The 57,671-nt window shown below is 34.8% G+C and carries 30 protein-coding genes (2 of these 30 cut by a window edge); 25 read left to right on the top strand and 5 right to left on the bottom strand.

Features of this window, described 5'->3' with window-relative positions; translation table 11 throughout:
- Window positions 1–593, bottom strand: the start of a protein-coding gene (locus tag DT250_RS15430; RefSeq protein ID WP_088063379.1) for an alpha-keto acid decarboxylase family protein. Its footprint begins 1,093 nt before the window's first position; the window shows 593 of its 1,686 coding nt (coding positions 1–593); the start codon lies at window positions 591–593; its stop codon lies beyond the left edge, outside the window.
- A 107-nt stretch (window positions 594–700) separates the two neighbouring features.
- Here DT250_RS15430 and DT250_RS15425 point away from each other — a divergent pair, with 107 nt between their 5' ends.
- From DT250_RS15425 to spoIISB, 5 genes are all read left to right on the top strand, one after another.
- Window positions 701–1,183 carry a MarR family winged helix-turn-helix transcriptional regulator gene (locus tag DT250_RS15425; protein ID WP_088063380.1) on the top strand — a complete coding sequence of 161 codons (483 nt, stop codon included), beginning with the start codon at window positions 701–703 and terminating at the stop codon, window positions 1,181–1,183.
- A 167-nt stretch (window positions 1,184–1,350) separates the two neighbouring features.
- Window positions 1,351–2,088: a 2,3-diphosphoglycerate-dependent phosphoglycerate mutase gene (gene gpmA, locus DT250_RS15420; RefSeq protein WP_149213305.1), complete on the top strand. Its 738-nt coding sequence runs from the start codon at window positions 1,351–1,353 to the stop codon at window positions 2,086–2,088.
- A 188-nt stretch (window positions 2,089–2,276) separates the two neighbouring features.
- Entirely contained in the window at window positions 2,277–3,014 is a 738-nt protein-coding gene (locus DT250_RS15415; protein ID WP_074650800.1) for a type II toxin-antitoxin system SpoIISA family toxin, read from the top strand.
- A 112-nt stretch (window positions 3,015–3,126) separates the two neighbouring features.
- Complete coding sequence (locus tag DT250_RS15410; protein ID WP_000588712.1) at window positions 3,127–3,252, top strand: hypothetical protein; 126 nt, start codon at window positions 3,127–3,129, stop codon at window positions 3,250–3,252.
- A gap of 75 nt (window positions 3,253–3,327) precedes the next feature.
- Window positions 3,328–3,504 (top strand): stage II sporulation protein SB, encoded by a 177-nt coding sequence (spoIISB, locus tag DT250_RS31680; protein ID WP_046959435.1) that lies wholly within the window; start codon window positions 3,328–3,330, stop codon window positions 3,502–3,504.
- Window positions 3,505–3,522: 18 nt separating this feature from the next.
- On the opposite strand, the gene DT250_RS15405 is transcribed toward spoIISB, so the two are convergent.
- Window positions 3,523–3,912 carry a YxeA family protein gene (locus DT250_RS15405; RefSeq protein ID WP_060488821.1) on the bottom strand — a complete coding sequence of 130 codons (390 nt, stop codon included), beginning with the start codon at window positions 3,910–3,912 and terminating at the stop codon, window positions 3,523–3,525.
- Between the two features lie 215 nt (window positions 3,913–4,127).
- Here DT250_RS15405 and pepD point away from each other — a divergent pair, with 215 nt between their 5' ends.
- Window positions 4,128–5,597 carry a beta-Ala-His dipeptidase gene (pepD, locus tag DT250_RS15400; protein WP_149213304.1) on the top strand — a complete coding sequence of 490 codons (1,470 nt, stop codon included), beginning with the start codon at window positions 4,128–4,130 and terminating at the stop codon, window positions 5,595–5,597.
- A 589-nt stretch (window positions 5,598–6,186) separates the two neighbouring features.
- On the opposite strand, the gene DT250_RS15395 is transcribed toward pepD, so the two are convergent.
- Window positions 6,187–6,657: a DUF5065 family protein gene (locus tag DT250_RS15395; protein ID WP_149213303.1), complete on the bottom strand. Its 471-nt coding sequence runs from the start codon at window positions 6,655–6,657 to the stop codon at window positions 6,187–6,189.
- A 436-nt stretch (window positions 6,658–7,093) separates the two neighbouring features.
- Here DT250_RS15395 and DT250_RS15390 point away from each other — a divergent pair, with 436 nt between their 5' ends.
- From DT250_RS15390 to DT250_RS15320, 13 genes are all read left to right on the top strand, one after another.
- Entirely contained in the window at window positions 7,094–7,753 is a 660-nt protein-coding gene (locus DT250_RS15390; protein ID WP_149213302.1) for a CatB-related O-acetyltransferase, read from the top strand.
- A 327-nt stretch (window positions 7,754–8,080) separates the two neighbouring features.
- The gene (locus DT250_RS15385; protein WP_098134232.1) at window positions 8,081–9,394 is read left to right on the top strand and encodes a D-alanyl-D-alanine carboxypeptidase family protein; all 1,314 of its coding nucleotides are present in this window, start codon (window positions 8,081–8,083) and stop codon (window positions 9,392–9,394) included.
- Window positions 9,395–9,946: 552 nt separating this feature from the next.
- The gene (locus DT250_RS15380; protein ID WP_088063387.1) at window positions 9,947–11,095 is read left to right on the top strand and encodes an acyltransferase family protein; all 1,149 of its coding nucleotides are present in this window, start codon (window positions 9,947–9,949) and stop codon (window positions 11,093–11,095) included.
- A 320-nt stretch (window positions 11,096–11,415) separates the two neighbouring features.
- The gene (locus tag DT250_RS15375) at window positions 11,416–12,006 is read left to right on the top strand and encodes an SGNH/GDSL hydrolase family protein (RefSeq protein WP_088063388.1); all 591 of its coding nucleotides are present in this window, start codon (window positions 11,416–11,418) and stop codon (window positions 12,004–12,006) included.
- A gap of 1,085 nt (window positions 12,007–13,091) precedes the next feature.
- Entirely contained in the window at window positions 13,092–14,345 is a 1,254-nt protein-coding gene (locus DT250_RS15370; protein WP_149213301.1) for an MFS transporter, read from the top strand.
- A 13-nt stretch (window positions 14,346–14,358) separates the two neighbouring features.
- Entirely contained in the window at window positions 14,359–18,915 is a 4,557-nt protein-coding gene (locus DT250_RS15365) for a non-ribosomal peptide synthetase (protein WP_149213300.1), read from the top strand.
- A 2-nt stretch (window positions 18,916–18,917) separates the two neighbouring features.
- Window positions 18,918–25,388 (top strand): non-ribosomal peptide synthetase, encoded by a 6,471-nt coding sequence (locus tag DT250_RS15360; RefSeq protein WP_149213299.1) that lies wholly within the window; start codon window positions 18,918–18,920, stop codon window positions 25,386–25,388.
- A complete protein-coding gene (locus tag DT250_RS15355) occupies window positions 25,385–40,267 on the top strand; it encodes a non-ribosomal peptide synthetase (RefSeq protein WP_149213298.1) in 14,883 nt (4,960 codons plus the stop codon). Before DT250_RS15360 ends, DT250_RS15355 begins: the two co-directional genes overlap by 4 nt.
- Window positions 40,268–40,629: 362 nt before the next feature.
- Window positions 40,630–41,334 (top strand): 4'-phosphopantetheinyl transferase family protein, encoded by a 705-nt coding sequence (locus DT250_RS15350; protein WP_149213297.1) that lies wholly within the window; start codon window positions 40,630–40,632, stop codon window positions 41,332–41,334.
- Entirely contained in the window at window positions 41,321–42,043 is a 723-nt protein-coding gene (locus tag DT250_RS15345; RefSeq protein ID WP_098200189.1) for a thioesterase II family protein, read from the top strand. Before DT250_RS15350 ends, DT250_RS15345 begins: the two co-directional genes overlap by 14 nt.
- A 654-nt stretch (window positions 42,044–42,697) precedes the next feature.
- Window positions 42,698–44,668, top strand: coding sequence for a penicillin-binding transpeptidase domain-containing protein (locus tag DT250_RS15335; RefSeq protein ID WP_149213296.1), 1,971 nt, complete (start codon window positions 42,698–42,700; stop codon window positions 44,666–44,668).
- 599 nt (window positions 44,669–45,267) lie between these two features.
- Entirely contained in the window at window positions 45,268–45,801 is a 534-nt protein-coding gene (locus DT250_RS15325; RefSeq protein WP_060488847.1) for an RNA polymerase sigma factor, read from the top strand.
- Window positions 45,791–46,618, top strand: a complete 828-nt coding sequence (locus tag DT250_RS15320; protein ID WP_088063395.1) for an anti-sigma factor — start codon at window positions 45,791–45,793, stop codon at window positions 46,616–46,618. The genes DT250_RS15325 and DT250_RS15320 overlap by 11 nt, the downstream gene beginning before the upstream one ends.
- 46 nt (window positions 46,619–46,664) lie before the next feature.
- On the opposite strand, the gene DT250_RS15315 is transcribed toward DT250_RS15320, so the two are convergent.
- The gene (locus DT250_RS15315; protein ID WP_088063396.1) at window positions 46,665–48,386 is read right to left on the bottom strand and encodes a peptidoglycan D,D-transpeptidase FtsI family protein; all 1,722 of its coding nucleotides are present in this window, start codon (window positions 48,384–48,386) and stop codon (window positions 46,665–46,667) included.
- A 349-nt stretch (window positions 48,387–48,735) separates the two neighbouring features.
- On the opposite strand from DT250_RS15315, the gene DT250_RS15310 reads away from it, so the two are divergent.
- Window positions 48,736–50,871, top strand: a complete 2,136-nt coding sequence (locus DT250_RS15310) for a peptidoglycan D,D-transpeptidase FtsI family protein (protein ID WP_088063397.1) — start codon at window positions 48,736–48,738, stop codon at window positions 50,869–50,871.
- Window positions 50,872–51,078: 207 nt separating this feature from the next.
- A complete protein-coding gene (bla, locus tag DT250_RS15305; RefSeq protein ID WP_370513124.1) occupies window positions 51,079–52,026 on the top strand; it encodes a class A beta-lactamase Bla1 in 948 nt (315 codons plus the stop codon).
- A gap of 174 nt (window positions 52,027–52,200) precedes the next feature.
- Here the strand turns inward: bla and DT250_RS15300 are convergent, their stop codons facing one another.
- Window positions 52,201–53,190, bottom strand: coding sequence for a LacI family DNA-binding transcriptional regulator (locus DT250_RS15300; RefSeq protein ID WP_088063399.1), 990 nt, complete (start codon window positions 53,188–53,190; stop codon window positions 52,201–52,203).
- A 98-nt stretch (window positions 53,191–53,288) separates the two neighbouring features.
- Here DT250_RS15300 and DT250_RS15295 point away from each other — a divergent pair, with 98 nt between their 5' ends.
- The 4 genes from DT250_RS15295 to DT250_RS15280 form a co-directional block, all read left to right on the top strand.
- Entirely contained in the window at window positions 53,289–54,614 is a 1,326-nt protein-coding gene (locus tag DT250_RS15295; protein ID WP_088063400.1) for a DegT/DnrJ/EryC1/StrS aminotransferase family protein, read from the top strand.
- Window positions 54,601–55,461: an HAD-IIB family hydrolase gene (locus tag DT250_RS15290; RefSeq protein ID WP_088063401.1), complete on the top strand. Its 861-nt coding sequence runs from the start codon at window positions 54,601–54,603 to the stop codon at window positions 55,459–55,461. The genes DT250_RS15295 and DT250_RS15290 overlap by 14 nt, the downstream gene beginning before the upstream one ends.
- Before the next feature lie 17 nt (window positions 55,462–55,478).
- A complete protein-coding gene (locus DT250_RS15285) occupies window positions 55,479–56,528 on the top strand; it encodes a Gfo/Idh/MocA family protein (protein WP_088063402.1) in 1,050 nt (349 codons plus the stop codon).
- Window positions 56,529–56,602: 74 nt separating this feature from the next.
- Window positions 56,603–57,671 carry the 5' portion of an MFS transporter gene (locus DT250_RS15280; RefSeq protein WP_149213295.1) on the top strand. Its footprint extends 134 nt past the window's final position, so only the first 1,069 of its 1,203 coding nucleotides appear in the window; its start codon is at window positions 56,603–56,605; its stop codon lies beyond the right edge, outside the window.

Here is a 57,671-nt window from a genome sequence, read left to right as displayed (position 1 = left end):
AACGCATCTTTATTACTTAGAACTGGTCTATGTAAAATTGGTTCTGTAGGTTTATTAATTGGTTTATTATACACATCAATCGGTAATTGAATATGAACAGGGCGTTTCTCACTCCAACATGCACGTAACACACGATCGATTTCTTCAGCGGCATGCTCAGGTGTTAATTTTGATTGTGCCACCGTGATTTCTCTATACATATTGGAAAAATGATCGAACTTTCCATCACCTAACGTATGATGAACGAGTGCTCCATTTTCCATTACTGTTGTTGGTGGTGTCCCCGTGATTTTTATAACAGGTACGTTTTCTGCGTATGACCCAGCAACACCGTTAAGGGCGCTTAATTCTCCAACGCCAAAGGTCGTAATAAGAGCTGCAATTCCTTTTATACGAGCATATCCATCAGCGGTATATGCCGCATTTAATTCATTACAATTACCAATCCACTTTAGCTTTTCATGTGCTAGTACGTCATCTAAAAAAGCCAAATTATAATCACCAGGAACACCAAATATATGCTCAATTCCTAATTCGCTTAGTCGATCTAATAAATATGTACTTACAGTATATTGCGATTTCAAATGAATCATCTCCTAATTGTGCAATGTATATTTCAATAAATTAAAGAAGTTCTAATACGTTGATTAAAATATTGATTACTGGATTGTGGTATAATTTACATACAGGGGGAACGCAGATGACACAACATAAAGAAGAACAGATGAATGAAGCATTAGCATTATTTTACTTTGCATATAAAACATTTACTGAAAAGCCAGATGAAATTATAAAAGAGTATGGCATACAACGAGTACATCACCGAATTTTATTTTTTATCGCACGATTTCCAGGGATAAGTGTAAATGAGTTATTATCACTGTTAGAAATAAGTAAACAAGCTCTTCACGGACCACTACGACAACTTGTGGAAAAAGGCTTAATTGAGAGTAATGAAGCTACACATGATCGCCGTGTGAAACAGTTATCTTTAACAGAAATAGGTGTAGATTTAGAGAAAAAATTGAGCGATGTTCAAAGACAACAGATGAGTGCTATTTTTTCAAAATTTGGTGAATCATGTGAAGAAAATTGGCATCAAGTTATGAATGAAATGGCAAATAGTCGATCAGGTTTTGATGCTTGGATATCAAAACGAGCAGTTGTAATCGATCAGAAATAATAAGAAATATATCTGTTTTTATAGTTTGAAAAAGAACAAATTTTATCCATACATTTGGCAACTATGGATTGGTCATAGAGTGAATGGATAAAAAGATACATTACTAGATACTTTATACGTGTACGCAATGGAACAATAAAATTCACATTTCCGAGAGGGGAATTATTATGATAAAACTTGTACTTATTCGTCACGGACAAAGTTTATGGAATCTTGAAAATCGCTTTACAGGATGGACAGATGTAGATTTATCAGAGAATGGATTAAGTGAAGCGAGAGAAGCAGGAGGGATTTTAAAGAAAAATGGATATACTTTTGATGTCGCGTATACATCTGTATTAAAACGAGCAATCCGGACGTTATGGATTGTACTTCATGAGATGGATCTTGCTTGGGTACCAGTACATAAATCTTGGAAGCTAAATGAAAGACATTACGGTGCATTGCAAGGGTTGAATAAAGATGAAACTGCGAAAAAGTATGGTGAGGAGCAAGTTCATATTTGGAGAAGAAGTATTGATGTAAGACCACCTGCTCTTACTGAGGATGAACCTAGATATGAAATGAATGATCCAAAATATAAAACACTTAAAAAAGGTGAGTTTCCATTGACTGAATGTTTAGTGGATACGGAGAAAAGAGTACTTGATTATTGGCATTCAGAAATCGCGCCATCATTAAAAAGTGGTGAAAAGGTAATTATTTCATCACACGGTAATACGATTCGTTCGCTAGTGAAATACTTAGATAACCTTTCAAGCGATGGTGTTGTTTCATTAAATATTCCAACGAGCATTCCACTCGTTTATGAATTAGACGATGATTTACGTCCGATTCGTCATTATTACTTAAGTATGGACGGAGAAGTACCAAAAGGGAAAATTCCGAAACATATTTCTTTTTAACATGAAAATTTGAAACGCATGCTTGTCTACATATACAATGTAGATTCATGATAAAAGACGTGGTACCTTCTAATGTATATGCGATATTGCTAAATTTAGAAGCTTGTCCACGTCTTTTGTCATAAAGAGGGCTGCTTGTGCATGTAATGATATCGTGAGTAGTTTTTGAATGGAGGGTGATGTCATTGGTGATCTCTAACATTCGAATCGGCTTATTTATTTTAGCAATCGTTTTTCTCGTTCTTGTGTTCTTTTACTGGAGAAACGAAGAGTTGTACGAGGAGAAAAAGCAACGTATTAGAAAGACTTGGTATGGGTTGTTTATAATATCAGTCACCGTGTATTTCATGATAAAAGGAATTGATTTAACCCTCTGGAAAAACCTATTAATGTTCACTGCAATGGTTATTTTCGTTGATATCGCATTTATTTTAACACCTAATATTTCCGAAATATGGGGAGCGAAATTTAGCGATATCGGCAAGACTGTTCAATCGATAAAACGGTCTTTAATTGCTTCTAAAGCAAGAGGGGAAATATATACAACAATTATTCAAAATGTCAATCCAGCAATGTTCGGTACAATGGAATGGCATACGGAAGAAGAGTATACAAAAAGCTTAAACGCATTTTTAGATTCGTATGGGGAAAAGATTGGTGCGAAAATTGTCGTATTTGAAGCGGCAAAGGAATTAAATACTAACTTTCGCGGTATCCGTTCTCAATTTAGTATTATCGTTCCGTTTGAACACATTGAGCAGTTGAATGAGCAGAAAGCGGTACAAGTAGAAAATGTCGGCATTATACCAGCAAAAACTGTGAGTGATGTTTTCATTGTTATTGATGGGAAGAAAAATAATCTGCAAGATCGAGATTTTGAAAATGTATATAATTTAACAATACATCATAGTTATTTTAGTAAATAAGGACAGGATTTTCTTCTGTCCTTTTCACTTATACATAAAGGTAAAGCGAATTTAGACAAACTTGTATAAAATCGGACAATCATTCCTACACTAGCACGTAGAGGTGATTGTAGTGATAAAAGATTATGACAATGATTTTTTTAAAGAAGATAATGAAGATACAACAGATTTCTCGTTAATAAAAGGAGATACATTACAGCAAGTAGAAGAGTTAGAAGAAGAATTAAAAAGAAAATGATACTTGTACATGCTGCGTACATTTGCGATATAATATAAATAGAAGATTGTATCTTTTTGAAAAGGGGGAGAAGAGATGGCTGAAATAAATGTACAAAAGTCTTCATTTTTTAAAGAAAAAAAAGAAGAACCAAATACAGATTTCTCTCTTGTGAAAGGTGCATTAACAGAAAATATAAATCGTTTAGAGAAACTGATGAATAATAGCGGTTCAAAATATATACGAGTGAAAAAAACAAAAGAAAATGCATAGTGCATTTTCTTTTGTTTTTTATTTAGCATTTAACTTTTCTTTTACTTTTGCAGGTAAGTCAGCTTCCTGAACCTCTTCATATGACTTCACTTCAATTGATGATATTTCATTTTTACTCTTATCATCTTGATCTACATAAAGACATAAAAATGCATTTTCATTTAATTTATGTTCGTTTGATGCTTTCTTACTTCTAAATGTAATTTGTTTTTTTACTCCGTCTTCGTCATAAGCAGGCAATGTGTAGTTTCTTAAGTTTTTACCTTCAACTTTTTCGATAGTTCCTTCGCCTTGTATCTGTACGTAATATACATCTTTACCAATTCGATTTAATGATGCTCTTTCACATCCAATAGTAAAACTAGAAAATAATAAACATAGTGTAATAATCGCTAAAAACCTTTTCATTTTCTTTATCTCCTTCAATTTGTTTCTTTACACAGTATACGGCTATTATGAAATGAGAAAAATCGATTTAGATTACAACCCCCTTACAATGTTGTAAGAGTGTTGTCCATAAAATGAACAATATATTAAAAGTTAAAAGAAAGGTAAAATAATGAATCATGGTATAATGATAAAAGACTTACATATTATTTTGTCATTTTGAGAGGAGCTTAAAAATGTATTCTACTTTAGAACAATTAACAAAGCACCCTGTATTTTATCATTTTGCAGAAATTTCAAAGATTCCTAGAGGATCGGGTAATGAAAAAGAAATTAGTGATTATTTAGTGGGCTTTGCAAAAGAGCGTAATTTAGAAGTGATTCAAGATGAAGCAATGAATGTCATTATTAAAAAAGAAGCAACTGCTGGCTATGAAAATGTACCAGCTATTATCATTCAAGGTCATATGGATATGGTGTGTGAAAAAAATCAAGCAACCGTACATGATTTTGAAAAAGATCCAATTGAATTACGAATCATTGGGGACATGTTATATGCAAATCAAACGACTTTAGGTGCTGATAATGGTATTGCAGTTGCGTATGCAATGGCTTTATTAGATTCAAAAGATATTCCGCATCCAGCACTTGAAGTAGTTATTACTACTGAAGAAGAAACAACAATGGGTGGAGCTTTCGCTGTTGATGCAAATCACTTTGATGGTAAGATTTTTATAAATATTGATTCTGAAGAAGATCATAAATTACTTGTAAGTAGCGCAGGTGGTGCGAAAGCTGTTGAAACAATTCCAGTAATATGGGATGAAGCGCCAGCTAATACGGATGCATACCGTCTATATGTTGGTGGTCTAAAAGGCGGACATTCTGGTATGGAAATTGATAAACAGCGTGGTAATGCAAACAAAGTATTAGGACGAGTATTACGTGATTTATCAGCAAATATTCAATTTGGTATAAGTGAAGTTCACGGCGGATTAAAAACAAATGCAATTCCGCGTGAAAGTGTAGCTACAATTGTATTACGTACAGAAGATGTAGAGAAAGTAGAAGAAAAACTAGAATCTTGGACTACAGTATTACAAGAAGAAATGCGTGCTGTTGATCCAGATGTTCATGTTACAATTACAAAATTGGATGAAAAAGTAGAAAAAGTATTTGCTAAAGAGACACAAAAGCAACTTATTTCATCATTATTCTTAATTCCAAACGGCATTCAAAGTATGAGCATGGATATTAAAGGTCTTGTAGAAAGTTCAACAAATTTAGGCGTTATTGAAACGTTGCAAAATGAAATTAAATTACGTAACGAAGTGAGAAGTTCTGTAAGTAGTTTAAAACAACATGTTGCAGATGAGATTAAATGTATTGCCGAATTAGTTGGTGCAACATTTGAAATAGAGTCAGAGTATCCAGAATGGCCATACAATCCGAATTCACAAATTCGTAATTTGTTTGAAAAAGTGCATCAAGAAAAATACAACAAGGATGCTGAAATCTTCGCTGTACATGCAGGTATTGAATGTAGTGCATTCGTTCAAAAGATGCCTGACTTAGATGCGATTTCATTTGGTCCAGACATTTTTAACGTTCATACACCAGATGAACATATTAGTATTTCTTCTGTTGTGAATAACTGGGGATTCTTCGTTGATGTAATGAAGGGTACGAAAGAATTAGCTAAATAATATGGATGAAATGAAAAGTAGCCAATAAAACTTTATAGGCTACTTTTTTGTATAGAATTTTATTAGAAATTCTTTTTTACGTTAGTATTTAATTTTCACTTTTATTTCTAGAGGATATTGTACCAAAGATTGCTCCGGACACTGCTCCGATTAAAGTCATAAAAATTGCACTCCATGCTGCAAATGACATTATTACACCTCCAAATAATAAATTATTGTTTCTTAGCCTTTTGAATAGAAATGATAATTGCGACAACTATTAAGAAAATAAGAGGAGACCAAGAAAAGAAAGACATGTAATATTCTCCTTCCAATATTAATTTTAGACCTTTATAGAAATAAATTATCGCATGTTTAAAGAATGAACATATAGAATATGCAATATTGCATATCGAATTGTAGGGCATAAAGAAGTGAAAACGGTTCGTGAATAAAAATGCTAATTTATAAAGAAAGTAAGGATTTTTTCTAACCTTAAAAAGGGCAGACAATCAAAAAGCTCTCTACCTTATATAAGGCAGAGAGCTTTTAAAATAGTTTTTGTCTAATAACAATGGTATCCAATATTTATTGGTGAGATAAACGTAAATTATTTTGAGATTTTAAAACTGCCTCCATAATAATAATTTTCTCCAAGTTTCATAACAGCTACATATGTTCCAGGATTATAAGCCTTAGTAATAGGTGTTACAAATCTACCATAATTATGTTTCAAACCCGAGTCATAAATGGTTTTATATCTATGCAAGTTTATTTCATCATTTTCATTTCCACTCAATTGATATATTTTTACAATACCAGTATCTTTACCACCAGTAAATATAGTAACATCGAATGTATCTCCATGTTTTAAGTCAACAACTGCTAACTCTTCTATAAAATCTGCATTATGATGTAATAAAAAATAGCTTTGCCAACGCCAATTATCTGAAAATCGTGATTCTTCTTGTGTAAGTTGCGATTCAGCAGACACAGGTGGGAGCGTACCAATTGTATTCGAAAATAAAAATCCTCCAACAGTCAATGCACCAATAATTGTTGATTGCCTTAAAAGTTTCATGTTCTAAACCTCCTATTTACTTAAGGATTCAGAAATCGTTTTGTAAAAAACTAGCTGTGAAATCTAATGGGTGATAATATCTTCTATAATCATATTAACATTTATTGATTTATCAGACAAATTAATAAATAATAAAATTATATCGAGGGAGTGAAGACTAATATAAGAAAGAAGTTAGAGATATAGCTAATAAATCTTTATTATATGTAATTGCGATTTATTATTTGAAAACAGAAATTTTAATGCACATCTTAAGTTTGGGTATATAATTTTACAATTTGACTTATGTAAATTATCAAGTTATGATTTTTTATTATAAAAGAAAGGCTTGAATATAATGATTCGTCGTTTGAGAAAGCTAAAAAATGTAGCCGTCGTATTAAGCTTCTAAGTGAATTACAAAGATCTACAATACTTAGAAGCGAGGAATAAAGTTATGAAGCATCCATTATATAATCATTGGTCTGAAACGAAGTATATAAAAGATATAGTAACAAATCCACTCATTGAAGTAGGAGAGTACTCCTATTATTCAGGGTATTATAGTCATCAAAATTTTGAAGATGGCTGTGTAAGGTATTTGTGGGGGGATGCTAAGTCCCAAGCACTGTTCAATCCAATTGAACAGATGGGATGGCATCTTGATAAACTCATTATTGGGAATTATGTTTGCATTGCAAGTGGAGTAGTCATTTTAATGGGTGGTAATCATAATCATCACTCCGAATGGATTACAGTATATCCATTCGCTGAGCAAATTGAACAATCATATGAAGCGAAGGGCGATACAGTCATTAAAAGTGATGCTTGGATTGGAATGAATGCAATAATAATGCCTGGCGTTACTATTGGTGAAGGAGCAATTGTTGCTGCAGGATCTGTCGTAAGTAAAGATGTTCCGCCGTATACAATAGTTGGTGGAAATCCTGCTAAGGAAATAAAGAAACGATTCACTGATATAGAGATAAATATATTAATGGAAATGCGTTGGTTTGATTGGGATAGGAAATTGATTGAGAAGGCAATCCCGCTGTTATCTAGTCCATCCATCGAACCATTATTTGCTTTTTATAAAAATCAAGTGAAAAATAAATAAATCAGTTAGAAAAACTACATCCAGTATAGGATGTAGTTTTTTATTTTTTGTAAATGTGGAACAAATGTATTACTTATATTGTCTATTAAGTGTAATCCTAAAAAATATGAAAGTACGAATCATTTTGAAAAATACAAAGGTATTAAAAAGAGGGATATGTGTGGGAATACTAAGTGTCAGTGTGTCTAAAAGGGTGGGATGAGATGTTCTATATGAAAGTGGTCCTAATGTCTTATATGTATATAGAATTTGATAACGCTGTCTATTTTTTGAAGGGTTATGTTAGAACAACGTTTTTTGAGTACAAAAATATTGGAGGTAACAGAAGTGAAAGATATGTTTTGCAAGGGATTTATTGCAATAGTAACAGTGCTTACACTATTTTGTAGCATGGTCGTTACATTTGGAAGAACATCAGCGGAAACAATTCCTGCTATAGACGTTGAAGCAGGATCAGCAATTTTAATAGAAGCAAATTCCGGAAAAATTTTATATGAAAAAAATGCAGATGAATCATTGGCAATTGCTAGTATGACAAAAATGATGAGCGAATACTTAGTTCATGAAGCGGTGGATAAAGGAAAACTTAAATGGGATCAAAAAGTTAAAATCTCTGAATATGCACATAAGATTTCGCAAGATCGTTCATTATCAAATGTTCCATTAGAAAATGGTGGCTCTTATACGGTAAAAGAGTTATATGAGGCAATGGCGATTTACTCTGCAAATGGTGCAACAATTGCTTTAGTTGAACAGATTGCTGGTAAAGAGATCAATTTTGTAAAAATGATGAACGATAAGTCGAAAGAGTTTGGAATGAAAGATTATAAGTTTGTAAACTCTACAGGCTTAACAAATCAAGATTTAAAAGGATATCACCTAGAAGGGACGACTCTAGACGAGAAAAATAAAATGTCTGCAAGGGATTGTGCAATTTTAGCACAACGTCTTATTCAAGATTTCCCCCAAATATTAAATACAGCAAAAATTCCTAAAAAAACATTCCAAGAGGGTGGTAAATATCCAATTGATATGGCGAACTTTAACTGGATGTTAAAAGGTTTAATTAAGCAATATGAAGGTGTAGATGGTTTGAAAACAGGAACGACTCCAGAAGCGGGAGATTGTTTCACTGGTACAGTAGAAAGAAACGGTATGCGCCTAATTTCTGTAGTGATAAAAGCAAAATCTCATACGGCACGTTTTGATGAAACAAAGAAATTATACGATTATGGATTTGCGAATTTTGAAGTGAAGAATGTCTATGGAAAAGATTCAGTAGTAAAAGGACATGAAACAGTTCGAGTGGCAAATGCAAAAGACAAAGATGTAGTAGTTCAAACGAAGCAAGCTGTTTCACTTCCAATGCCGAAGGGCAACAAAGACATTTATAAAAAAGAATTTAAAGTATTGAATACGGAACAAGAAGCGCCTATTAAAGAAGGTGTAACTATTAGTAAAATGATTATCTCTCCTAAAGATAATACAGATTCTGGGTTCTTATCAGGTAAATCATTACAAATAGACCTTGTAACAAAATCTGATGTGGAACAAGCAAATTGGTTTACACGTTTTATACGTAAAACAGGATCTTTTTTTAGCGGTATGTGGGATAGTACGGTTGATATAGTAAAAAGCTAATTTTATAGGATACAACTAAATATTAGTCTGAAACAAAACGTTTCAAAGTATTATAGATTCTTATGTGGATAGTTTGGAATGAAAGATTGTATTACATTTCAAATTTGGTCCTTCGGAACTTTTTGTATTTCTATCAAGCTAAAATAAATTTGTATCCATATACCCCAAAAACGCTATTCTTTTTGTAGAAATATACAGAAAGGATGGCGTTTATTATGAATCTTTCGATTTGAAGGATTCTGGTGCAAGGTTAGTTTAATAAAGTTACATGATGAAAAACCACCCATTATTCCATCAAATGACAATAAAAAAATAATATCCGGTAAGTATTTCTGTAATTAGATTTTATCCCGCATTAACGGGCAGTAAGACCCCCACTGATTAAAGTTTCACTTTATAAAAATTTAATAAAATCTTTTCTTTGTATTAAATATTTTGTTTTAAATTATGTATATAAAGAAATGGAGGTCAAATTAACTTTGTACTGCTTATATTAGGAATTTAAAGAAACAATATGTACAATTCTCCCACTACATTTGCATAGTGGCCTTTATGAAAAGCAAAATCTACAATTTACAAGGAGAACATTTTATGAGTAAGAGAATAAAAGAATTAGATTCCATACGAGGGTTAGCGGCACTTACTGTGGTATTTGGACATTTTTGTTTAATGCTACCATCGTTGCCTAATTCTATTAAATTTTCCCCGCTTAGGTTTTTATGGGCGGGTGGGGAAGCTGTTATCGTTTTTTATGTACTAAGTGGTTTTGTGTTATCTATGGCACTTTATTATTCAAAAACAAATTATTGGGGATATTTAATTAAGAGATTTGTAAGAATCTATATTCCTTATTATTTTTGGATAATCGTTACCTTTGTTTTATTTATTTTATTTTCGCCATATGAAGTGGTAGGACTACGGGATTGGTTCTATGATAGGTGGCAAGGGTCTATAACAAAATTAGATATTATAAACCACTTTGTGCTTCTTAATAACTTTTTTACGGAAAATTATAATCCAGTTATTTGGTCATTGGCTCAAGAAATGCGTATATCTATTGTGTTTCCTTTGTTATTCCTTCTTTTTTATAAACTGAATTGGAAGAAAACGATACTATTTGCTTTGAGCTTTTCTTTAATTAGTGTTTTTCTTAATATGTTGCATATTGGGAAAGCTGAAGGATTTTATAATGGTTATGCCGATACACTGCATTTTACATCTATGTTTATGGTTGGAATGTTACTTTTTAAGCATCAGGAAAAACTTATCTACTCATATAGGAATATGAAAAAATTTAAAAAAGGATTTCTTATTGCCTTAGGAATTATTCTATATTTATATTCCATTTTAATTTATGGTTTTTCCCGTAATGATACTACTTTCTTATTAAAAGATTGGGGTGTCGTAATGGGGGTTAGTATATTTATTATAATGGCTATGAGTAACCTAAAAGTAAAAATACTTTTAAATAAGAGTGTGTTTGTATACTTAGGAGAAATTTCATACAGTATCTATTTGTGTCATTTTCCAATCATGATGGTACTATTTAAACTTTTGTATACAAAGATACCTATCTTTTTCCTTCTTACTTTGTGCATTACAATGACACTACTTTTTTCTATAGTTTCGTATCATTTAATCGAAAAGAAATGTATCAACTGGGCAAAACAAAGAACAACAAATTTATTGAAAAAAGTATAATACCTAGAGGGATTATATCCCGCTATTTGCCGGACAGTAAGATCCCTCACTTCAAAATTCAGCGAGAGCAAAGAAGTTAGGTGGGAAATTAACTGTCCGTAAAAGCCCAATTGGTTCAACTAATAATCAGTGAGGGATGAAGAAAACCTCTACTGATTAAAGTTTAACTTCATTTCTTTAGTAAATATATGAATATGACCGATTCTAAATGTAAATATAATAAAGTGGAATATAATTGAAATCAAAAACATTTAGAAAGAACAATTACATTGTGAGCTAATGTATAGTATAGATATGAATAATAAAAAGGGGGAATAGATATGTGGAAGCGATTTGTCTCGATTGGTGATAGTTTTACAGAGGGGATAGGGGATGAAGTTGAGGGAATTGCATTAAAAAGCTGGGTAGATCATTTGGTTCAACTGTGTGAAAAAGATATAGAATATGCCAATTTTGCAAAGCGTGGGTTAGTAACTAAAGAAATTCGCTCGCAGCAATTGGAAAAGGCATTAACTTTTAATCCAGATTTGGTTAGTCTCATTGCAGGGGCAAACGATGTTTTAAAAGGACGTTGGAATCATGATGCATATAAGAACGATATGGAATTTATGATAGATACATTAAGTAAAGCAGGGGCGGATATTATTATAGCAAACCTTCCCGATTTTACAGTTAGGCTTCCTTTTGCTTCTGAAAAAAAACAAGTAATAAAAGAACAATTATTAGAGGCAAATGAAGTTATACATTCACTGAGCAGAGAGTATAAGCTTCATCATGTTGATTTTTGGAATCATCATTTAGTTAATGACAATACGCTTTGGTCTAAGGATTTAATTCATCCAAACTCAAAAGGATATGTAAAAGTTGCTGAATTGATTTTTAGTAGTTTGCCTGTACAGAAGACAAAATAATAGTTTGCAATTTAACAAATATGATATTAATTGTATTAAGCTATGTTTTTTAATAAATGGAAAGAACTAAAAATTTAGCAAATAAAGTGTATCTACGATATATTTCTACAGTAGTGCACAAATACAGTATCACAAGAAAAGATCACCTACGGAAATAGGTGATCTTTAAACATTCTTATACCTAAATTAATATATTATATTACTAAATAAATTCGTACTACATAAAAATTAAGTTCTTTTATAGAAAAACTGATTTTACATTACCTTAAAATATATTCATAACAATATTATATAATAACATAGTCAAATCATATTTTGGGGATTTATCCCGATTGCGTATAATGTGTAATTTTTTTGAAGCAGTAATGTCCAATAAGTTAAATAGGTAGTAAATGTAAAAAAATCAATACTATATATTATTCAATCTTTGTTATGAGTGCATTAGTAATTGTTAGTATTATATTTTTAATATCTATTTTAGTTATTGGAATTAATTTGAATAGAAAATATGTAGGATAGGGAAAGGTACATATACTTTATTTTATATGTACCTTTTTATTTAGTAGGATTTATAGTCTCTATAAACTATTATGTTAATAAAATTAAAAAACTTAATTCTTAATATTCTTATGGTTAAAGCTATCTATAAAATGAAAATATAACTAAATAATAGTTTGTTATGATTTGTGGATTTGGTTTTTTATCCGAATTTTCTGATTCAAATATTTCAACTTTATGAATATAGTAGGTGAAATATTTGTGTGATAGTATTTGAGATAGAAAAAAGCCAATTTTAAAAAGGATGTGAATTGAATGTGCAACAACTGTAAATGGTTATATTAAGTTAATGTTTAACTGTTTTTAGTGTAAGGTAAAGGTCTATTTTGTAACAGTTGATATAAAGACAAAGAAATAGGTGTACTCGAATTTATCTGACTATTTAAAATACGCTAAACCTTGAGATTAGTCTAGGTTTTGACGAAGTTAAATTCTAGGTGAAATCTTTATAATGATTAATTAGGTTTAATAAAGGGGTAACTTATACGCAAAAGCGTTTATATTAGTAACCTAAGGAGCTTGCTTTTATGAAAACTATTGATTCAAAAGGCCTATTAGGAAATAGGGTTTATTTACAAGTTTTCTCTGCCTATTCATTGCTTATGCTTGGTGTTTTTATTGATATGTTAGCGATTATGACTATAGTTGGGTTTGAATGGGAAGTAGATCCTACTATGATTGGATTGATTCCTGTTGCATATGCACTTCCAGGAATTATTTTTGGCTCATGGGCGGGTGTTATTGCAGATTGTTTTAGAAAAATTCCAATTATGATGTTCTGTAATCTAATGGTTGGTCTAATAACGATTGCTCTTTTATTTGTACAAGATATCCACTGGCTCTTAGTGGCATTAATGATTCGTTCCATTTTTATTGTTTTCTATTATCCTGCACAGCAAACACTAACAAGACAGATTATCTCCCCGGATTTGCTTACTAAAGCAGTAAGTATCAACGGAATAGTAGAGCAGGGTACCAAGATAGTAGGCCCACTTATAGGGGGCATGTTGCTGAGCTGGTTTCAACCAGAGTTCTGCCTCATTATAAGAGCTATAAGTTGTTTATTAGCTACCTTAGTTCTGATACCCACAATAAAATTTAAAGAAACTATATCGAAAGAATTTGTTGAAAAGCAAAAACAAAGTACCTGGACCGCTTGGGTACAAGGGTGGGGTTATGTGTTATCTAATCGGATAATATTATCAACTATGATTTTTGTTACAATAGCCATGGCAGTATTACAATTAGTAGACTCACAATTCCCAACTTTATTTAAGAGCTTATTCCCACATGATAAAAGTAAAATGGGATATATCATTTCTATTATTGGTCTTGGCGGAATACTTGGTGCATTACTAACTCAGAAATTAAAACAATTTCAATATGGCTGGGTAGTATGTGGAGGTATGGTTTTAATGGGAATTGGTTTTGGGGGGATTGGTTTGATAACGCCCGGTACGGTCTTCGTTTTGGCCTATTTAATTAGTTTTATCGCTGGTATTGGAAGTGGGCTGATGCTTGTATCTAATCAAGTCATTTTACAAATAGAATCGGATCAAGATCAAGTAGGAAGAGTATTTGGTATTCAAAGCAGTTTAACAAACGCAGTTTTAATTATTTCTCCTGCTATGAGTGGCCCATTAGTGCATTTGTTCGGAGTAACTCAACTCTATGTTTATGGAGGGATTGGGCTTGTTATCATTGGAGTAATTGGAGTTTCACTGCAGAAATATTTATGGGCTAAACATAAACACGAACCTATAAGAGCAAATAATTTTTGAAGGGAAGATTTTTATGACCAATGAGGAATGTTATTCATTAAGCCATCCGCAGCGAAGAATATGGTATACAGAAGTTATTCATTCTGATAAAGGAATATGTAATTTAAGATTTTTATTTAAACTTCATCGAAAAATGAATTATTCAAAATTAAACCAAGTTGTGAATCGAGTCATTAGTGAAAATGATGGTCTGTGCATTAGGTTAAAAGAAAATGGGCATCAGGAACCGAAACAATATTTTATTAAACATGAAGAACAAGAATTTGAGTTTTTTGATTTCAGTAATGTGGAGAATACAAATTTGCTTGAGGAATGGATTGAGCAGAAAACAAAAGAAACGTTTACATTATTTAATTCAAATTTATACTATTTCGCTTTAATAAAATTAAACGATAACGAATGTGCAGTCTTTGGAAATGTTCATCATATTATTATGGATGGTTTATCAATTCAAATATTTACTGAGCAGATTGCAAAATATTATTATGAAATGTATAACGAGAATGAGGAAGGTGAAAGTGAAAATTCATATGTTCAATTTCTGACTAATGAACAAACATACTTGAATAGTAGTCGCTTTCAAAAAGATCAAAAATTCTGGTTAGAGGAATTTAAAACACTGCCATCTGTGACTGGATTGAAGCCCTATAATACGTACCAAGCTAGTACCAAAGCATCACGTGAGACATTTATATTAACGGAGCATTTGAAGAGAAAGATAGAGAAATTTTCTGAAGATTACAAAATTAGTTTATACACTTTTTTTGTTGCTGCTTTCTCGTTGTCCATGTATCGGTGGACCTCATCGCTTGATATTGGTTTAGGAATGGCTTACGGCAATCGTATGACTAAAATGGAGCGAAAATTGATTGGAATGATGGTGAGTACAGTTCCTTTAAGAATGGATATTGATCCGGAAGAAGAAGTACTTTCATTTATTAGTAGGGTATCCAGAAAACAAAGCAAATTATTGAGACACCAGAAATATCCATTTGATTTGTTATTAAAGCAGATTAATAAAGAGAATAATAGTAATGTGAGACTTTTCGGAACTACGATTGATTATAGGGATCGTGATGAAAGTGGTGACTCACTATGGATTCCAAACCATGAAGAGGTGCAAGATTTTGCAGTGCATATTGAAAATCTAATTGATATTGACTCTTTACATGTACATATTGATTATCGTGAGGAGCTATTTTCTAAGGAAGAGATAAAACGTTTTTTTAACGTGATGTTAGCGATAATGGAAAACACTTTTGAAAAACCAAAGCAGAAGGTAGCTGAAATCGAAATCATTTCTGATGAAGATAAAAGAAGAAGTTTAGTTGAGTTCAACAATCCTAAGCTGGATTTCCCATCTCAAGTAACTATTCATGAATTGTTCGAACAGCAAGCGTTGAACTATCCACGCGATATTGCAGTTACGTATGGAAAAGAAAAAGTTACTTATAGAGAGCTTAATGAACGCGCAAATCAGTTAGCTCATTATTTGCAGAAAAAGGGAGTAAGACCTGATACTTTAGTGGGACTGTGCGTTGAACGTTCCCTCGAAATGATTGTAGGTATTTTAGGGATTTTGAAGGCTGGTGGGGCTTATGTTCCACTTGATTCAACATATCCAGAGCAGCGACTTCAATATATTTTAGAAGATGCTAGCATTCAGTTATTCGTAACGCAAGAAAGTTTAAAAGAATTGAAATGTTTACCAGAAAATGTTGAGTCGATTTGCCTGGATCGTGATCAAGATGAGATTGGGAAAGAAAGTAAGACTTTACCGGTTTCTGATGTCAGTTCCCAAAATTTAGCATACGTGATCTATACTTCGGGATCAACGGGGAATCCAAAGGGTGTTATGATAGAGCATCACAATGTCATTCGGTTATTTAAATCAACGGATTGTTGGTATCAGTTTAATGAAAAAGATACTTGGACGCTTTTTCATTCTTATGCATTTGATTTCTCAGTATGGGAAATTTGGGGAGCATTATTATATGGTGGAAAATTAGTTGTTGTTCCGTACTGGATTAGTCGATCACCTAAGGATTTTTATCAATTATTGGTGGAGGAAGAAGTCACAGTTCTAAATCAGACACCTTCCGCATTTCGACAATTAATACAAGTGTGTGAACAAGAAGATATGAATAAAAATTTGCAACTGCGTTATGTCATATTTGGCGGAGAAGCGTTAGAACCTACTAGCTTGTTACCGTGGTTTCAAAGGTATGGGGAGAAAAAACCACAGTTAATTAATATGTATGGAATTACAGAAACTACCGTTCATGTTACATATTATCCAATTACTCTAGAAGATGTGCAGCATGCTTCAAGAAGTAATATTGGCAAGCGGATTCCCGATTTAGAAGTGTATATACTGGACGCTTATCAACAACCTGTTCCTATAGGTGTTGATGGTGAACTTTATATTGGTGGGGCAGGATTAGCACGTGGGTATTTAAAGAGACCTGAATTAACAGCAGAGCGTTTTATATCTCATCCATTTAGTAGTGATCCGAAAGCGAGATTATACCGGACAGGAGACTTAGCGAGGTATTTGCCAGATGGAAATCTGGATTATCGTGGAAGAATTGATCATCAGGTTAAAATACGTGGTTTCCGAATTGAGATTGGGGAGATTGAGTCTACTTTACATACATATGCATCTGTAAAAGAGGCAGTTGTAATTGTAAGAGAAGATCAGCCAGGCGATAAAAGATTAGTAGCATATGTTGTAGGAGATGGAAATGTAGATGCGTGGAGAGAGTATCTTAAAGCGAAACTACCAAGTTATATGGTTCCTTCGGGATTTGTGGTGATGGAAGCTATTCCACTTACAGCTAACGGTAAAGTTGATCGTGAGGCCTTACCTATGCCGGAGGAAAAGCAGATTAATAGTGAATCTGTTGGCCCTCGGAATAGTAACGAACAGATACTGACTACCATTTGGAAGCAAGTATTAGGTGTTAAAAAGGTGGGAATCTATGATAATTTCTTTGAAATTGGTGGCGACTCGATTCTCAGTATTCAAATCATATCTCAAGCAAGTCAAGTGGGGTTAAAACTTACTCCAAAGCAAATGTTTGAATGCCCAACTATCGCTGAGCTGGCACAAGTGGCTATAAAAACGCAGGGAGTACAAGCGGAGCAGGGAATTGTGATAGGTGATGTGTCTCTTACTCCAATTCAGTGTTGGTTCTTCGAGCAAGAACATCCACATCTGGAGCATTGGAATCAATCAATGCTATTAAGAGTAAAAGAAAGATTCGATGTGAAGTTACTAGAGGGAGCGATAGTAACTTTACTCAAACATCATGATGCTTTACGTTTCCGGTACAAACAGTTACCAAACGGAACGTGGAGGCAGAGAAATGAAGGGACTGATGAGCTGTCAGTACTCCATGTTGTAAAACGGAATCAAGTTAATGAAAAAGAGTGGAATACAATAATACAAGAAGAGATGAACATTAATCAAGCTAGTTTCAATCTAGTTACTGGTCCGTTAATGAGGATAGTGTACTTTGAGGATAACTTGACTGGAAATGATCGAATATTCTGGGTGATTCATCATTTAGTAGTAGATGGAGTATCATGGAGGATTCTATTGGAAGATTTACAGACGGTATATAACCAGATGAAACAAGGTCAAGAAGTTCGCTTACCTGCGAAAAGTACATCTTTTAAAGATTGGTCTGAACGACTCCAGACGTACAGTGATTCGGGTATTTCGAAAGAAGTACAAGATTATTGGAATGAACAAGTAGAAAAAGAAACGATGAAAATTCCAATGGACTATCCAATACAAGAAACAACAGAAGAATCGATTGATCAAGTGACAGGGACTTTAGGAATAGAAGAAACATATGAATTGTTACACGAAGTTCCAGTAACTCATAAGACAAGGATTGATGAGGTACTATTAACGGCATTAGGACAAGCTATCGTCGATTGTACAAATCAGCAAACGGTTTCTATTCATCTAGAAGGACACGGAAGAGAAGAGGTAATTGAAGGTATTGATTTATCAAGGACAGTGGGCTGGTTCACGAGTATTTATCCCGTTCATCTCAATTTTCAAGGAACTCAAACACCTATTGAAGGGTTAAAGGCTGTCAAAGAACAATTGCGTCGAATTCCGAATCGTGGAGTTGACTATGGTATTTTACGTTACTTGAATAAAGGATTACTTCCGTTTTATCAGCAAAAGCCTTCAATAAGTTTTAACTATTTGGGCCAATTTGATCAGGTTTTCTCAAGGGAATCTTTGTTTATGCAAGAGACAGGATTTACATTTTTAGATCATGATCCAGATTCCAAACCATCTCATCTAATTGATGTTATCGGAATGGTGAAAGATGAAAAGTTACATTTTGTTTGGATGTATAGTAGAGAACAGTTTTCTAAATTAAAAATTCAATTGATAGCAGATGGTATGTTGAGGCATCTTCGTCAACTTATAAATAAACCAACAACAGAGTCTGCTTTTACGGTATCAGATTTTGCTGATGCAGAGGATCTTACGGAAGAAAGCTTGAGCAAAGTATTACTTAAATTAACAAAGAAGAGGGTGTAAAAATGGGAGACGTTATTGATATATATGGTTTATCACCTTTGCAAAAAGGAATACTGTTTCATACTTTATACGATCAAGATGATGAACATTCATTTTCCTATATTGTACAAGTAGGTTTCTTGCTCGGGGGGCAATTGGATATTGCTACTTTTGAAAAGGCCTGGGAATATGTTATTCATCGACATGAGGTTTTACGTTCAGTATTTGTGTGGGAGGAAGTAGAAAAACCACTACAAGCGGTTTACCAACGTCTTCCTTTTACTATTCATCAAGAGGATTGGAGCGCCCATTCACACAAGGAAAGGGCGAAGAAATTACAACAGTTTTTAAATGCAGATCGTAGAAAAGGATTTTTATTAGATGAAGCACCATTGATGAGAGTCACTGCGATTAAAGAGGCAAATGAGGAAACGAGGATTATTTGGACACATCATCATATTTTGCTAGATGGATGGAGTGTGTCATTGGTCTTTAGTGAAGTGATGGAAGTTTATCTCAAGATGATAAGGGGAGAATTATTGAATCTTCCTAAATCTCTTCCTTATAAAAAATATATCCAGTGGATAAATAAACAAGATCAAAGTCAAGCAGAGGAATTTTGGAAAGAAGAATTAAAAGGGTTCTATGCACCTACGCCATTAGCAATGGAAAGAAAGAACCAAGGACAAGAGAAGGGCTATGGAGAGTGTGTTTATCAAGTATCTGAGGAACTTACTGAGAATTTACAAGAGTGGGTACGAAATAGTCGATTAACGTTGAATACGTTAGTACAAGGTGCATGGGCTTATTTGATGAGTAGGTATAGCGGTGAAAGTGACATCGTATTTGGCGTAACTAGCTCTGGACGTCCTACTGATTTAATGGGAGCAGAGAATATGGTGGGGTTATTTATTAACACCTTACCTACTAGAATTCGCTTAACGGATAATACATCAGTAGTAGATTGGCTTCGTAAAATACAAATGAAAGAAATGGAACGAAGACAATATGAGTATAATTCGTTGATAGATATTCAAGGATGGAGTGAGGTTCCACGAAATAGTTCCTTATTTCATACCTTGTATGTGTTTGAAAATTATCCAATTCAAGGTGAGAGAAATCAAGATTTAAGATTATTAGATGTTAAAAGCGCGGAACAAACAAATTATCCTTTAACACTCATTGTAATGCCCGGTAAGAAAATTACTTTAAAGTTAATGTATGATCGAAGCTATTTTAATGAAGGGACAATAAATCGGATTCAGAATCACTTATTGCAAATACTAATTCAGATGACGAAGAACCTAGATTCAAAACTCTTTGAAATTACTCATTTAACAGTGGAAGAACAGATACTGTTACTAGAGGAATGGAATCATACTCAAGTAAATTATTCGGCTGAAGGCATGATTCATACGATATTTGAGGAGCAAGTAAAAAAAACACCGGAAGCAATCGCGGCTATTTACGAAAATGAACAAATTACCTATAAAGAGTTAGAGAAGCGTGCGAATCAACTAGCTCATTATTTACAAAAGCATGGTGTAGGCCCAGAGTCTCTAGTTGGGGTATATATGGAACGTTCATTACAAATGATGATAGCGTTATTAGGGATTCTAAAATCAGGAGCAGCGTATGTTCCACTTGACCCTACTTATCCAGAGAGTCGGCTTCGATATATATTAGAGGATGCTGGAATCGAAGTACTAGTGACGGAAGAGAATTCTAAAAATTCGTTTATATCTGAAAATATTGAAACGATTTGTATGAATAAAGATTACACTGCAATTGAAAAAGAAAAATCAACCCCATGTATAAGTGGTGTAACAGGAGAAAGTTTAGCGTATGTTATGTATACTTCAGGATCTACAGGGAATCCAAAGGGAGTAATGATTGAGCACCATTCAGTAATCAATTATCTAGAATGGATGCAACATAAATATCCACTTTCTGAAAAGGATGTGGTCTTGCAGAAAACGCCATTCTCATTTGATGTCTCTGTTTGGGAGTTGTTTTGGGGTATTCACGTTGGTGCAAGTGTATCTTTCCTACCTCCAGGTGGAGAAAAAGATCCTTCTATTATAGCTGAAGTGATTAAAAAACATCAGGTTACTATAGTTCAATTTGTACCTTCGATGTTATCAGTTTTCTTAGATCACTTCAATCGTATCGAATTGAACATGAATTGTTCGTCCATACGCCATGTATTTTCTGGTGGGGAAGAACTAAGTTCAGGGTTAGTTAGACGATTTCAGCAAAAATGGAATTATAGTGGACAAGTGAAATTAACCAACTTTTATGGACCAACTGAAGCCACTATTTATGTGAATGCATTTGATATTCAGCCTAATCAAGAATTTGTTTCTATTGGGCGGCCGATACAGAACACGCAATTATATGTATTAGACCAAAATCAACGCCTGCAATCAATAGGAATTGAGGGTGAGTTATATATTGGTGGTGCTGGTTTAGCGCGTGGATACTTAAATCGTCCGAATCTTACTGCTGAAAAATTCGTTTCACATCCATTTCGATTGGGGGAACGACTATATCGAACAGGAGATTCAGTAAGATATTTAACTGATGGAAATATAGAATTTATAGGTCGAATGGACCATCAAGTCAAAATGCGTGGTTTTAGGATTGAATTAGGAGAAATTGAAGCGACTTTAGAAAAATGTTCGTTTATTAAAGAGGCTGTTGTATTAGTTAGAGAAGATCGTCCAGGTGATCAACGATTGGTTGCATATGTAATAAGCGATGGAAATACCGAGGAGTGGAGAGAGTATTTACAAAACCAATTACCAAATCATATGATTCCAGCACACTTTGTAGAGCTAGAACACTTCCCGCTTACTCCGAATGGGAAAATTGATCGAAAGGCCTTGCCAGCACCTGATGATCAAGCTATTGGAGATTTAAATGTTCTACCTCGGACGCCATCGGAAGAGCTTATTGCCTCGGTTTGGGGTCAAGTGTTAGGGGTGGGGAATATTGGTATTCAGGATTCCTTTTTTGAACGTGGTGGACACTCACTACTTGCTACTCAAATTGTCTCTCGATTGCAAGAATTGTTCCAAATCAAAATTCCCTTACGTGAACTTTTCAAGCACGATACAGTGGCAGCGTTGGCGAAACGAGTAGATCAGTTACGAAAAGAAGATAAAAAACGAGAGATTGCCCCTCTTGTACCTATGAAACGGGAAGAAGCTATTCCACTTTCCTATGCGCAGAAACGTCTATGGTTTATTGATCAATTAATGCCAAATAGTGCTATGTACAATATTCATGCAGTGTGTCGCTTAACAGGTAAATGGTCAATTGAAGCATTGGAGGCCGGATGGAATCAATTGTTGGAGCGTCATGAATCATTACGAACGATAATTCTAGAACAAGAGGGTGAACCTTTTCAACAGGTTCAATCTCATGTATTCGGGCATATCCCTCAAACGAATCTAACAGATCTCTCTTTGGAAGATAGGGAAAGAGAAATGAAACGGCTCATTCAAAACGAAGCTGAGGAACCATTTTATTTTGGACAAGGTCCTCTAATTCGAACACGCATATTGAAAGTGGACAGTGAAGAGTGGATTCTCATTTGTACGATGCATCATATTATTTCAGATGGATGGTCAATGGGAATCTTACTTGAAGAATGGATGGCTTTTTATGAAGGAGCATTAAGCGGCAAACCGGTGGAATTGAAGGAGTTATCTATCCAATATGCAGATTTTGTCATGTGGCAGAAGGAATGGCAAAAAGAAGAGAATTTGAATCAGCACCTTCAATATTGGAAGGAAGAATTGTCTGGGGAACTACCGGTTTTACAATTACCGATGGATCGTCCTCGACCTGCAGTTCAAACCCATCGTGGTGCAAGTCAGTCTTTAATAGTGGCGAATTCCCTACAGGAAAAGCTCAAAGATTTAAGTCTGCAAGAAGGGTGCACTTTATTTATGACATTGATGGCAGCGTATCAAAGCTTCCTTTCTCGTTATACAGGACAGGACGACATCATAGTTGGAAGCCCGATTGCTAATCGAAATGTGAAAGAGATTGAGGGATTAATAGGTCTCTTTGCAAATACGTTAGTTTATCGAGCTGATTTCAGTGAAAACCCGACGTTCCAAGAACTTTTGTCGCAGGTAAGAAAAAAAGCACTAAAAGCATACGAGTATCAGGATATTCCATTTGAGAAAGTGGTAGAATCCGTAAAGCCGGAACGGAATACAAGTCATTCACCAATATTCCAAACCATGTTTACTTTACAGAATACGAAACAAGAGTTTCTTCAGCTATCTGAAAGACAAATGGAACTCATGGAAAGCCATGTTTCTGTTGCAAAATTTGATTTGAGTTTATTTGCTTCTGAGACGGAAGAAGGATTATCACTAACCTTTGAATATAATACTGATTTGTTTAATGATACAACCATTGAACGTATGGTAAGTCATTTTGAACATTGGCTAAATCAAATTGCCTCTTATCCAAAATGTTTATTATCAGAATTGAATATGTTATCGAAAATAGAATATAAGCAACTACTAGAGGAATGGAATGAATTAGCTGTTATTGATATAGAAGATAGCATGATTCATACAATGTTTGAAGAACAAGTGGAAAAAACACCAGAAGCAATTGCAGTAGTGTGCGAAGATGAAGAACTAACATATCGAGAGTTGGACGAACGCTCGAATCAGTTGGCACATTATTTACAAAAAAATGGTGTTACATGCGAATCATTAGTTGGGATTTGTGTTACACGTTCATCCGAGATGATTGTCGGTCTCTTAGGAATTATGAAGGCAGGAGGAGCATATGTCCCAATTGATCCAGCATATCCGGAAAGTCGACTGCAGTACATTTTAGAAGATGCTCAAATAAAGGTACTGGTGACACAGGAAAAGTTACAACAAAAAATGGTTATACCTACATTCGTCAACGTCATTTGTATTGATCGTAATCGATCAGAAATAGAACAAGAAGTTACTACGGTATGCACGAGTGAAGTGACGGGCGATAACTTAGCCTATATTATCTATACTTCAGGCTCCACTGGAAATCCAAAGGGAGTAATGATTGAGCACAGGAATACAGTAACAATGATTCATTGGGCGCATCACACGTATTCCCGAAAGGCGTTAGCGGGAGTATTAGCTTCAACTTCACTATCTTTTGATTTATCCGTTTTTGAAGTATTTGTTCCCTTAACGATGGGGGGGAAGGTGATTGTCGCTGAAAATGCTCTACATCTAGACAAGTTGTCTACCAAAGGTGTGACTTTGGTTAATACTGTGCCATCGGCAGCAAAGGAACTGGTTCGAGCAAAGACAATTCCTTCTTCAGTAAAGGTAATGAATTTGGCTGGAGAACCGTTACCATATCCGCTTGTTCAAGATTTATACGAGAGAAGTACGATTGAGAAGGTATACAACTTATATGGACCGTCTGAAGATACTACGTATTCCACGTATATGGAATTAGAAAAGGGTGTCATGCATAGGGTACCACCAATTGGTAAACCAATCTTCAATACAGAAGTATATGTACTAAGTGCTGAACAAAAAATGGTTCCAATTGGTGTAGTTGGTGAGCTGTACATTGGTGGATCAGGGTTAGCACGTGGATATTTAAAACGCCCTGACTTAACGAAAAATCGATTTATACCGCATCCGTTTAAAGAAAACGAGCGAGTATACCGGACTGGAGATCTAGTAAGGTATTTGCCAGATGGAAATTTGGAGTATGTTGGACGAATTGATCATCAGGTGAAAATTCGTGGGTTCCGGATTGAACTAGGAGAAATTGAAGCGGTATTACAAAAGCATACATTAGTTAACGAAGCTATTGTGATGGTGCGGGAAGATTATCCTGGCGATCCACATTTGATTGCCTATGTTGTAGGAGACGGGGATGCTCAAAAGTGGCGTGATTATCTCAAGGACCAACTACCAAATTATATGATTCCATCCTATTTTGTTGGATTAAATGCATTTCCACTCACTCCTAATGGGAAAATTGATAGGAAGGTTTTACCAACACCAGAGAAACAGGAGATAGCAAGTGGTTATATTGCTCCTCGTACGTCTACGGAAAAAACAATTGTTTCGATATGGCATGAAGTTTTAGGTATGGAAAACATCGGAATTCAGGATTCGTTTTTTGAAATTGGTGGACATTCATTACTTGCTACGCAAGCCGTTTCTAATCTTAAAGAGGCTTTTGGAATCGAGATACCATTGCATGATTTATTTATGTTTCATACGGTGCAGCAATTGGCAGAACAGATTGATCAATTGCTCGATAACAAAAATCAAGAAATGCAGAATGATAGTAAGGAGAATGTAAGTCTTCAAGACTATATTCAAAAAGAAGCAGAAGTGAGTAATGATGAAGAATTACTGGAACTGCTTAAGCAATTAGAAGAGTTATCAGAGGAAGAAGCACAAGGGATATTCGAGAGTAATTTGATTGAGGAAGGGGTAAAAAAATGAGAAGTGATTTACTTGCAAAGCTCAGTTCACTTTCTCCTGAGAAGAGAGCATGGCTTCAGAAGCAAATGCAAAAAAAGGAGAATAAAGAAGCACTCCCGTTGTCTTATGCGCAACAACGTTTGTGGTTTATGGACAGATTTAATCCAAACAGTTCTTTATATAATATTCCAACGGTATGGCATCTAAAAGGAAATTGGATACCTGAAGCATTAGAAAAGGGATTCAATCGACTCATTGAACGCCATGAATCATTACGAACTGTTTTTAAAGAAGTAGGAGAACAACCTGTGCAACAAATTGTCGAATTCCTTCCTAGAGCATTACCTGTAAGAGATTACTCTCAACTTCCTCTAGAAGTAAAAGAAAAAGAGGTAGATAGTTTAATTGCGAGAGAAGCGCAAGAACCATTTGATTTAATGAATGGTCCTTTAATTCGTAATCAGCTTGTTCAATTAGAGAAGGATGAATGGTTATTACTGTGTACGATGCATCATATTATTTCTGATGCTTGGTCCATTGGTATATTCATGAATGAATTACTTGCTTTCTATGAAGAAGAAACGGGCGGAAATCCTGCTAAATTAAGCTCATTATCCATTCAATATGCAGACTTTGCGAAGTGGCAAAAGGAGTGGTTGCAAGGTGATGTGCTAAATCGTCAGCTTACGTATTGGCAGGAAGAATTGTCTGGTGAGCTTCCTATCTTACAACTGCCAGTGGATCGACCTCGACCGGTTAAGCAGACTTACTCTGGGGCTACGCATCACGTAATTTTCCCTTATAAATTGCTTAGTCAATTGAAGGATATAAGCCGACAAGAAGGATCTACTTTATTTATGACTTTAATGGCTGCATACCAGAGCTTTCTTGCTCGTTATACGGGACAAAAAGATATTCTAGTTGGTAGTCCGATTGCAAATCGGAACCACAAGGGAGTAGAAGGATTAATTGGTTTCTTTGTTAATACGTTGGTTTACCGATCAGATTTGAGTGGCACCCCTACTTTTCGGGAGATTTTGAGCCAAACAAAGAAAAAGGCGTTAAAAGCTTACGAATATCAAGATATACCATTTGAAAAAGTGGTAGAAGCTGTGCAACCTGAACGAAGCATGAGTCATTCGCCTATCTTTCAGACCATGTTTACGCTACAGAATATAAAACAAGAACGACTAGATTTGTCTGGTAAAAGTATTGAAATGGTAGAAAGTAATATGTCTATTGCTAAATTTGATTTGAGCTTAACTGCCTATGAAGTGGAAGAAGGTCTATTTGTCTCATTTGAATACAATACGGATTTATTTGATAGTAGTACCATTGCACGTATGGCAGGCCATTTTGAGAACTGGCTAAATGAAATCACGTATCATCCAGATGAATCATATACAAAGCTGTCAATGTTATCGGACACTGAGCAAAAACAACTCCTAGAAGAATGGAATGATACGGACGTAGTTTATGGTCATGATTGTATGATTCATGAGCTATTTGAGCAGCAAGTTTCACGGACACCTGATGCAGTGGCGGTAGTTTATGAGGGTGGAAAGCTAACGTATCAAGAACTCGATGAAAAATCGAACCAATTGGCACATTTTCTACAAAAACGAGGTATCGGACCTGAATCATTAGTCGGTATATGTATTGAACGTTCTCCTGATATGATTATTGGTCTCTTTGGGATTTTGAAAGCAGGTGGGGCTTATGTCCCACTGGACCCAAGTTACCCCGAAAACCGCCTGAGATACATTTTGGAGAATTCACAAATTCAAGTGCTGTTAACAAAAGAGGCACTAAAGGACTGGTTACCTAAAGGTATTCAAGCAATTTGTTTAGACCGGGATCGAGTAATGATTTCTAAAGAGAGTAATTTAGCTCCAGTGAGTGGAGTGACAGCAAATAACTTAGCTTATATCATATACACTTCGGGTTCGACGGGAAATCCAAAGGGAGTAATGATTGAACATCATTCCGTTATAAACCGCTTACAGTGGATGCAGAAAAAATATCCATTATCCGAGGAGGATACAATCCTACAAAAGACACCGTTTTCGTTTGATGTTTCTGTCTGGGAATTGTTTTGGTGGTCATTTGTAGGGGCGCAGGTTTGTTTGCTTCCACCAGGAGGAGAGAAAGATCCTGCGGTGATTGAGGAATACATTGAACGATATCGTGTGTCCACCATGCACTTTGTTCCGTCGATGTTATCTACTTTCTTAGATTATATGGAACTATATAATTCGAAAAGGGATCTATCGTCTTTAATTCAAGTTTTTACTAGTGGAGAAGCGTTAAACACTGAGCAGGTTCGCCGATTTAAGGGGATATTTTACAATGTTCAACAAACAAAGTTAATTAACTTGTATGGTCCTACTGAAGCGACTGTGGATGTGACTTATTATGATTGTGATTTAGAAAAAGAACCAATGCTTATTCCGATTGGTCGTCCGATTGATAATACAGAGTTGTATGTGTTAGATCAATATCAACAAGTGGTCCCGATTGGTGTGGCAGGGGAACTTTACCTTGGGGGAGTAGGATTGGCACGTGGCTACTTCAATCGACCAGATTTAACTACTGAACGTTTTATTTCGCATCCCTTTAAGAATGGGGAACGATTATATCGAACGGGTGACCTGGTGAGATATATGAATGATCGTAACTTAGAATATATTGGAAGAATAGATAATCAAGTCAAAATTAGAGGATTCCGAATTGAATTGGGAGAAATTGAAGCAGCTTTACATGATCACCCATCTGTAAAAGAGGCTGTTGTGTTGGTGAGGGAAGATCGACCAGGAGATAAGCAGTTAGTAGCGTATGTAGTGGGTGAAGGAGATACTGGAGAGTGGCGTGAATATCTCAAGAAGCAATTGCCACATTATATGGTTCCAGCATACTTTTTCCAAATTGAAGGGATGCCACTCACTCCAAATGGTAAAGTGAATCGGAAAGCCTTACTGGAATTAGAAGAACAGTTCATAAGTGAAGATATTACTTCATCACGAACACCAGTGGAGGAGCTCATCGTTTCCGTTTGGAGCCAAGTGTTAGGAATAAAAAATATTAGTGTACAGGATTCCTTTTTTGAAATCGGTGGTCACTCACTATTAGCTACTCAAGTAGTTTCACGTTTACAGGAAATCTTTCAAATCGAATTACCAGTACGTGAACTATTTGAATGTACGACGGTGGAGTCACTGGCAAAGCGATTAGATCAGTTACGTAAAGGAGATAGAAAACGAGAGATTCCGCCACTAATACCGATGGAACGAGGAGAAACTATTCCACTATCTTATGCTCAACAACGCTTATGGTTTATTGATCAATTTACACCTAATAGTGCCCTTTACAATATGCCAATGGTATGTCGCCTTACAGGGAATTGGCTACTTGAAGCATTGGAAACGGGATGGAATCAAATAATAAAACGTCATGAATCACTGCGGACGGTCTTTCACGAAGTGAACGGTCAACCCGTACAGCAAATTAAACCGTATGCTTTTCAATCAATTCCGAAAACGGATTTAACTATGCTTTCTTCTGAAGACCGAGAAGAAGAGGTTAAACGTTTCATTCAACAAGAAACAGAAGTGCCATTTGATTTAACAGAGGGGCCGTTAATCAGGACAAGTATTTTGCACGTGGGAGAGGAAGAATGGATACTCCTTTGTACTTTACATCATATCATTTCAGATGGATGGTCAATGGGAATCCTACTTGAAGAATGGATGGCATTTTATGAGGAAGCAACGGATGGAAAGGTAGCGGAACTTGAACCATTACCGGTTCAATATGCCGACTTTGCTCAGTGGCAAAAAGGATGGCTAAAGGAGGAAGTGCTTGATCAACAACTCCAATATTGGAGGGAAGAATTGTCTGGGGAGCTTCCTGTACTCCAACTTCCTATGGATCGCCCGCGTCCTGCAATACAAACTCATCACGGGTCGACATACACTCTGGTTCTGCCAAGCACGCTACATGATAAATTGAATGAACTTAGCCGAAAAGAAGGGGCTACACTCTTCATGACGCTGTTGGCTGCATATCAAAGTTTTCTATCTCGTTATACGGGACAAGAAGATATTTTGGTCGGAAGCCCAATTGCGAATCGGAATTATAGAGAAATTGAAGGACTAATTGGTTTCTTTGTTAACACGCTAGTTTATCGAGCTAATTTGAGTGGTGGACCGACATTTCAAGATGTACTGTATCAGGTTCGTCAAAAGGCATTGAAGGCGTATGAATATCAAGATATCCCATTTGAAAAAATTGTAGAAGTTGTGCAACCGGAGCGAAGTACAAGTCATTCGCCGATCTTCCAGACTATGTTCATCTTGCAAAATATGAAACAAGAGTTTCCGGTGTTATCTAGTAGAAGTATTGAAATGATAGAAAGCCATAGTCCAATTGCAAAGTTTGATTTAAGTGTGATGGCAGTTGAGACAGAAGAGGGATTACTTTTTACTTTTGAGTATAATAAGGATTTATTCAATGCTACTACTATTGAACGGATGGCAGGACACTTTGAGAAATGGCTACATGAAGTTTCTCATCGCCCACAAAATCCGTTGCATGGCCTGAGCATGCTATCGGAACACGAACGTACATTGTTATTAGAAACATGGAATGACACTGTAATGGAAATGTCTCATCAGGGTCTTATTTGCGACAGATTTGAGGAGCAAGTAGCGAGGCGTCCTGATGCGATTGCGGTAGTCGATCAAACAAAACAGTGGACTTATGGTGAGCTGGATACACAAGCAAATCAGTTGGCAAATGTTTTACAGCGAAAGGGAGTAGCCCCAGAGTCAGTGGTGGGAGTTTATCTTCCGAGGTCAGCTGAGCTAATGGCAAGTTTACTAGGCATTTTAAAAGCTGGTGGAGCTTATGTTGTTTTAGATCCGTTGTATCCAAAATCAAGGTTAGAATACATGATTGAAGATGCAGGAATTCAATTCGTAGTGACGGCGGATGGACAAGAAGGACATTTTGCACACGTCGAAATGGTGAGGTTAGAAGAATTAACGGTGGAAAGCGTAATCGCACCTACACGTCAAATAAATCCAGAGAACTTAGCCTATATTGTCTATACCTCTGGTTCTACAGGAAAACCGAAGGGTGTCATGGTTGAACATCGCTCATTAATAAATATGGTTTCTTGGCATCAAGAAGTTTATCGTATTTCAGCAGAGGATCGTGCGACTCAGATTGCAGGTGTTGCTTTTGATTCGGCTGTTCAGGAGATTTGGCCGTATCTAACTGCTGGTGCAGCACTCTACTTGTCAACAGAGGAACTGAGAATTAATCCAGAAGCACTAAGGGACTGGCTCATTGATTCACGAATAACAGCTAGCTTTGCACCTACGCCTATTCTGGAAAGACTCTTGAAATTATCTTGGCCAGATAAAACGGATCTTCGTTTTATCATTACTGGTGGGGATCAATTAACGCAGTATCCATCTAACGATATTCCTTTTGCGGTAATTAATCAGTATGGTCCATCGGAAAATACAGTCGTTACCACAGATTGTTATGTACCTGTAGGAGTGACAACAGGTACGCCATCGATTGGTCGACCGATTGCGAATACAGAAGTTTATGTATTAGATTCTCATCTTCAGCTAGTACCAATTGGTGTAATTGGAGATCTCTATATTGGAGGGAAGAGTCTTGCACGTGGATATGCTAATCGTCCGGATCTTACAAAGGAAAAATTTATTCCACATCCTTTCAAGTCAGGAGAACGTCTCTATTACACAGGAGACAAAGCAAGTTATCTTTCTGATGGTAATCTCCAGTTCCATGGACGTATAGATGACCAAGTGAAAATTCGTGGTTTCCGAATTGAATTGGGAGAAATAGAAGCTGTTTTGCAGGCGCATTCTTCTGTGAAAGAAGCAGTTGTATTGGTACGAGAGGATAATCAAGGCGATAAGAGATTAGTAGCTTATGTAGTTGGTGAAGGAAGTGTCCATGAATGGCGAGAATATCTACAAACACATTTACCTAATTACATGGTTCCAACAAACTTTATTGAGATGGAATTTTTACCACTTACACCGAATGGAAAACTTGATTTGAAGGCATTGCCTATACTTAGTGAACAATCCGAAGAAAATACTGTTTACCCACGAAATCCGCTGGAAGAACTTATCGCTTCAGTGTGGAGTCAGGTGCTAGGAATAGGAGACATTGGTGTTCAGGATTCTTTCTTTGAGCTTGGTGGTCACTCTCTACTTGCTACACAAGTGGTCTCACGCTTACAGGAAGTCTTTCAAATCAAATTGCCAGTACGTGAACTGTTCGAATATTCAACGGTCGAGGCATTATCGAAACGAATCGATCAGTTACGTAAGGGGAGCGAAAAACGAGAAATTCCACCACTGGTGCCGATGGAACGAGGAAATAATATTCCACTATCTTATGCCCAACAGCGCTTATGGTTTATTGATCAATTTGCACCTAATAGTGCACTTTATAATATGCCAATGGCATGCCGCCTTACAGGGAGTTGGTTACCTGAGGCATTGGAGTTGGGATGGAATCAGTTGATAGAGCGTCATGAATCTTTGCGGACTGTATTTTATGAAGAGGATGGCCATCCTGTGCAGCAGATTCAACCGTATATTTTCCGTCCGCTTCTGCAAATGGACTTAACTAAGCTTTCATTAGAGGAGCGAGAAAGAAAGTTGGAGCAATGGATTCAAACTGAAGTAGAATCTCCATTTGATTTAGAACAAGGGCCGTTATTCCGTGGGAAACTCATAAGAATTTCAGAAGAAGAATGGGTTCTTCTGTGTAATATGCATCATATTATCTCGGATGGATGGTCGATGGAAATCTTGCTTCAAGAATGGATGGCATTTTATGAGAATGCGATTGGTGAGAAACAAGCAGAGCTGGAACCACTACCAGTTCAATATGCCGATTTTGCTCAGTGGCAAAGAGAATGGTTGAAAGATGAAGTACTAAATCAACAGCTTGCATATTGGAAGGAAGAATTATCTGGTGAGTTACCAGTCTTAATGTTGCCAATGGATCGTCCGCGTCCGCCAGTGCAAACCCACCATGGATTAACTCATAGTGTTTTGTTGTCACGCTCATTACTGGATAAATTAAACGAACTAAGTCGTCAAGAAGGGGCCACACTTTTCATGACCTTATTGGCATCGTATCAAAGTTTCCTTGCTCGTTATACGGGACAAACGGATATTATTGTTGGCAGCCCAATTGCAAATCGAAATTATCGAGAAATTGAGGGGCTGATTGGTTTCTTTGTCAACACCTTGGTTTATCGAGCTGATTTAAGTAATGCACCGGCATTTCAAGAGTTGTTGTCCCAAGTGCGGATAAAAGCATTGAAGGCGTATGAGCATCAAGATGTTCCGTTTGAGAAAATTGTAGAGGTTATCCAACCTGAACGAAATACAAGCTATTCTCCAATTTTCCAAACCATGTTTACTTTGCAAAATATGGGACAAGAGCTACCAGAACTACATGGAAGAAATATAGAAGTAATGGAAAGTAACGCTCCAATCGCTAAGTTTGATTTAAGTTTAACTGCTGCAGAAGTGGAAGAGGGTTTATTACTTACTTTTGTTTATAGGACTGATTTATTTGACAGCTTAACTATTGAATCTATGGCCGAACATTTTGGAAACTGGTTGAATGTAATCGTGAAAAATCCGGATAAATCATTAGCTAAGTTGCCTATATTATCAGGATTACAGCAAAAACAGTTGGAAGAGTGGAATAATGATGCTGTAGCATATCTACAGGAAAGTACGATTCATCAGCTGTTTGAAGAGCAAGTAAATCGTACACCTGACGCGATAGCAGTGGTAGATGAAAAACAGCAGTTAACGTATCGAGAGCTCAATGAAAAAGCTAATCAATTGGCCCACTATCTTCAGCAATGCGGGATTGGGAATGAATCATTGGTTGGACTTTGTTTTGAGCGTTCAGTTGAGATGATTGTTAGTATTATGGGAGCTTGGAAGGCTGGAGCAGCATATGTTCCATTGGACCCATCATATCCAGAAAGTCGTCTAAGATATATTTTGGAGGACACTGGAATTCAAGTATTAGTTACGAATGAGTCATTAGAAGACTGGATACCTAAAGAGGTCAAGATAGTTTGTCTAGATCGGGATCAAACAATGATTTTACAAGAAAGCATTCTTTCACCAAAATGTGAAGTAACAGGAGAAAATTTAGCGTATGTTATTTATACTTCGGGATCGACGGGGAACCCAAAGGGTGTCTTGATACAGCATCATTCTGTAATAAACTTGTCGCATGGCTTACAAAAAGAGGTTTTCGAACATGAGATACCATCTAACATGCATGTCGGTTTAAATGCGTCAATTGCCTTTGATGCATCTATTCAGCAATTACAAATGCTGCTTTATGGTTCAAGTTTGTATATTATTCCGAATGAAGTACGAAGTGATCCGGAGCAGTTTGTAGCTTATATTAGGGAGAACAAGTTAGAAATCTTTGATATAACACCTTCATTGCTTCAATTACTTATAGATGTCGGATTGTTAGAAACGTGCGATGGCGTTCATGTTCCAAGTAAGGTACTGGTTGGTGGTGAAGCGATTATGCCGTCATTATGGGAACAGCTAGTAGAGACTGATAAAATACAGTTTTATAATGTATATGGTCCTACAGAATGTACGGTTGATGCAACATGCTATCATATCAAAAAAGATAGCAAGAGAGTAACAATTGGGCGTCCATTGCCTAACGTCCAAACTTATGTATTAGATAGAAATAGGTTGCCAGTTCCAGTTGGTGTGATGGGGGAACTTTATATCGGAGGAGCAGGTCTAGCAAGGGGATACTTGAATCGTCCAGAATTAACGTCCGAGCGATTTATTTCAAATCCATTCAAAGAAGGCGAGAGGTTATATAGAACAGGAGACCTCGTGAGATATCTTCCTGACGGTAATATAGACTATTTAGGAAGAATAGATAACCAAGTGAAGATTAGAGGATTTCGAATTGAACTTGGAGAGATTGAGTCCACCTTACAGGAGCATTACTTGGTAAAAGAGGCAGTTGTAATAGTTAGGGAAAATCAGTCGGGAGATAAGAGGCTGGTAGCTTATGTAGTGGGCGAAGGCAGTTTAGAAGAATGGCGAGAGTATCTTAAAACAAAACTGCCAATCCATATGATACCTTCCTACTTTGTCGAAATGAAAGAATTACCGCTAACCATAAATGGAAAGATTGATCGGAAATCGTTACCTATATCAGATTATCAAGGAACACAAGAAGGATACGTGGCCCCAAGAAATGAACATGAACGTAAGCTTTCTATCATTTGGGAACGTGTGCTGGGTTCAAAACGTATTGGTATGAATGATAACTTCTTTGAAATTGGTGGAGATTCAATTCTTAGCATTCAGATTGTCTCTCGTGCGAAGCAAGTTGGTTTACAATTGACACCAAAACAAATATTTGAACACCAAACGATTGCTGAGTTGGCGCAAGTAGTCAAAGAAGAACAAGGTGTAAAAGCTGAACAGGGAATTATAACTGGAGAGACGATACTTACACCTATTCAGCAAAGGTTTTTTGCACAAAATCATCCTAACCCACATCATTGGAATCAATCCATGTTCTTTAGAACGAAAGAGAAATTGGACATAGGATCACTTGAAAAGGCAGCGGGTAACCTTCTACTTCATCATGATGCCCTGCGTTTAAGATATGAACGTTTACCTAATGGGGTTTGGAAACAGTGGAATGAAGGAATAGAAGAGCAATTGATGCTTACTGTCATTTCATTAGACGAAGTGCCGGAAGCTGATTGGCATCAGGTTATTCAAAAAGAGATTAATATTGCACAAGAAAGTTTGAATTTACATGATGGTCCGTTAATGAGAATGGTGTATTTTGATGAAGGTGAGCACGCTGGCCGATTATTTTGGACAATTCATCATTTAGCCGTTGATGGTGTTTCTTGGCGAATTTTATTGGAAGATTTGCAAACAGCGTATACGCAAGCAGTCCAAGGGCAGAAAATTCAATTACCTATGAAAAGTACATCCTTTAAAGAGTGGTCGGAGAGATTACATCATTACGCTGAATCTGGAATATCACAAGAAGTGCTGCATTACTGGGAGGAGCAGGCGGAACAAGACGTAGTTATACTGCCGGTAGATGGTACTATAAGTAATCCAGTAAGCGCAGTAACTGAGGAAATTACTGTGGTGTTAAATGAGAATGAAACCCGTATGTTATTGCAAGAGACTTTAAGCACTCACCGTGTCCAAATCAATGAAGTATTATTAGCAGCATTGGTACAAGCTACGGCAGCATGTACGGGGCAGCCGATATTGAGCGTAGATTTAGAGGGACATGGTCGAGAAGAGAATATAGAAGATGTTGATTTATCGAGAACCGTGGGATGGTTTACAAGCATTTACCCAGTTCATTTAAATATTACTAGTGCTCATACGCCAATTGCAGCATTAAAAGCAGTTAAAGAAAAAATTCGCAAAATTCCTAATAAGGGTGTTGATTATGGGGTGTTGCGTTACATGAACGCAACAATGTGTGAGCAATTAAGCTCGCAATATACACCGTCTATTAGTTTTAACTATCTTGGACAATTTGATCAAATGTTTTCTAGCGATGCAATGTTTATTCCAGAGAACAAATTTAAGCGTTTAGATCATGCTGCCGGTTCCAAGCGCTCGCATGTAATTGATGTAATTGGGGTTGTAACGGATGGAAAACTTCAGTTCACTTGGGTATACAATGTTGGGCAATTTGCCAAATCAACGATTCAAAGTATTGCACAGAATATGCTTTATCAACTGAGTACATTGATTCAATCTTCAGATAGAGAATCTGCATTGACCATTTCGGATTTTGCAATGACTAATCTTAGCCAAGAAGGTTTGATAAATGTACTAAACAAAATGCATCGCGGAAAGAACAATCAGATTACTGATTTATATCCACTATCACCTTTGCAAGAAGGTATGATTTTCCACACATTGCATGACCAAGGGGATGAACATGTTGCACCGTATATAGTGCAATTGAGTTTTATGATTCGAGGAAAAATGAATATTCCTACTTTTGAGCAGGCGTGGAAATCTGTAATTCAGCGACATGAAATTTTTCGTACAGCATTTGTATGGGACGAAATTGAAGAACCTGTACAAGTGGTGTATGAAAATATCCCATTTAAAGTGAACAAAGAAGACTGGCGTACAATGACAAGTGAAGAGATAGAGGGAAAAAGAAAAGTCTTTTTGGCATTAGATCGAAAACAAGCCTTCCAATTTGATGAAGCGCCATTGATGCGGGTAACAGTCATTCAAGAAGGTGAGGAAGAATATCGGATTGTTTGGACCCATCACCATATTTTACTGGATGGATGGAGTTTACCATTAGTATTTAATGAATTACTTACAGTCTATCAGAAGAGAATGAATGGAGAAGCTGTGAAGTTACCTAAGTCTTCACCATATAAGAAATATATCCAATGGTTAAGAGAGCAAGATAAGGAGCAGGCGGAACAATTCTGGAGGGAGAAGCTAAAAGGTTTTACTGCACCAACTTTGCTGGGCTTAGAAAGTAAAGAGGAAGAAAAAGGTTACACAGAGAAGGTTACGTATTTATCAGAAGAGCAGACTCAAGCGTTACAAGGATGGGCGAAACGCAATAAACTTACTTTGAGCACAGTAATTCAAGGTGCATGGGCATATCTCATGAGCCGATATAGTGGAGAAAATGACATTGTCTTTGGTGTAACAAGCTCAGGGCGTTCTACGGAGATTATTGATGTTGAAAACATCGTAGGTCCTTTTATTACAACGTCACCGACGCGAATTCAATTGATGGATGATATAAAAGTAATGGATTGGTTGCAGAAGATACAAGAGGAAGAGATAGAAAGAAGACAATATGAGTATGCTTCTTTGACAGAAATTCAGGGGTGGAGTGAAGTTCCTAGAGGAACACCTCTGTTCAATAGTTTATATGTGTTTGAAAATTATCCAGTGAAAGAAGAGGCTTCAGAAAATCTGGAAATTGGTGAATTGGAAGGAGTAGAACAAACCCACTACCCATTAGGGTTGGCTGTAGTTCCAGGAATCCAATTATCGTTAAAGTTAATGTATGACCGTAGTAAGTTTAATAGAGTAACCATTGAACGAATGCTGGGTCATTTACAACAAGTGTTAATGCAAATGCTCAAAAACATTGATCAAAATCTATCGGAGCTAGTATATATTACGGAAGCTGAACAAAGAAAGCTATTGGAAGAATGGAATAATAATGCTATATCCTATCCACGTGAGAATGTAATTCATCAACTATTCGAAGAGCAAGTAAATCGTACACCTGACGCGTTGGCAGTGGTAGATGAAAAACAGCAACTAACGTATCGAGAGCTGAATGAAAGAGCTAATCAATTAGCCCATCATTTACAGAAATGTGGAATTAGGACAGAGTCATTAGTTGGCCTCTGCTTTGATCGATCAGTTGAGATGGTTGTTGGTCTCATGGGAATTTGGAAGGCTGGAGCAGCCTATGTTCCGTTGGATCCATCGAATCCGGAAAGCCGCCTGCAATATATTTTAGAAGACACAGGAATTAAAGTGTTAGTTACGAATGAGGTATTACTAGGATGGATACCTAAAGAAATCAAGACAGTTTGCCTAGATAGGGACCAAGCAATGCTTTCTCAAGAAAGCAAACTTTCACCAATATGTGAGGTAACAGGGGAAAACTTAGCGTATGTTATCTATACTTCTGGTTCGACAGGGAATCCAAAGGGGGCTTTAGTACAGCACCATTCTGTAATAAACCTATCATATGGTTTACAAAAAGAAGTTTTCTCACATGAGATACCTAGTAATATGCGCGTCGGTTTGAATGCGTCAATTGCCTTTGATGTATCTATTCAGCAATTACAAATGTTGCTTTATGGTTCAAGTTTATATATTATCCCAAGTGAAGTTCGCACTAATCCGGAACAATTTGTGTCCTATATTAGGGAGAATAAATTGGAAATGTTTGATATGACACCTTCATTACTTCAATTACTTATAGATGGAGGATTGCTAGAAATAAGTGCTGATGTTCATGTACCAAGTAAGATATTAGTCGGTGGTGAAGCAATCATGCCGTCATTATGGGAACAGCTAGTAGAGACCGGAAAAATTGATTTTTATAACGTATACGGTCCTACAGAATGTACAGTTGATGCAACGTGTTATCATATTCAAACAGATAGTAAGAGAGTTACAATTGGACGTCCGTTGCCGAACGTTCAAACTTATGTATTGGATAAAAATTTGTTACCTGTTCCAGTTGGTGTAACAGGTGAGCTATATATTGGTGGTGCAGGTATAGCGAGAGGATACTTGAATCGCCCAGAATTAACAGCAGAGCGATTCATCCGTCATCCATTTAATGAAGAAGAGCGTTTATATCGTACGGGAGATTTGGTTCGTTATTTACCTGATGGTAATTTAGATTACTTGAGAAGAATTGATAATCAAGTGAAAATTAGGGGCTTTCGTATTGAACTTGAAGAGATTGAAGCGAATCTAAAGAGGCATCCATTGGTAAAAGAAGCAGTAGTTTTGGTAACAGAGGATAAATTAGGAGAGCAGAGATTGGTTGCTTATGTAGTTGGAGATGGTAGTATGCATGATTGGCGTGAATATCTCAAGACACAAGTACCGAATTATATGGTTCCCGCACACTTTATTAAGGTAGACGAGATTCCTCTTACAACGAATGGCAAAGTTGATCGAAAGGCATTGAACAATTTAACTATTCAAAGAGAAAATAACTTCTCTACACCAATCATTCCAAGGGATGAAATTGAATATCAGTTGATTAAAATCTGGCAGGATGTCTTACAGATAGAAGATGTGTATGTAAATGATGATTTCTTTAATAGAGGAGGACACTCTCTCCTTGTAATTAAATTAGTTTCAAAAATTAGGGAGAAGTTTGGAAAAGAAATTAAGGTGTCTACATTGATTAAGAATCCAACAGTGGAAGGAATCGCATGCCTTATTCGTGATAAGCATGATATGACGAAATCAGTAGCAGCGCTAGTTCCACTACAAGAATCAGAAAAAAGACCTTTCTTCTGCGTTCATCCGTTTATGGGGAATGTATTCTGTTACATTCAACTAGCAAGATTACTTAAGAACCATTGTTCATTTTACGGTTTACAGAATCCTCTTATAGAAAAGGGAGAAATTGACGAGTTGACCTTGCCGGAACTAATTCAACTTTACATTGAAGAAATAAAACATGTTCAGCCAGAAGGCCCATATCGTCTTGGAGGATGGTCTTTAGGCGGTGCAATTGCTTATGAAATCGCAACTGTACTAAAGAATCAAGGTGAGGAAGTTGAGTTGTTGGTACTCATGGATACAAAAGTACCTTCAAAGCAGGACTATAAAACGAGTGAGGATATGCTCTCATATATATATGAGCATTTCATTCCTAGAGATCTTACTGAGCAGGAAGGAGACCTTGTCCATAAACAAGATATGCTTGTGGAGCAATTAATTATGGAAGGAGTACTCCCGCCTGATGCAGATCTTATCAATTTGAAGCAAGTTATCAATGCACATAGGAAATGCCTGAACATAATGGCAGAGCATGATTTAATACCATACTCTGGAGAACTTCTCTACTTTAGTGCTGAGGAAGGAAAAGAGTTGTTTACAGATTGGGGACCTTTATTAAAAGGAAGAGTAAATAGATATTCAGTCCCTGGATTACATGAAGAAATAGTGGGTTCCCCTGCAGTTGAAAAAATAGCTATGTATCTATTAAAGGAATTTGAAGGAATAAAAGAGAGATCCATTTTATTAACGGAAAATTAGAGAGTACAAAAGATGCAAGGCTATGAACGAAAAGGGCAGCCCAATACCTGCATATCAAGTGTAGGGAATAATGAATATATTAAGAGCATTACTTTTTAAGGGGATAATGTAAAAAGAAATTGGTAGAGACATAGAAATCTTAATGAGTTACCCATAGTAAGATGTAAATGCTCTGAAATCTTTGTAATAGAAGCGAATACCTGATGATATTACTGAGGAAAGGTGCATATTTTCATTGATATGTAAATATGCACCTTTCCTATTGTATATGCAATTTAATAAAGTGAATTTGAATTTCTGTAACGTTCATATATGAAGTAATTCTTAAAAAAAGGAAGTGATTTATCATACAAATTCAAGCTGTGAAAATACCAAAGAATATTGAAAGTCATTTGTTTAAGCAACTTAGTAACTTAGTTTCGAATGCGAAGAAAGAACGAATGAAGCGTTTATTAAATTCATGCGACATTAATAGGACCCTGATAGGAGATTTACTAATCCGATCTCTAATCTGCCAAAAGTATAAAATTAATAATGAAGAAATTAGATTTATATATAATGAGTATGGAAAACCTTTTGTTGAAAATTTTTCTGACTTTCATTTTAATTTGTCACATTCAGGAGAATGGGTGGTTTGTACTACTGCTAATTTTCATGTGGGTATTGATATAGAAAAAGTTTCAGAAATAGAGGCTTTTAAATTAGCACATGAATTTTTTTCAGAGGAAGAATTTTATGAAATATCTAATATGAATTCTGATGAACAAATTAATTATTTTTATGATTTATGGACATTAAAAGAAAGTTATATAAAAACGATTGGAAAAGGGCTTTATACCCCGTTAAATTCATTCTCTATAAAAAAAGAGTCACGAACTTTAATTACATACAAGAATATACCTAAAAACTTTTACTTTAAACAATATAACATTGATCCAAATTATAAGATATCTGCTTGTGCAACAAGGAATGAATTTCCGCAAGAGATAATAATTAAAGACATTTATACAATTTGCCAAAATATATACAAATTTGAAAGTAAGGAGAAAATCAATGCAAAAGACTAAACTTTTTTGCTTTCCACATGCTGGGGGATCTGCGTTTAGTTACGCAAAATGGAAAAATTACTTTAATCCATATATTGAGGTAGTCCCGATAGAGTTAGCTGGTAGAGGATATAGAATTGAAGAAAGTTTGCACCAAAGTATGGAAGAGGTGGTGAATGATGTCTATAATAATATCGTTATGCAGATAGATGATTCGCCATATATTTTATTTGGGCATAGTATGGGAAGTTTGATTGCCTATGAAGTAGCTAGAAAAATACAAGATTCTAAAAATGTATTGCCTAAATTTCTTGTTTTGTCCGGTAGAAATCATCCAAATAGTAAAATAAAAAATATTCGACATAATCTTTCTAATGAACAATTTAAAAGAGAAGTTATTGCAATGGGAGGTACACCATCTGGGGTACTTGAATCAGAAGAATTAATAGAGATTTTTCTACCTATTCTAAGAGCAGATTTTAAAATTGTCGAGACATATATTCATGACAATAATACACAACCATGTGATATTGATTTTCTTATATTTAATGCGGAAAAGGATGAGTTTACTACATATGATCAAGTAATAAAATGGAAGCAATACACAAGTAAAACGTGTACTTTTCATTCTTTTGAAGGTAATCATTTCTTTCTAGATGAAAATATTGAAGAAATAGCAAATAGTATTATAAGAAAGTTAGATTCTAAAAGATTATCAAATAGTTTTTAGAGATTTTCTAACTATACTCATGGCTAAGAAACAAAAATATTAAAGATGAAAAATACAGGCATTGCTGAAATACCTTTGAACAAAGGCAGGGCAGTTTAAACGAACTGTTTAAAGGTAGGTGTTGATGGGATTTTAAGTAAAATATATGAAGTAACTTTAGTTTAAGTTGACTTTACCTGAAGGTGAAGCTTTCTTTCTTCATCAGACAGTTGTTGGATAACTGATGAGTTAATCGATGCAAGTAGCGGATCTTGCTTATAATGCTAATTGTAAGTACTATGTACTTTAAAAGCCCAAATCATCAGGTTAAGAAAAATAAATCTATCATTTTCTACTGTAGAATCCTTACTATAAGGATTCTATTTTTGTATCAAAAATCTATAAAGATAATATCGACGAAAACGAATTAAAAGGTATTTTAAATGAATTTTTTAAAACAACACTAATACTTATAACGTTCGCTAAATATATTCGCTCCTTATGTTTGCAAGAAGCTTACAAACTTTCCTCTTCCAATGCAACTTAAGCGTAAATGAAATTTTTTGTAAATGTGGAACAATCTCATTACTTACACTGTCTATTAAGCGTTACAACATTTTTTATTTAATATATCAAGAAAGGAATAAATATTTTTAACAAAGGGAGAAGATTGAATTGAAAAAATTATGGATGCTGGTTTTCTTTTGTTTTGCAGTTATGTTGGTAGGGTGTAATAAAAACGAACCGCCAAAACAAACATTTGAAGAATATATCAATTTATGGAATGATAAAAAATTTGCAAATATGTATGATCATTTATCAGAGCGTGCCAAAAAAACGATTTCTAAAAAGGATTTCACAGAGAAATATCAAAAAATCTATGAGGGTATTGGAGTTAAGAATTTAAAAATTAAAACGAAAGGAGAGAATGCTAAAGATAAAGAGCTTTTTCTTTTTGAAGTTAAGATGGATACGGATGGAGGAACAGTTTCATTTATCCATGAAGCAAAACTCGTGAGAGAAAAGGAATCTTGGAAAATAGATTGGACACCAGATTTCATTTTTCCAGCTATGAAAAAAGATTACAAAGTACGTATGCAAATAGAACAAGGAAAACGCGGAGAAATATATGATCGAAATGGGAAAGCTCTTGCAACGAATGGTAAAGCGACTGAGGTTGGAATTATTCCAGAGAAACTAGGCGAAACGGCAGCGCAAACAAAAGAAATAGTAGCACAATTACTTGATATGTCTATAGAAGAGGTCGATCAGAAGCTTACAGCGAAATGGATAAAACCAGACTCCTTTGTACCAATTGGTATTTTAAAAGAGGGAACTAGACAGAATGATTATATTGAATTAGAAGGAGTTGCATCTCGCCCAGTAAATATTCGGACGTATCCATTAGGAGAAGCGGCGGCACACTTAACTGGTTATATAGGAAAGGTGAATGCAGAGGAGTTAAAATCGCTTCAAAAAAAAGGGTATCAAGCAGATGATTTAGTAGGTAAGACAGGTTTAGAGAAAGTATTAGAGAATAAATTGCGTGGCGAAAAAGGTGGACGCGTATTTATAGAAGATGAGAATGGAAAAGAGATTAAAAATGTAGCAAAAAAAGAAGCAAAAGAAGGGGAAAACGTTACGTTAACAATTGATGCTGCAATTCAAGAAAAAATCTTTAATGAGATGAAAAATGAAGCAGGATCTAGTGCAGCGGTCAATCCTAAAACAGGTGAAACTATTGCACTTGTAAGTAGCCCTGCTTATAATCCAAATACAATAGTTAGAGGAGCATCAAAAGCCCAACGAGAAGCATGGAATAACGACTCGAAACTACCAATGATGAATCGTTTCACACAAGCATTTGTACCAGGTTCCGTATTTAAAACGATTACTGGTGCAATTGGTTTGGAAACAAACACTATAAACCCGAAGGAAGAATTTAAAATTCAAGGATTAAAGTGGGCAAAAGATTCATCTTGGGGAAATTATTATGTAACACGTGTGAAGGAAGCTAGTCCAATTGATTTTGATAAGGCAATGAAGTACTCTGATAATATTTATTTTGCTCAACAAGCTTTGAAAATGGGAAAAGATCAGTATGTAAATGAATTTAAGAAATACGGATTTCATGAAAAATTACCAATCGAATACGAATTTCCTATTTCAATCATTGCAAGAGATGGGATAAAAAATGATATTCAACTAGCAGACACGGGATATGGACAAGGTCAAGTATTAATGACACCACTTCATTTAGCATTAACATATGCACCGATTGTGAATGAAGGGAATATTCCGTCGCCTCATCTTTTAAAAGAAGCAAAAGTAGCGGGGAATTGGAAAGAAAATGTGGTTTCTAAAAAGAATCAAGAGATATTAAAGAGCGCATTAATAAAAGTCATTAATGACCCTGATGGCGCGGGGAGAATTGCTAAGGTTGATGGTATAACTCTTGCTGGTAAAACCGGTACAGCAGAACTGAAGGAGTCGAAAGAAGCAGACGGAAAAGAACTTGGATGGTTTGCAGCTTTTGATGCAAATGCGCCCGACATGATCATTACCATGATGATCGAAGATGTAAAAGGAAGAGGGGGGAGTAACGTTCCAGGGGAAAAAGTAAAACATGTTTTTCAGAAAAAATAAGTAACTATAAGGTGAAATCTTTTACTACATTCATTGTTTGCTTAACACGAAGGTATAAATTGAGCGATACAAAGAACAATTAAGTTTCGAAAAAGCATTCTCCGTAATCGAGAATGCTTTTTTGTTGTGGCTGAATAAAGATGATAACTTATCTATGTTTTCATTTTTGAAAGGTTGGTATTGCTAATAGTAAATAGAAGAGTAAAACAAATTGAAAGGGACAAGTGAGGGGGGGGTTAAACTTTAATAAAACAGTTATTTAGTAAAACATAAATAGAGCACACAAATAAGTATGCTCTAAGAAAAAAGGTGATACAAGTGGAGTGTTGCGTGAAATGCACAAATAATAATCAGATTTTTTATGAGTGTATTTTTAACATTGTATGCTTTACTTGTTTTTTCGGAGCCTGTCATGTAAAAGAATGTATAGATGATTATTTTATGAAGGTAATTGCACACCTTTACATTTTTAGGAGGATTTTTTTATCAAAAAAAGATAAAGAACGGAACAAATGAAACTTGTATCTTGTCTATATATTGAAACCATAATAAAAGTGAGGGCAGTTTTATCTTTATTCAAATAAGTTCGAGGTGTGGAAATGGAAGAGACGTTTATTGAAAAGTGTATTCATGATGAGCTTGACTATGTTATAAAAGACTATTGGCAAGATGTATGGAATTATTCATTTATTATTACGAAAGATCCACACTTATCAGATGATATCACGCAAGATGTGTTTATAAAGGTATTTAAAAATTGGAATTCATTTCGAAAGGAGTCATCTATTAAAACGTGGATATTAAAAATTACAAGAAATACAGCAATAAACTATTTGAAATCCTCCTATTTTAAAAGGATATCATTAGTAGGTTTTTTTAGTGACGATAAGCAATCTCCATCGGCAGAACGAGAGTTTTTCAAGCAAGAGGAAATGAATGAAGTGTGGGATGTTGTCTTAAAACTACCTAAAAAACACCGTGAAATAATAATTTTAGACGCGAAATATGAATTATCTTATGAAGAAATGGCTGAAACACTGGGAGTATCCATTGGAACTGTTAAATCTAGATTAAGCCGAGCGAGAAGTAAGGTTTCAAAATTAATAGGGGAGGGTAGTAGTGATGAACAATAAAAAAAATCCTGACTGGTATAGTAAATTAAAAAAAGGTCCAATGGAGAATCGTAAAGATGAAGAAGAATTTATTTTTAAAATAAAGCAGTCTATATATGAAAATAATGAAGTGAATTCTGTAAAACATAAAAGACCGTTTCGTAAAAAAGCTCTGCCAATTATAGTTGTTTTTGTTTGTACAATGTTATTTGTTATCGTTCAACAACCATGGCTTGATGATAATAAATCACCGGTCCAAAGTAGTACACAAATTAAGCCTAAAACTAAAGATGAGTCTGCTCAAGATCCAACATTAAAACAATTTATGAATGAATTATATCAAAGTACAAATTCAAAAAATGAAAATGACTTGTATAGAGCGTTAAATGATGAAGTTCTATTTAAAGGGAAGAGTTATAAGAAGGATGAATTGAAATTTGATGAAGATATTTTTCATGAGTTGCAAGTTGCTCTTACCATGGGGGGAGAATTTACAAATGATTCAAAGCAAGCATACAAAGTACCAAGTGGATTGACAGAAAGTAACGAACCAAAGCAAGCGCATTATGTATATGCAACTGTTACTGGAAATAAAACGAAAATTTTAGCTGAACCAAAGCGAGAATCACAAGTTTTATATGAAGTATCTAATGAAATGGTAAAAGCTTGGATTCCAGAAAAAGTGCAGAATAATGGATATATAAAAGTATCGACAATTAGCGGTAATACTGGATATGTACAAAAAGAGTATGTTTTAACTGATATTAAATATTCTTTCATGTTCGAAAGGGATCATGAAGGTAAATGGAAAATAACGAATATAGATTCTATATGGTAAAGAGGAAGGTTCACTTTAATGAACCTTCCTCTATGTTTTTATTCTCTTATTGAAGAGTATTCCAGTACTCTAAAATTTCTGATGTAACGAGAGCAGCAATGTTTTTTTCTGAATTACTACCAGGAATAACGACAGAAACGGCAATTTGTGGATCTTCGGTAGGAGCATATGCAATGAAAAGAGAATGGTTTATCATTCTTTCTTGCTCATTCGGAGCACCTGTTATGCCTGTTTTACCTGCGACATGAAAGGGTAAGTTTTTAATTTCCTCTATATTTTGGCTCATCCCACCTTGCACGACACTCCAAAATTTCACCGGGTAACAATTTGAACTTTCTAAAATTGGTTTAAACTTTTTTGTTTCCTTACCATTTTGATCAATAATAGCACTTACGATTTGAGGTTTATATTTATCACCTTTACTTGCTAAAGTTGCTGCATATTGAGCAAGTTGAAGAGGAGTGTGTACTTCATTTCCTCCCCAAGAGGCATTTAATAAGGCGGAGATACCATTTTCAAACTTGTTTGTTGGATGAAATTCATATTGTCCGTCTTCTTCAAAAGGTAAATCAATCCCAGTTTTAGAACGAAGGCCGAATTGCTTTAAATACTCTGTCCATATATGTGCAACTTTTTCTATATTCCCATTATTTTGGTTGAATAAGGGTAGAGCTACTTTTGCTGTCATAAATGTGTTAGATGAATTAATGATAGCCTGCCTCGGTGTAATCTCACCTGTTGGCGTTCCAGGTGCATTCGTAATGTTATTTTGATTATCATATTGAAAAGTACCTTTATCTAAATAAGTATCTTCAGGTTGAAAAAGCTTTTCGTTTAATCCAATTAAAATAGTAAGTGGCTTTATAGTTGAGGCCATATTTACATAAGATTCACCATACTTTAATTTTTGAATTGCTTTATTTTGCGAAAGTGATTTGATGTTTTCTTTTTTAGATGATACTTGTTCATATAATGTATTTGGATCAAACACTGTTGAGTTGGCCATAGTTAAAATTGCGCCAGTTTTCACATCGGTTACCACAACATAACCAGCATTAACATCAGTTATTTTCTTGATTTGAGATCTTAATGCTTCCTCTGTTTTTTGCTGCAACTTAGAGTCTAAAGCTAGCCAGATATCTTTTCCTTTTTGTACTTTTTGAATGTTCCATAAGAACTTTTTATTATTCATTTTAAAAATAAGAGTTTTTCCGGGTTTTCCTTTTAAATCATTTTCATATTGCAGCTCAATCCCGCTTTTTCCAACGGGTACATTAAGGTCATTTTCTACATACCCAATTACCTGTGAACCAATTTCACGTTTAGGATAATATCGAATCACTTCATCTTTGATTATTACATTATTGGGTTTGTTTTTGTTTATGAATGCAAGTTCATTCTCAGTTATGTCAGAGTATAACGGTATATCATTCATAGTCTGCTTTTTACAAGATTGTTGTAATTGAGATTTTATGTCCTCTGTAGAAATGTCATGTTGAAATTCGCTTGAAAATTGATTGAAAAAAGCTAATGTGTTTGCTGTATCTTGTTTCGATAGCTTCTCATCATTAAAAGTGCAATATAAAGACTTAACTTTCTTATTTGTAGCTAGTATTACACCATTTCGATCAAGTATTTGTCCTCTTTCGGCCGAAGAAGTTTCGATAGTAATTGAAAAGAAATGGCTTTTTAACAAAATTATTAATATCAAACCTACAATAGAAAGAATCGCTATAAATCTCCATCTTTTTATTTTTGTATGTAACATAAAACCCTCCCTTTTTAGCTTATTTCATCTTATAGTTAATTATTTTTTTTGTAAATGTGGAACAACTTTATTATTTAGATTGTCTATTAAGTATTACAGCATGAAGAAAGGAATAATCAGTATGAAAAGTTTTTAGCAAATCTATGTGTAAGTTTTATATGGGCCAGTATATAGTTTAGCATTTCTAATGCTAGCGACAAAAAATAGAGAGAAAATAGGAAAGGAGAGTTATGAATTACGTAGCTAAACGAAAAGGTATGAATGCTAACAAGGATTTAGCAAAAAAGTCGAAACGATATTTATAACCGGCCATCGGTATGTAACATATAAGGAATTAAATGGAGGATTTATGGGGAATCAAAAAGGAAAGAACAAGACGTATATATCTATTCGATTAAATATAATGTTCCTTTGCATATTTTTACTATTCTCAGCTATTATTGTTCAGCTAGGAAAGGTGCAAATCGTAGAGGGAGAGGCTTATAAGAATCAAATAGAAAGCAGTCAAAATGCAACAACTAGCATTCCAGTTCCACGTGGACAAATACTAGATCGAGAAGGGAAAACAGTTGTTAATAATAAATCTCTTCGCACAATTACGTATACAAGGGTAAAGGGAATTACTAATGAAGATATTTTAAAAACAGCAACAGACTTAGCGAAAGTGCTTGAAATGTCTGAACAAGATATAAATAAATTAACAGATATCGATAAAAAAGATTTTTGGATGCAGTTGAATACGAAACGTGCGGAGACAATGATTACTAAAAAAGATATAAAAAAGTTAAAAGATAAGGGAATAGAGGGAAAAGAGTTAGATAAAAAAATAGAAGACTTAAGACGAAGTCGTGTTACAGAATTAGAATTGGCAGAATTAACAGCACAAGATTTAAAGGTGTTAGCTATTAAAAGCAAAATGAGTTCAGGTTATCAACTAACACCACAAATTATAAAAAAAGATGTAACAGATCAAGAGTATGCGCGAATAAGTGAAAACCTTGCTGAGTTTCCAGGAGTAGATGCAACAGTTGATTGGGAACGTAATTATGTAAATGGTAATTTATTTCGTTCCGTGTTAGGTAATATTACGAGTAGTGAAGAAGGATTACCGAAAGAAAACTTAGATTCTTATTTGGTACGTGGATATAACCGAAATGATCGTGTAGGAAAAAGTTATATTGAACAACGATATGAAGATGTCTTGCACGGTGCAAAAGAAGAAGTGAAAAACATTACTGATAAATCAGGAAACATTATAAACACAGAAATAATCTCTAAAGGAAAAAGTGGTAATAGTTTAACATTAACGATTGATATGGAATTACAAAAGAAAGTGGAAGAAAGTATAGAGAAAAATTTGAGAGCGTTTAAGAGTTCAGAGCCACTGTTGGACCGAGCTTTTGTCGTCATGACGAATCCAAATAACGGACAGATTCTATCTATGGCAGGCAAAAAGATTGTAGAAAAAGAAGGGAAATTAGAGATTGAGGATTTGGCATTAGGTAACATGACAACTTCGTATGAGCTAGGGTCAGCTGTAAAAGGTGCAACTTTATTAACTGGATATGAGACAGGGGCAATACAGCCAGGAGATCAATTTTATGATGCACCCATGAAATTTAAAGGTACACAAGCTAAGAAATCGTGGAATGTATCCGGATTTGGTAATATTAATGATTTACGAGCGCTACAAGTATCTTCGAATGTATACATGTTCCAGACAGCTTTAAAAATTGCGGGAGTTAATTACGTACCAAATGGTTCGTTGGATATAAAACAAGGAGCATTTGATACGATGCGCTATTATTTTAAACAATTTGGATTAGGAGTTCCAACAGGTATTGATTTACCGAATGAAATAATTGGACAAACTAGAAAAGTAGATAGTCAGCCTGGTTTTTTACTAGATTTTTCTATCGGGCAGTATGATACGTATACACCGTTGCAGTTGGCGCAATATATTTCAACGATTGCTAATGGGGGGTATAGAATGCAACCTCAAATTGTACAAGAAATACGAGAGCAATCAATAAAAGAAGAAGAGGTTGGCAAAGTTATACGCTCTATAGAGCCTGTCGTATTAAATCGAATTGATATGAAGACAGAACATATTGATCGGATAAAAGAAGGGTTTAGATGGGTATTCCAAGAAGGTGATGGAACTGGCGTGAAGTATTTCAAAAACGCGCCATATAAACCAGCAGGAAAGACAGGGACAGCTCAAACTGTATATGGTGGAGATGATCCAATTGGTAGAAATGCAAAAGGAGAACGTATGGAATGCTACAACTTAACGTTAGTTGGATATGCTCCATATGATAATCCAGAAGTAGCATTTTCTGTAGTAGTTCCATGGCTTCATAACGATAAAAGTGGAATTAATTCTATAATTGGAAAAGAAGTTTTAGATGTATACTTTGATTTGAAAAAGCAGCGTATAAATGGTGAAGTTGCTGGTATAGATGCTTCGAATCAAAACGAGTAAAATTTGTGCACTTTTCTCAGGTGAAGAGCCCTTGTATATATAAAGGCACTAATAAGTAAAAAGATGAGATGTGAAATAAGCGATAGTGGCGATCATAGTTGCTATCACTTATTTTGTTAATACCTCTGATACTAGTTATAAAGTTTTTTAAGTTTATGGAACAGATTTGTTTCGGTGATTGTCTATTATGTGTACGTATAAAAGGGTATTAAGAATTTGAAAGGAATGATGATCTTGAAAAACAAGAGGATGCTAAAAATAGGTATATGCGTTGGTATATTAGGTTTAAGTCTTACAAGCTTAGAAGCTTTTAAAGGAGGGCCATTGCAAGTTGAGGCGAAAGAAAAGACAGGACAAGTGAAGCATAAACATCAGGCGACGTATAAAGAGTTCTCTCAACTTGAGAAAAAATTCGATGCACGATTAGGTGTATATGCGATTGATACTGGTACAAATCAAACAATCTCTTATCGACCTAACGAAAGGTTTGCCTTTGCATCAACCTACAAGGCGTTAGCGGCAGGGGTATTACTACAGCAAAACTCTACTGAGAAATTAAATGAAGTTATTACTTATACGAAAGAAGACTTAGTGGATTATTCACCTGTTACCGAGAAACATGTAGATACTGGAATGAAACTAGGAGAAATTGCTGAGGCTGCTGTTCGTAACAGTGATAATACTGCAGGGAACATTTTATTTAACAAAATAGGCGGACCAAAAGGATATGAAAAAGCGCTTAGACAGATGGGTGATCGGGTTACTATGTCTGATCGCTTTGAAACAGAATTAAACGAGGCTATTCCAGGAGACATTCGTGATACTAGTACAGCGAAAGCAATTGCTACGAATCTGAAAGCCTTTACGGTCGGAAATGTGCTTCCGGTTCATAAACGTAACATTTTTACAGGGTGGATGAAAGGAAATGCTACAGGAGACAAACTAATTCGTGCAGGCGTACCAACTGACTGGATAGTTGCAGATAAATCCGGTGCTGGAAGTTATGGGACACGAAATGATATTGCTATCGTTTGCCCGCCAAATAGAGCACCAATTATTATCGCAATTTTATCTAGTAAAGATGAGAAAGAAGCTACTTATGATAATCAACTCATTGCAGAGGCAACTGAAGTTATAGTTAAGGCTCTTAAGTGATAATCTCTCAATTCATTATGTAATAAAATATGAACTTGGAAAGTGATTCTTTTTAATGTGAAAAGCATTTTGATGGATTAATTTAATTTGATATAAAAAGAGGACGCATTATTATTTACGTCCTCTTTTTATTTTTATTTATTAGATAAGTTTAAGCAGAAACTTTTGTTTTAATTATGTCGATTCACGGATAATTAAGTTTGTAGGATATTCAATAATTTTACGTTTAATAGATTCATCTGTATTTATATATAGTAGAATCTCGTTAACGGTACGTTTACTCAGTTCAACAATTGGAATATCGATGGTACTAATTGTTGGAGTTGTAACTGTACAAATTAATTGATTATCATAACCACAAACAGCTAAGTCAGTTGGAATAGAATATCCTTTTATAGTAGCTCCTTTAATGACTCCAGCAGCAACTTGATCATTTCCAGTAAATAATGCAGTAGGTCTATCTTTTAATTTATCTAATTTCTCAAAAATTCTAAATCCATCTTCAATAGTAATTGCATCTCCAAACAGCCAATTTTTATTGAATGGTAATTGCTTTTCTTTTAAGGCATGCAAATATCCTTGTTGGCGTTTTAATTGTGCTTGACTATTAAGAGAATCAAAACAAAAGCCAATTTTTTTATGATCTTTGTTTATTAAATGTTTAACAGCTTTGTATCCAGCCTCAAATTCATCGTAACAAATTATTGGAATAGGTGCATTTTCCTCATACTCATTACAAAGTAATATGGGCCCATATGCTAAATAATGCTCTATATTTTCCCAACTATTTTCTAGGGATGCGAGAATTACACCATCTACAGCTTTATTCTTTAGTAATGAAAGTAATTCTAGCTCTATTTTTTTCTCATAAAAAGTCTGATAAATTAGCAATTTGTAATTGTGTTTTAATAATTCTTTAGAAATTTCTCTAGCTAATTTTCCGAAAAAAGGATGATCTATATTTGGAATTGATAGAGCAATGGTTTGTGTCTTATTTATCCTAAGATTCCTAGCAATAGAACTAGGAGTATAGTTGAATTCTTGCATTACTTTTATTATTTTCTCACGTTTTTCTGAATTTACATATGGATGATTATTTAGAACTCTTGAAACCGTAGCATTTGATACATTACATAATTTAGCTATTTCGTTAATTGTTACCATAGAGAAACCCTCCGTAAAAAAAATGTTGACATGTAATCGATAACATAAAATATAGTCTACTCATGATTTTCAAAATAATTTCTTAGAGGTGATTTAACGTGAAAACTCTTACTACAATTTCTGGACATAGTAAAGACAATTTAGCTTTATTAAAGTGCCTACAGGGGGAAACAAAAGAAAAAGAATTTGAAATTAGTAATATATTGCCGAATCACAAGATGAAAGAGAAATTATTTAGGGAAAATAAATTGAAAATAGATATTGATATAGAAAAAGATATTTTCAATTATAGCAGAAAAAATATACAGAAAATAGAATTTATGCCAGTTAATCGGTTGATTTCTCAAGATGAGGTTGAAAAAATTATAGGAGTTTTAAAAGATGTCTTACCGACAGGTCAATTTACAAGTGGACCATTTTCAAAAAAGCTAGAAGAAGTAATCGGAAATTATTTAAATAAAAAGTTTGTAATTGCAACAAGTAGTGGTACAGATGCCCTTATGGTGTCATTGTTATCTATTGGTATTCAGCCGGGAGATGAAGTAATTATGCCAGCTAATAGTTTTGCTGCTACTGAAAATGCCGTGTTAGCAGTCGGAGCAAAACCTATATTTGTAGATATAGATCAGCAGAGTTATTGTATTGATCCATCTAAAATAGAAGAAGCTATAACCAAAAAAACTAAATGCATTTTACCTGTACATTTGTATGGTAAACAATGTGAAATGAAAAAAATTCGTGAAATTGCGGATCTATATCAATTAACAGTTATTGAAGATGCATGTCAAGCTATTGGTTCTTCAAATCTTGGAGAATATGGAGATATAATTGTCCTTAGTTTTAATCCATATAAGAATTTTGGTGTATGTGGTAAGGCAGGTGCAATAGTTACTAATAATGAAACTCTTGCAATTCGTTGCAATCAATATAGTTATCATGGATTTGAGATTGATAAAAAAAATAAAAAGGTATTAGACTTTGGATTCAATTCTAAAATTGATAATTTGCAAGCAGCTATTGGTTTGGAAAGAATTAAGTACTTATCATATAACAATTTAAAAAGAGCGTATTTAGCTCAACGATATATACGTGATTTAAAGGAATTAGAGGATAGAGAATTAATTAAGCTACCTATGATGACAGAAGATAATGTCTGGCACCTTTTTCCGATTAGAGTTGAAAATGGAAGAAGAGACGAGTTGAAAAATAAATTGTACCAAATGTATAACATTGAAACAGATATTTATTATCCGGTATTATCTCATAAACAAAATACTAAGTGGATAAAGGAAAATGATTTGCAAAACAATATATTAAATACAGAGCAAGTTCATAAAGGAATATTACATTTACCTTTACACCCAAATATGATGTTAGAAGAGCAAAATTTCGTTTTGGAGGGATTATTCAATGTCAATAAGTAATGAAGTTTTAAAGTCTTTAAATTTTGAAAGACTACCACAGGTTAAAAAGCCTAAATATGTAGTGTTCTGTGATTTTGATGAAACTTATTATCCTCATAACATGGATGATTCTAAAAGAAGCAATATGAAATTGTTAGAAAAGTATTTGTATGAACAAGGAAGTAAAGGGGATTTAGTAATTGGTTGGGTAACGGGAAGTAGTTTAGAATCAATTGTTGAAAAAATGAAAAAGGGTGGTATTCAGTATTTCCCTCATTTTGTGGCGAGTGGGTTAGGTACAGAAATAACGTACTTTGATAGTAATGGGACTACTATAGATGATCAAATTTGGGAGGAGAGAATTATAGGGGGTGGTTTTGATTCTTCAAAGATTGAAAGAATTCTTAAATTGCTAGAATCAAAATATGAAATTTTTTTAAGACCTCAGACACAATTAGGAAGTTCTAAGTACAAATTTAATTTTTATTATGAAGAGCAAAATGAATTTATTGATGCAAAGAATTTAGAAAAGATAGAAGAAATCGGAGAAATATTCCAAGTGGGAGTTAATATTAACAAATGTAATCCACTAGCTGGTGATCCAGAAAATTGCTATGATGTAGATTTTATTCCACTTGGAACAGGTAAAGATGAGATAGTGAAGTTTATTTTAGACAAGTACGAACTAGATAAAACAAATGCCATTGCTTTTGGAGATAGTGGGAATGATTTAAGAATGCTACAAGCTGTAAGACATGGTTATTTAGTAGAAAATGCAACAGAAGAAGCCAAAAACACACACTCAATGTTAGCTGAAGGTGAATACTCGATTGGAATTTTAAATACTCTAAAGCACATTATTAATTAAAAGGGGATGTTCATATAATGAATATTGGGATTATAGGTGCAGGAAGTATTGCAAGAGCTCATTCTAGAGCATTATCAACTGTTGATAGTTGTAAATTAGTTGGAGTGTATGATGTTAATAATGAGAATGCCCAAAAGTTGGTAGGGAATTTTGGTGGGAAGGTTTTTAATAGCTATGAAGAGTTACTTGAAGTAGTTGATGGGGTAATAATATCTTCACCGAATTTTTGTCATAGATCTCAAGCTGTTCAAGCGTTATTAAAAAACAAACATGTGTTATGTGAAAAGCCAATGGCAATTTCTTGTGAAGAAGCAAAATACATGATGACAATAGCAAAAAATACTAATTTAGTCGCTTCAATGGGGTTTAACTATCGCCACCTTTCTTATGTTAAGGCTTTAAAACAATTAATTCAAAATGAAGAATTAGGGGAAATAGTAGTGGTAAGATTGCATTTTAAAAAGAATAGCGCTTTTAGGAGAACTTCGTTTACTTGGCGAGATGATTTTCAAAGTAATAGAACTAGCGGGGCCTTGGGAGATTTAGGAATTCATCTAATAGATTTATTATGGTTTTTATTTGAGAGTGATTTCAGAGAGGATACTGTTCGAACTAAAATTAAAACAAATGTTAAGGAAAAAGAAAGTAAACCAGTTTTTGTTGATGACTATGCTGAGGTTTATGGCCAATTGAAAAATAAGGTTTTTGTTAATATTACAACATCTAAAAGTTCATTTCTTGACGATTGTGGTTTTAGTATAGAGGTAATAGGTACGAAGAAAGAATATAAGTATTCTTCTAAAGAGCCAAATAAATATATACTCTTTGATGGATTGGAAAAACATGAAATCCCGTTACCATTACCTTTACTAGTCGATCCAGAAAACGAGATTTTTGAATGGTCTGATTCTTTTAGAAGTGAAATTATAGAATGGGCTAAGGCTGCGGAAGGTGGGCAAAATAAGTCTGTAGCAACATTTGAAGATGGATTTCGTTCACAAGTAATATTGGATATGTTTTTTGATAAAAGCAGTAGTAATAAAGAACGATCTGTAGCAACTATTTAGTTTTATGGTAAAAACAGGGGTTTAAAACTTTTACTTAAATCCCTGTTTTTATTTTGGATTGGAGTTGAGAAAAGGTGCGGTTAATATTTTATTATGGTTGCTTGTTTTATTTTATTGTAGGAATAATACATGTTTGCATAGGTAGTTTAATTCCTTCATTAATACAATATTATGGAAGAACCCCTGATCAATTAGGTGTTTTAATATTTTTTCAATTTACGGGTTTTTTATTTGGTGTTCTAAGTTCACCGATACTAGTAAGAAAGTATCATTATTTTAAAACAATAACATTAGGTGTTTTAGTAATGTCCATCGTCCTAGGAGGTTTTATATATATTAAAGAATGGGCATATTTAGCCGTTATTTGCTTTGTATTAGGCTATGGAGCAGGTTTGTTAGAAACTACGGTGGGTTCCTTTATTATTTCAGCAGAAAGGAATAGTGCTGCTAAATTTAGTATTCTCGAAGTATGGTTTGGGGTTGGGGCGCTAGGATTTCCGTTACTAGTTAATTATATTACAAAATTTTATGAATGGTATTTTATTCTTTATGGGATATTACTATTCTTTATTTTTACACTATTTGTTTGGTACATGCTTGGACGTACAAAATTTCTAAATTTTTCTCCTCAAAAAAATGAAAAGGGAGGAGCATCCCTTTCCTCATTCACTCTTAAATTTAAAAGTGAAAAGATGAAAGTTATAGTATTTATTTCACTTTTTGCATTCTTATATGCAGGCATAGAAACCAATCTTGCAAATTTTTTATCTACAATAATGATTCTTACCAATAATGAATTAATCAGTTCAGTAAGTATATCTTGTTTTTGGCTAGCCATAGTTATAGGAAGAATACTTGTAGGTAAGTTTGCTCATAAATTTAATTATTGGACATACATTACATCTAGTTGCTTTACATTAGTGATTCTATTATTTCTATTCCCCTTTGTTCAAGGTACAGGTATGTATTTGTTTATCATCTTCATTATTGGTTTAGTTATAGCGGGTGTTTTTCCAATAACATTAATCTTAGCTTCCCATATTATGGAAAATAATATTGATGAAGTGACTAGTTTATTTATTGCATCGGCCAGTTTAGGGGGGGCACTAGTATCTTTTCTAATTAGCTGGAGTCTGTCCTTAA

Origin of the sequence: Bacillus sp. AR2-1, from assembly GCF_008368755.1 — a bacterium.
GTDB classification, from domain to species: Bacteria; Bacillota; Bacilli; order Bacillales; family Bacillaceae_G; genus Bacillus_A; species Bacillus_A wiedmannii.
This window is presented reverse-complemented; position numbering and strand designations above follow the sequence as displayed.

Bases quoted from the DNA above. Each gene is read 5' to 3' on its own strand.
- DT250_RS15425 (WP_088063380.1), top strand. From the start codon at position 701: ATGACACAACATAAAGAAGAACAGATGAATGAAGCATTAGCATTATTT.
- gpmA (WP_149213305.1), top strand. From the start codon at position 1,351: ATGATAAAACTTGTACTTATTCGTCACGGACAAAGTTTATGGAATCTT.
- spoIISB (WP_046959435.1), top strand. From the start codon at position 3,328: ATGGCTGAAATAAATGTACAAAAGTCTTCATTTTTTAAAGAAAAAAAA.
- DT250_RS15405 (WP_060488821.1), bottom strand. From the start codon at position 3,912: ATGAAAAGGTTTTTAGCGATTATTACACTATGTTTATTATTTTCTAGT.
- pepD (WP_149213304.1), top strand. From the start codon at position 4,128: ATGTATTCTACTTTAGAACAATTAACAAAGCACCCTGTATTTTATCAT.
- DT250_RS15395 (WP_149213303.1), bottom strand. From the start codon at position 6,657: ATGAAACTTTTAAGGCAATCAACAATTATTGGTGCATTGACTGTTGGA.
- DT250_RS15390 (WP_149213302.1), top strand. From the start codon at position 7,094: ATGAAGCATCCATTATATAATCATTGGTCTGAAACGAAGTATATAAAA.
- DT250_RS15380 (WP_088063387.1), top strand. From the start codon at position 9,947: ATGAAAAGCAAAATCTACAATTTACAAGGAGAACATTTTATGAGTAAG.
- DT250_RS15375 (WP_088063388.1), top strand. From the start codon at position 11,416: ATGTGGAAGCGATTTGTCTCGATTGGTGATAGTTTTACAGAGGGGATA.
- DT250_RS15370 (WP_149213301.1), top strand. From the start codon at position 13,092: ATGAAAACTATTGATTCAAAAGGCCTATTAGGAAATAGGGTTTATTTA.
- DT250_RS15365 (WP_149213300.1), top strand. From the start codon at position 14,359: ATGACCAATGAGGAATGTTATTCATTAAGCCATCCGCAGCGAAGAATA.
- DT250_RS15360 (WP_149213299.1), top strand. From the start codon at position 18,918: ATGGGAGACGTTATTGATATATATGGTTTATCACCTTTGCAAAAAGGA.
- DT250_RS15355 (WP_149213298.1), top strand. From the start codon at position 25,385: ATGAGAAGTGATTTACTTGCAAAGCTCAGTTCACTTTCTCCTGAGAAG.
- DT250_RS15345 (WP_098200189.1), top strand. From the start codon at position 41,321: ATGCAAAAGACTAAACTTTTTTGCTTTCCACATGCTGGGGGATCTGCG.
- DT250_RS15325 (WP_060488847.1), top strand. From the start codon at position 45,268: ATGGAAGAGACGTTTATTGAAAAGTGTATTCATGATGAGCTTGACTAT.
- DT250_RS15320 (WP_088063395.1), top strand. From the start codon at position 45,791: ATGAACAATAAAAAAAATCCTGACTGGTATAGTAAATTAAAAAAAGGT.
- DT250_RS15315 (WP_088063396.1), bottom strand. From the start codon at position 48,386: ATGTTACATACAAAAATAAAAAGATGGAGATTTATAGCGATTCTTTCT.
- DT250_RS15310 (WP_088063397.1), top strand. From the start codon at position 48,736: ATGGGGAATCAAAAAGGAAAGAACAAGACGTATATATCTATTCGATTA.
- DT250_RS15300 (WP_088063399.1), bottom strand. From the start codon at position 53,190: ATGGTAACAATTAACGAAATAGCTAAATTATGTAATGTATCAAATGCT.
- DT250_RS15290 (WP_088063401.1), top strand. From the start codon at position 54,601: ATGTCAATAAGTAATGAAGTTTTAAAGTCTTTAAATTTTGAAAGACTA.
- DT250_RS15285 (WP_088063402.1), top strand. From the start codon at position 55,479: ATGAATATTGGGATTATAGGTGCAGGAAGTATTGCAAGAGCTCATTCT.